The sequence below is a fragment of the Mycobacterium sp. TH-M11 genome (assembly GCF_057473725.1).
Genome location: NZ_JBYCLD010000104.1, coordinates 1 through 47401, shown reverse-complemented (window position 1 = coordinate 47401; position 47401 = coordinate 1). Strand labels below are relative to the sequence as shown.

At 66.1% G+C, this 47401-nt stretch carries 48 protein-coding genes and 5 pseudogenes; 37 read left to right on the top strand and 16 right to left on the bottom strand.

Annotated features, from left to right (window positions below):
• From AC2VOG_RS04555 to AC2VOG_RS04530, 6 genes are all read left to right on the top strand, one after another.
• Positions 1–340, top strand: a 340-nt coding sequence (locus AC2VOG_RS04555; RefSeq protein WP_486938721.1) for a Rieske (2Fe-2S) protein, incomplete at its 5' end; no start/stop codon positions are given.
• Positions 341–354: 14 nt separating this feature from the next.
• A complete protein-coding gene (locus AC2VOG_RS04550; protein WP_486938729.1) occupies positions 355–840 on the top strand; it encodes a hemerythrin domain-containing protein in 486 nt (161 codons plus the stop codon).
• Between the two features lie 145 nt (positions 841–985).
• Positions 986–1648 (top strand): helix-turn-helix transcriptional regulator, encoded by a 663-nt coding sequence (locus AC2VOG_RS04545; protein WP_486938720.1) that lies wholly within the window; start codon positions 986–988, stop codon positions 1646–1648.
• Entirely contained in the window at positions 1645–2070 is a 426-nt protein-coding gene (locus AC2VOG_RS04540) for a hypothetical protein (RefSeq protein ID WP_486938719.1), read from the top strand. The genes AC2VOG_RS04545 and AC2VOG_RS04540 overlap by 4 nt, the downstream gene beginning before the upstream one ends.
• 22 nt (positions 2071–2092) lie before the next feature.
• Positions 2093–2434 (top strand): cupin domain-containing protein, encoded by a 342-nt coding sequence (locus AC2VOG_RS04535; protein ID WP_486938728.1) that lies wholly within the window; start codon positions 2093–2095, stop codon positions 2432–2434.
• A gap of 4 nt (positions 2435–2438) precedes the next feature.
• On the top strand, positions 2439–3395 hold the full coding sequence (locus AC2VOG_RS04530; protein ID WP_486938718.1) for an NAD(P)H-dependent flavin oxidoreductase: 957 nt from the start codon (positions 2439–2441) through the stop codon (positions 3393–3395).
• 37 nt (positions 3396–3432) lie between these two features.
• Here AC2VOG_RS04530 and AC2VOG_RS04525 read toward each other — a convergent pair whose 3' ends face one another.
• Positions 3433–4281, bottom strand: a complete 849-nt coding sequence (locus AC2VOG_RS04525) for a DUF559 domain-containing protein (protein ID WP_486938717.1) — start codon at positions 4279–4281, stop codon at positions 3433–3435.
• A 109-nt stretch (positions 4282–4390) separates the two neighbouring features.
• The gene (locus AC2VOG_RS04520) at positions 4391–4888 is read right to left on the bottom strand and encodes a DUF1990 domain-containing protein (protein WP_486938716.1); all 498 of its coding nucleotides are present in this window, start codon (positions 4886–4888) and stop codon (positions 4391–4393) included.
• A gap of 59 nt (positions 4889–4947) precedes the next feature.
• Here AC2VOG_RS04520 and AC2VOG_RS04515 point away from each other — a divergent pair, with 59 nt between their 5' ends.
• The 11 genes and pseudogenes from AC2VOG_RS04515 to pdxT all read left to right on the top strand — a co-directional run bounded on the left by AC2VOG_RS04515 (position 4948) and on the right by pdxT (position 15401).
• Positions 4948–5826 (top strand): aldo/keto reductase, encoded by an 879-nt coding sequence (locus AC2VOG_RS04515; protein WP_486938715.1) that lies wholly within the window; start codon positions 4948–4950, stop codon positions 5824–5826.
• Between the two features lie 50 nt (positions 5827–5876).
• Positions 5877–6491 (top strand): PaaI family thioesterase, encoded by a 615-nt coding sequence (locus AC2VOG_RS04510; RefSeq protein WP_486938714.1) that lies wholly within the window; start codon positions 5877–5879, stop codon positions 6489–6491.
• 81 nt (positions 6492–6572) lie between these two features.
• Entirely contained in the window at positions 6573–8618 is a 2046-nt protein-coding gene (thrS, locus tag AC2VOG_RS04505) for a threonine--tRNA ligase (RefSeq protein ID WP_486938713.1), read from the top strand.
• Positions 8611–9165, top strand: a complete 555-nt coding sequence (locus AC2VOG_RS04500) for an ATP adenylyltransferase (protein ID WP_486938712.1) — start codon at positions 8611–8613, stop codon at positions 9163–9165. The genes thrS and AC2VOG_RS04500 overlap by 8 nt, the downstream gene beginning before the upstream one ends.
• Positions 9166–9192: 27 nt before the next feature.
• Complete coding sequence (gene pgsA / locus AC2VOG_RS04495) at positions 9193–9861, top strand: phosphatidylinositol phosphate synthase (RefSeq protein WP_486938711.1); 669 nt, start codon at positions 9193–9195, stop codon at positions 9859–9861.
• A gap of 56 nt (positions 9862–9917) precedes the next feature.
• Positions 9918–10805, top strand: a complete 888-nt coding sequence (locus AC2VOG_RS04490; protein ID WP_486938727.1) for a phosphatidylinositol mannoside acyltransferase — start codon at positions 9918–9920, stop codon at positions 10803–10805.
• The gene (locus AC2VOG_RS04485; protein ID WP_486938710.1) at positions 10805–11929 is read left to right on the top strand and encodes a glycosyltransferase family 4 protein; all 1125 of its coding nucleotides are present in this window, start codon (positions 10805–10807) and stop codon (positions 11927–11929) included. Before AC2VOG_RS04490 ends, AC2VOG_RS04485 begins: the two co-directional genes overlap by 1 nt.
• Positions 11929–12957 (top strand): NUDIX hydrolase, encoded by a 1029-nt coding sequence (locus AC2VOG_RS04480; protein ID WP_486938709.1) that lies wholly within the window; start codon positions 11929–11931, stop codon positions 12955–12957. The genes AC2VOG_RS04485 and AC2VOG_RS04480 overlap by 1 nt, the downstream gene beginning before the upstream one ends.
• A gap of 91 nt (positions 12958–13048) precedes the next feature.
• Positions 13049–13966, top strand: a complete 918-nt coding sequence (pdxS, locus tag AC2VOG_RS04475) for a pyridoxal 5'-phosphate synthase lyase subunit PdxS (RefSeq protein WP_486938708.1) — start codon at positions 13049–13051, stop codon at positions 13964–13966.
• A 9-nt stretch (positions 13967–13975) separates the two neighbouring features.
• A pseudogene (gene tesB, locus AC2VOG_RS04470) lies at positions 13976–14808 on the top strand (acyl-CoA thioesterase II).
• Positions 14805–15401 (top strand): pyridoxal 5'-phosphate synthase glutaminase subunit PdxT, encoded by a 597-nt coding sequence (pdxT, locus tag AC2VOG_RS04465; protein WP_486938707.1) that lies wholly within the window; start codon positions 14805–14807, stop codon positions 15399–15401. Before tesB ends, pdxT begins: the two are co-directional and overlap by 4 nt.
• Here pdxT and AC2VOG_RS04460 read toward each other — a convergent pair.
• Positions 15385–16203 (bottom strand): oxygenase MpaB family protein, encoded by an 819-nt coding sequence (locus AC2VOG_RS04460; RefSeq protein ID WP_486938726.1) that lies wholly within the window; start codon positions 16201–16203, stop codon positions 15385–15387. The genes pdxT and AC2VOG_RS04460 overlap by 17 nt on opposite strands.
• A gap of 287 nt (positions 16204–16490) precedes the next feature.
• On the opposite strand from AC2VOG_RS04460, the gene AC2VOG_RS04455 reads away from it, so the two are divergent.
• Together AC2VOG_RS04455 and AC2VOG_RS04450 are read left to right on the top strand one after the other, a co-directional pair.
• Complete coding sequence (locus AC2VOG_RS04455; protein ID WP_486938706.1) at positions 16491–17246, top strand: YebC/PmpR family DNA-binding transcriptional regulator; 756 nt, start codon at positions 16491–16493, stop codon at positions 17244–17246.
• 119 nt (positions 17247–17365) lie between these two features.
• A complete protein-coding gene (locus tag AC2VOG_RS04450) occupies positions 17366–18277 on the top strand; it encodes a hypothetical protein (protein ID WP_486938705.1) in 912 nt (303 codons plus the stop codon).
• Here the strand turns inward: AC2VOG_RS04450 and AC2VOG_RS04445 are convergent.
• From AC2VOG_RS04445 to AC2VOG_RS04420, 6 genes and pseudogenes are all read right to left on the bottom strand, one after another.
• Positions 18278–18512 (bottom strand): annotated as a pseudogene (locus tag AC2VOG_RS04445) (polyamine aminopropyltransferase); the annotation flags it as partial.
• A gap of 72 nt (positions 18513–18584) precedes the next feature.
• Positions 18585–18763, bottom strand: a pseudogene (locus AC2VOG_RS04440) (DUF4178 domain-containing protein); the annotation flags it as partial.
• An 86-nt stretch (positions 18764–18849) separates the two neighbouring features.
• Positions 18850–19263 carry a type II toxin-antitoxin system VapC family toxin gene (locus AC2VOG_RS04435; RefSeq protein WP_486938704.1) on the bottom strand — a complete coding sequence of 138 codons (414 nt, stop codon included), beginning with the start codon at positions 19261–19263 and terminating at the stop codon, positions 18850–18852.
• Positions 19260–19529 carry a type II toxin-antitoxin system Phd/YefM family antitoxin gene (locus AC2VOG_RS04430; protein ID WP_486938703.1) on the bottom strand — a complete coding sequence of 90 codons (270 nt, stop codon included), beginning with the start codon at positions 19527–19529 and terminating at the stop codon, positions 19260–19262. Before AC2VOG_RS04430 ends, AC2VOG_RS04435 begins: the two co-directional genes overlap by 4 nt.
• Before the next feature lie 419 nt (positions 19530–19948).
• The gene (locus AC2VOG_RS04425) at positions 19949–20284 is read right to left on the bottom strand and encodes a hypothetical protein (RefSeq protein ID WP_486938702.1); all 336 of its coding nucleotides are present in this window, start codon (positions 20282–20284) and stop codon (positions 19949–19951) included.
• A 188-nt stretch (positions 20285–20472) separates the two neighbouring features.
• Positions 20473–20745, bottom strand: coding sequence for a hypothetical protein (locus AC2VOG_RS04420; protein WP_486938701.1), 273 nt, complete (start codon positions 20743–20745; stop codon positions 20473–20475).
• A gap of 713 nt (positions 20746–21458) precedes the next feature.
• On the opposite strand from AC2VOG_RS04420, the gene ruvC reads away from it, so the two are divergent.
• The 6 genes from ruvC to AC2VOG_RS04390 all read left to right on the top strand — a co-directional run bounded on the left by ruvC (position 21459) and on the right by AC2VOG_RS04390 (position 24860).
• Positions 21459–22013: a crossover junction endodeoxyribonuclease RuvC gene (gene ruvC / locus AC2VOG_RS04415; RefSeq protein ID WP_486938725.1), complete on the top strand. Its 555-nt coding sequence runs from the start codon at positions 21459–21461 to the stop codon at positions 22011–22013.
• Positions 22010–22600, top strand: a complete 591-nt coding sequence (ruvA, locus tag AC2VOG_RS04410; RefSeq protein WP_486938700.1) for a Holliday junction branch migration protein RuvA — start codon at positions 22010–22012, stop codon at positions 22598–22600. The genes ruvC and ruvA overlap by 4 nt, the downstream gene beginning before the upstream one ends.
• Positions 22597–23640, top strand: coding sequence for a Holliday junction branch migration DNA helicase RuvB (gene ruvB, locus AC2VOG_RS04405; RefSeq protein WP_486938699.1), 1044 nt, complete (start codon positions 22597–22599; stop codon positions 23638–23640). The genes ruvA and ruvB overlap by 4 nt, the downstream gene beginning before the upstream one ends.
• A gap of 158 nt (positions 23641–23798) precedes the next feature.
• Positions 23799–24083, top strand: a complete 285-nt coding sequence (locus AC2VOG_RS04400; protein ID WP_486938698.1) for a type II toxin-antitoxin system Phd/YefM family antitoxin — start codon at positions 23799–23801, stop codon at positions 24081–24083.
• Entirely contained in the window at positions 24080–24337 is a 258-nt protein-coding gene (locus AC2VOG_RS04395) for a Txe/YoeB family addiction module toxin (protein ID WP_486938697.1), read from the top strand. Before AC2VOG_RS04400 ends, AC2VOG_RS04395 begins: the two co-directional genes overlap by 4 nt.
• Positions 24338–24470: 133 nt before the next feature.
• Positions 24471–24860 (top strand): DUF1304 domain-containing protein, encoded by a 390-nt coding sequence (locus AC2VOG_RS04390; RefSeq protein WP_486938696.1) that lies wholly within the window; start codon positions 24471–24473, stop codon positions 24858–24860.
• Between the two features lie 225 nt (positions 24861–25085).
• On the opposite strand, the gene car is transcribed toward AC2VOG_RS04390, so the two are convergent.
• From car to AC2VOG_RS04370, 4 genes are all read right to left on the bottom strand, one after another.
• The gene (gene car, locus AC2VOG_RS04385) at positions 25086–28577 is read right to left on the bottom strand and encodes a carboxylic acid reductase (RefSeq protein ID WP_486938695.1); all 3492 of its coding nucleotides are present in this window, start codon (positions 28575–28577) and stop codon (positions 25086–25088) included.
• A 505-nt stretch (positions 28578–29082) separates the two neighbouring features.
• Positions 29083–30423, bottom strand: a complete 1341-nt coding sequence (gabT, locus tag AC2VOG_RS04380) for a 4-aminobutyrate--2-oxoglutarate transaminase (RefSeq protein WP_486938694.1) — start codon at positions 30421–30423, stop codon at positions 29083–29085.
• 88 nt (positions 30424–30511) lie between these two features.
• Positions 30512–30760: a hypothetical protein gene (locus AC2VOG_RS04375; protein WP_486938693.1), complete on the bottom strand. Its 249-nt coding sequence runs from the start codon at positions 30758–30760 to the stop codon at positions 30512–30514.
• A 14-nt stretch (positions 30761–30774) separates the two neighbouring features.
• Entirely contained in the window at positions 30775–31011 is a 237-nt protein-coding gene (locus tag AC2VOG_RS04370) for a hypothetical protein (RefSeq protein ID WP_486938692.1), read from the bottom strand.
• A gap of 121 nt (positions 31012–31132) precedes the next feature.
• Here AC2VOG_RS04370 and yajC point away from each other — a divergent pair, with 121 nt between their 5' ends.
• From yajC to AC2VOG_RS04340, 6 genes are all read left to right on the top strand, one after another.
• Complete coding sequence (gene yajC / locus AC2VOG_RS04365; protein WP_486938691.1) at positions 31133–31453, top strand: preprotein translocase subunit YajC; 321 nt, start codon at positions 31133–31135, stop codon at positions 31451–31453.
• 121 nt (positions 31454–31574) lie between these two features.
• Positions 31575–33392, top strand: a complete 1818-nt coding sequence (gene secD / locus AC2VOG_RS04360; RefSeq protein WP_486938690.1) for a protein translocase subunit SecD — start codon at positions 31575–31577, stop codon at positions 33390–33392.
• 4 nt (positions 33393–33396) lie between these two features.
• Positions 33397–34695 (top strand): protein translocase subunit SecF, encoded by a 1299-nt coding sequence (gene secF, locus AC2VOG_RS04355; RefSeq protein ID WP_486938689.1) that lies wholly within the window; start codon positions 33397–33399, stop codon positions 34693–34695.
• A gap of 8 nt (positions 34696–34703) precedes the next feature.
• Complete coding sequence (locus AC2VOG_RS04350) at positions 34704–36365, top strand: ABC transporter substrate-binding protein (protein ID WP_486938724.1); 1662 nt, start codon at positions 34704–34706, stop codon at positions 36363–36365.
• Positions 36347–36883 (top strand): adenine phosphoribosyltransferase, encoded by a 537-nt coding sequence (locus AC2VOG_RS04345; protein WP_486938688.1) that lies wholly within the window; start codon positions 36347–36349, stop codon positions 36881–36883. The genes AC2VOG_RS04350 and AC2VOG_RS04345 overlap by 19 nt, the downstream gene beginning before the upstream one ends.
• A gap of 92 nt (positions 36884–36975) precedes the next feature.
• On the top strand, positions 36976–39294 hold the full coding sequence (locus tag AC2VOG_RS04340; protein WP_486938723.1) for a RelA/SpoT family protein: 2319 nt from the start codon (positions 36976–36978) through the stop codon (positions 39292–39294).
• Between the two features lie 61 nt (positions 39295–39355).
• Here AC2VOG_RS04340 and AC2VOG_RS04335 read toward each other — a convergent pair.
• Both AC2VOG_RS04335 and AC2VOG_RS04330 read right to left on the bottom strand, forming a co-directional pair.
• Positions 39356–40120, bottom strand: a pseudogene (locus tag AC2VOG_RS04335) (peptidylprolyl isomerase); the annotation flags it as partial.
• A gap of 38 nt (positions 40121–40158) precedes the next feature.
• A complete protein-coding gene (locus tag AC2VOG_RS04330; RefSeq protein ID WP_486938687.1) occupies positions 40159–41034 on the bottom strand; it encodes a peptidylprolyl isomerase in 876 nt (291 codons plus the stop codon).
• A gap of 108 nt (positions 41035–41142) precedes the next feature.
• Between AC2VOG_RS04330 and AC2VOG_RS04325 the strand changes: the two genes are divergently transcribed.
• Positions 41143–41805, top strand: a complete 663-nt coding sequence (locus AC2VOG_RS04325; RefSeq protein ID WP_486938722.1) for an MBL fold metallo-hydrolase — start codon at positions 41143–41145, stop codon at positions 41803–41805.
• Positions 41802–43058 (top strand): annotated as a pseudogene (gene hisS, locus AC2VOG_RS04320) (histidine--tRNA ligase); the annotation flags it as partial. The gene AC2VOG_RS04325 and the pseudogene hisS, both read left to right, overlap by 4 nt.
• 40 nt (positions 43059–43098) lie before the next feature.
• Here hisS and AC2VOG_RS04315 read toward each other — a convergent pair.
• Positions 43099–44688 (bottom strand): purple acid phosphatase family protein, encoded by a 1590-nt coding sequence (locus AC2VOG_RS04315; protein ID WP_486938686.1) that lies wholly within the window; start codon positions 44686–44688, stop codon positions 43099–43101.
• On the opposite strand from AC2VOG_RS04315, the gene AC2VOG_RS04310 reads away from it, so the two are divergent.
• The 4 genes from AC2VOG_RS04310 to AC2VOG_RS04295 all read left to right on the top strand — a co-directional run.
• Positions 44687–44860 (top strand): hypothetical protein, encoded by a 174-nt coding sequence (locus AC2VOG_RS04310; protein WP_486938685.1) that lies wholly within the window; start codon positions 44687–44689, stop codon positions 44858–44860. The two genes, AC2VOG_RS04315 and AC2VOG_RS04310, sit on opposite strands and share 2 nt — an antisense overlap.
• Positions 44861–45507: 647 nt before the next feature.
• Positions 45508–45807 (top strand): PE family protein, encoded by a 300-nt coding sequence (locus tag AC2VOG_RS04305; protein WP_486938684.1) that lies wholly within the window; start codon positions 45508–45510, stop codon positions 45805–45807.
• A gap of 15 nt (positions 45808–45822) precedes the next feature.
• The gene (locus AC2VOG_RS04300; protein WP_486938683.1) at positions 45823–47091 is read left to right on the top strand and encodes a PPE family protein; all 1269 of its coding nucleotides are present in this window, start codon (positions 45823–45825) and stop codon (positions 47089–47091) included.
• A gap of 87 nt (positions 47092–47178) precedes the next feature.
• The coding region (locus AC2VOG_RS04295; RefSeq protein WP_486938682.1) for a WXG100 family type VII secretion target at positions 47179–47401 on the top strand (223 nt) is incomplete at its 3' end.

The window sequence follows — 47401 nt, the reverse complement described above, 5'->3', positions numbered from 1 at the left end:
TTCGCTCAAAGCCGGAAAGCCGGATCGCGTTGAAGTCGACGGAGTCGGCCTGGTGGTGTGCCGGACCGGTACCGACGGGGAGGTCGCGGCCTTCGGGGAGTTCTGTCCGCACCTCGCCGCCCCGATGAGCGACGGCTGGATCGACCGCGGTCGGCTGGTATGCCCTTGGCACGGTTCGAGATTCGACGCCTGCTCGGGGGCCGTGGTGCGCGGCCCGTCGGCGGCGCCGCTGCCACGGTATGAAACGCGGGTCAACGACGGCATGATCGAGTTACGCGGAAACGGCCATTATCCGGATCCGGTAGCAAAGCTCCGGGCTGCGCAGGAGGGTGCGAAATGAGTGCCTACCGAGGTGTGAGTGCCTACACAGTGTTGAAAGACCATCACAAGGTGCTCAAGGGGCTGGTCAAAAAGATCTCCGCGACCCCGGCGGTTGCTCCCGAACGTCAGCAGTACCTCGACGATCTGCTGGTCGAACTCGACATCCATTTTCGCATCGAAGATGACCTGTACTACCCGGCCCTGTCTGCGGCCAGCTCGTTGATAGCCATTGCGCACGCCGAGCACCGTCAGGTCTCGGATCAGCTTTCGGTGCTGCTGCGCACTTCGCCGGCGGCGCCTACCTACGAAGACGAATGGCACTCCTTCGCAACCGTTTTGGAGGCCCACGCCGACGAGGAAGAGCGCGACATGATCCCGGTGCCGCCGTCGGTGACAATCACTGACGATGAGTTGGTTGGTCTCGGCGAGAAAATGGCATCCCGCATCGAGGAACTCCGCGGGTCGAAGGTGCACAAGCTGCGGATAAGGGCCAGGAAATCCATATTGCGATCACTGTAGAGTCATCGGAGCAGCTTCTGAGACTCATTCAACGACAACAGGATTCGTTTAAGGCGGTGTGAATGGATGTCATGGGGAAGGCTGGGAACACGTCGCCGGGCGTCGATGCGATCCGCGTGCGCACGGCGGCGGAATCTCGGCGACAATGACCGCCGCCCACCACGCAAGGCAGCTACTCGGCCGCCGTCAGGACGTGCTGAGGACGTTGAAAGCGGCGGAATCTCCGATGAGTATCGTCAATATCGCCGACGCGCTGGATGTGCATCCCAACACCGTGCGCTTTCACCTCGGCACCTTGGTCAGTATGGGCCGCGCGGAGCGGGTCACATCGGAGCGCAAAGGTCCCGGCCGGCCCGCCCTGATGTTCCGGGCAACTCCGCGGATGGATCCCGGCGGTCTCCGCCATTATCGGCTGTTGGCCGAGATTTTCGCTTCCGGCCTGGCCGGCGATCGCGACGCCGCGGCCAAGGCGATGGCTGCGGGTCGCGACTGGGGTCGTACATTGCAGCGGTCCGTGCCGACCACGGCCGGTGTGGCTGACGCCGAGGAGTCGATCGATCAGCTCGTCGATCTGCTCGACGAGCTAGGATTTGCCCCCGAGCGGCGGTCCGAGCAGGTCGAGTTGAGGCACTGCCCGTTTCTCGAGGTGGCGGAGAAACAGCAAGCCGTCGTCTGCCTGACCCACCTGGGTCTGATGCGGGGTGCGCTGGAAACCTGGCAGGCCCCGATCACGGTCGATCGGCTCGATGCCTTCGTCGAACCGGATGTGTGCGTGGCGCACCTGGCTCGGAAAGCCGCCGCGACGTGAGCCGTGTCTCGGCGCTCGCCGCCGCCGTCGCCTTGGTCTGGTTGGGTATGGTGCTCGCGATTTCGTTTCTCGAAGCACCGCTGAAATTCCGTGCTCCTGATGTCACGCTGCGGATCGGCCTGGGCATCGGTCGACTGGTGTTCCGTGCGCTCAACACCGTCGAGGTCGTCTTCGCGCTCGTCATCGTGGGAGCGGTCGCCATTGCCCCGCCGCCGCCGGGCGTGACAGTGTCGCTGGCGGTCGCGGTCGTTGTCTTGGCGGTGCAACTCGTCGTGGTTCGGCCGCGGCTGTCTCGGCGCTCGGATCACGTGTTGGCCGGCCGTGAAGCCCCGCGTTCGCGCGGACATCTGGCCTACGTCGGTCTCGAAGTGATCAAGTCGCTGGCGTTGATCGCCGGCGGCGTTCTTCTACTATCCAGTTAGGGGGCAATCCGAAGGGCTGATGATGGAATCCGTCTCATTGACCGACGTCGCCGCCGAACAGCTCGCCGCGGCGCGCCAAGCGCATAGCGGTCGGGCGTCGCACACCATCCACGGCGGTCACGCCTTCGAGTTGCGGCAGACCGTGGTCGCGCTGTTAGCCGGCCACGAGTTGGCCGAACACCAGAGCCCCGGCGAAGCGACGCTGCAGGTGCTGCAGGGCCACGTCGAATTGACCGCTGGTGACCAGACGTGGGAGGGCCGGTCGGGTGAGCACGTCACGATTCCGTCCCATCGGCATGCGCTGCGGTCGGTGGAGGACTCCGTGGTGCTGCTCACCGTGGTGAAGAACGTCCCCTCGGCGTAATCGGATGCTTTCGACACCCTGGTCGCGGACGATGGGCCTGCATGTGCCGATCGTCAACGCCCCGATGGGGGGCGTCGCCGGCGGGCGGCTAGCCGCCGGCGTGAGCGCCGCCGGTGGACTCGGCATGGGAACCGCCGGGTCGACGTCGGCGCTGCACGCCGAGCTGCCTCATGTCGTCGGCACGTTCGGGATCGGCCTGGTGGACTGGGTGATGCGCAAGGAAGCCAGCCTTTTCGAGGCCGCGCTGGCCGCGCAGCCGAAGCTGATCTCAGTCAGTTTCGGTACCGATCTGTCCTGGGTCAGTCGGGTGCACGACGCCGGAATCGCCGCTGCCACACAGGTTTACAACGGCGACGAGGCGCGACGGGCGCAGGATGCCGGCATCGACCTGGTGGTGGCGCGCGGCAGCGAAGGCGGTGGACACGGAGAAGCGACGATCGGCACGCTGCCGTTGCTGGATGCGGTGCTCGACGCCGTGTCGGTGCCGGTCCTGGCGGCGGGGGGCATCGCGTCGCCGCGCAGCCTCGCGGCGGTACTGGCCGCCGGGGCCAGCGGAGCGTGGCTGGGCACCTGCCTGTCGGCCTCGGTGGAGGCGTTGACGAGCGAAGCCGGGCGCAGGGCGTTGATCGAGGCCCGCGAAACCGACACCGCGAGCACCCGGGTCTATGACATCGTCCGCCAGCTGCCCTGGGCGGAACGCTTCCCGTCGCGCGTGCTGCGCAACGAATTCGTCGCGCGCTGGAGCGGACACGAGCAGGACTTGGCCCAGGATGTCGATGCAGAAGTCGAACTCGCCGCCGCTATCGCCGCCGACGATCGGCGGATCGCTGCGGTCAACGCGGGTCAGGGCGTGGGGATGGTCACTGGTGTCGCGCCGGTCGGCGAGGTCATCGACCTCCTCTGCACCGGCGCGCAGGAACTGCTCGCGGGCTGGGGTCGTCAGGTCGCTGGCGAGACTTAATCCAGCGCGACGCCCCACGGCGTGTCGTCGCAGCGAGTTAAGTGTCGGGGCAGCCGCGCGTGCGGAGCGCCGCTCGGGTCCGCCGCACGACGTCGTCAGGCGTGTCGTCGGCGATCACCCGGATGACAATCCATCCCAACGACTCCAGCGTGCGCACTCGCCACTGGTCCTTGGCGTATTGTCTGCGGTTGGTCCGGTGATGGTCACCGTCGTATTCGACAGCGACTTTGTATGCCTCCCAGCCCATGTCGAGTAAAGCGATCAGCCGCCACCGCTGGTGGACGGGTATCTGCGTTGTTGGGGCGGGAAGTCCGGAGTCGATCAACAGCAGCCGTAGCCAGGTCTCTTTCGGAGACGCAGCACCGCCGTCGACGAGCGACAACGCTGCCCGCAGCTGTCGCAGACCGTGGGCGCCCGGATGCGCTTCGATGAGCAGTCGCACATCCTCGATAGAAACTGGATGGGCTCGCACGAGTGCGTCCAGTCGCGCCACCGCCGCGCTGCGCGGCAGCAACCGACCGAGGTCGTAGACCGTGCGGACCGCGGTGGTGACTGGGAGCCCCGCGACCTGAGTGAATTCATCAGGGCCAAGCGAGTAGTTGCGGGTGATGATGCCGGCAGGTGCATGTGGGTTGCGCCATATCAACTCGACGGGTACGTCGTCGTCGATCCAGTCGGAGCCATGCAGTGCCGCAGCAGCGAGTCCGGCGAGGACGCCGCGACGGTTCGACCAGAGCCACGCCCCCTCCGACCGTTGCCGGAGCGAGGGAATTGTGTATTTCGGCAGATACACGTCGGGATAGATCGATTGGAATCGCGATCGGAGCTGATACGCAGTCAGCTCGCCGTGACGTACAGTTTCGCTGCCGAGGAATATCTCACGCACATAAGATCGGAGCCTTGGTCGACCCCAATGGTTCCCGATACTTAATCCAACGCGACTCCCCACGGCGTGTCGTCGCAGCGAGTTACGTGTCGGCAGAAACCAGCTGGGGTCAGATCGCCCGCACGTAACGCTTGTTCATCACTCGCTGAACCAGCGAGGTGAACGGGCCACCCGCTTTGCTCCACCACGCCGCCGGTCGGGAGAAGGCCGAGACCTCGGCGAACACCGCAGAGGTGACCGGATCGTGGCGCACCACGAACCGCTCCTCACCGATCTCGGGATGGCCCGGCAGCGTGCCGTAGGCGAAGCCGCGCAGATGCGGCTCGTCGATGACGTAGACGACGCGGCACGGTGCCTTGAGGAAACCGACCTTCACCATGACGACGGTGCCGGCGGTGACAGTGTCGCTGGTGGCCTCGACGCGTAGGCCGGCGCCGCGCTGCATGCCCCAGTGCATGACCGCGTCGGCGGCCTCTTCGAAGCGGAGCTGACCCATGCCGATGTGGGCCGAATAGCCCATGTGCTGGTACCCCGGGGGAAACGGCCCGGCGGTCGCGCCCACTTCCGGATAGGTGAATGGCAGCTGCGTGATCGTGTGCAAATCCACCAACCCAGCTTGCCACGCGGACCTGGCCGGTTTTTGCGGGCAGGCGTACGGTCGGCGACGTGCCTACGAAAGCCCCCGCTCACGCGTCCGGAACGTTCACTCTCGGCGGCGATCTCACGATCAATCGCCTCGGCTACGGCGCCATGCGCCTCACCGGCAAGGGGGTGTGGGGCCCGCCCGCCGATCGGGTCGAAGCGGTTCGCGTGCTGCGGCGCGCGGCCGAACTCGGCGTCAACTTCATCGACACCGCCAACTCCTACGGCCCCTACGTCGCCGAGGAGATCATCCGCGAGGCGCTGCATCCCTACGACGGTCTGGTGATCGCCACCAAAGCGGGACTGGTGCGCACCGGGCCCGACGTGTGGGTCCCGCTGGGCTTCCCGGCCTACCTGCGCCAGGAGGCCGAGCTGAGCCTGCGCCGCTTGGGCGTCGACACCATCGACCTGTTTCAGCTGCACCGCATCGACGACAAGTTCCCGCTGGAGGACCAGATCGGTGAGCTGGTCAAGCTGCAGCAGGAAGGCAAGATCCGCCACATCGGACTCTCCGAGATCAACGTCGACCAGCTGCACGCCGCGCAGAAGATTGCGCAGATCGTGTCGGTGCAAAACCTCTACAACCTGACCACCCGCAAGGCCGAAGCGCTGCTCGACGAGGCGACCAAGCAGGGCATCGGTTTCATCCCGTGGTTCCCGCTGGCCGCCGGCCCGCTCGCAGCTCCCGACGGCCCACTGGCCCAGCTCGGTGCTGAGCACGACCATGCCAGTCCCTCGCAGCTGGCGCTGGCGTGGTTGCTGAAACGTTCGCCGGTGGTGCTTCCGATTCCGGGCACCTCGAGCGTGGCGCACTTGGAGGAGAACGTCGCCGCCGCCGAGATCGAACTCAGCGACGACGAGTTCGACAAGCTGAGCGCGCTGGGGCAGCAACAAGCGGATTGACACTGCGGCTAGGGTGCACAAGTGCGAGAAGGCCGCGCCCTGAGCGCAGAGTGAACGCAAAACCTCCTGGCGGCGGATTCAACCCGCCCGATCCCAGCACCAGGGGCGGGCCGGACTACGGCAGGTTCATCGATGGTGTTCGCACCCTGCAGGACCATGCCCGCGCGGTGGACGCGCCGGACGAGGTGATCACCGAGGCCGCTGACCTGCTGGACAAGCTGTCCGGGCTGCTCGCCCCCTTCGACACCGACGAATGGCGGTCGCCGTCGGGGCGCCGGATGGACCTGCCGGTCCGCGGCAACATCTTGACCATCCCGATGTCGGCGCACAAGACCGACGACGGACGTATCGAGGGTTGGGCCCGGTTCGCCCGATTTCACCTGGGCCGCAACGGGGCCGTGCACGGCGGGTCGATCGGCATGCTGTTTGACACCGTGTTGGGGCTGACGTCCTCGGTGCTCACCGGCGGGCCACGTCAACGCACCGCCTATCTGCACATCAACTACCGCCAGATCGTCCCGATCGAGACCACGCTGCAGATCGAGGCGGGCGTCGACCGGGTGGAAGGCCGCAAGATCTTCGTGTCGGGGCGCCTTCACGATGGCGACACCGTGCTCACCGAAGCCGAGGCGTTGTTCGTTCTGCTCAAGCCGGGCCAGCCCTAAGCCGCCACTGCTTGGGTCAGACGCGCCCCGATAGCATGGACGGGTCCGTTTGCACACCCGAAAGCCATGGAGACCGCGTCGATGACCGCCCCCGCACACCCCGCCCCGGTCCGGGTGCCCGCCGGGACGACGGCAGCGGCCGCGATCCGCGAGGCCGGCCTGCCGGGCCGCGGCGCGCCCGATGCAGTCGTGGTGATCCGCGACGCCGACGGGAAGCTGCGCGACCTCAGCTGGATTCCCGACGCCGATGTCGAGGTCACCCCGGTGGCGGCCAACACCGACGACGGGCGCAGCGTCATCCGGCATTCGGCCGCGCACGTATTGGCCCAGGCAGTACAGGACCTTTTTCCGGACGCCAAGCTCGGCATCGGCCCGCCTATCGTCGACGGCTTCTACTACGACTTCGACGTGGCCGAACCGTTTACGCCCGAGGATCTGGACAAGCTGGAAAAGCGGATGCGCCAGATCGTCAAGGACGGCCAGCTTTTCGACCGGCGGGTCTATGAGTCCAAGGACCAGGCCCGGGCCGAATTGGCCGGCGAGCCTTACAAACTCGAACTCGTCGACGACAAGTCCGGCGACCCCGACATCATGGAAATCGGCGGTGACGAACTCACCGCCTACGACAACCTGAACCCCCGCACCCGCGAACGGGTTTGGGGTGACCTGTGCCGCGGCCCGCACATTCCCACCACCAAACACATCCCGGCGTTCAAGCTCACGCGCAGCTCGGCCGCGTATTGGCGGGGCGACCAGAACAATGCCAGCCTGCAACGCATTTACGGCACCGCATGGGAATCCCAAGAAGCGCTCGACCACCACCTGGCGATGTTGGACGAGGCCCAGAAGCGTGACCATCGCAAGCTCGGCGTCGAGCTCGACCTGTTCAGCTTTCCCGACGAAATCGGTTCAGGGCTAGCGGTTTTCCACCCGAAGGGCGGCATCATCCGCCGGGAGTTGGAGGAGTACTCGCGGCGCAAGCATGAACAGGCCGGCTACGAGTTCGTCAACACCCCGCACATCACCAAAGAGCAGCTCTACGTCACGTCGGGACACCTCGAGTGGTACGCCGAGGGCATGTACCCGCCGATGCATCTCGACGCGGAGTTCAACGAGGACGGCACGGTACGCAAACCGGGCCAGGACTACTACCTCAAGCCGATGAACTGCCCGATGCATCATCTGATCTACCGGTCGCGGGGACGGTCGTATCGCGAACTTCCGTTGCGGCTCTTCGAATTCGGCAGCGTCTACCGCTACGAGAAGTCCGGTGTGATCCACGGGCTGACCCGGGTGCGCGGCATGACTCAGGACGACGCGCACCTCTACTGCACCCTTGACCAGATGCGCGACGAGCTGACCTCGGTGCTGCGATTCGTGCTCGACTTGCTGGCCGACTATGGGCTCAACGAGTACTACCTGGAGCTGTCCACCAAGGACCCCGACAAGTACGTCGGCTCCGACGAGGTGTGGGAAGAGGCCACCGAGATCCTGCGCGAGGTCGGCGAGGCGTCCGGCCTGCAACTGGTGCCCGACCCGGGTGGCGCCGCGTTCTACGGACCGAAGATCTCGGTGCAGGTCAAGGACGCGTTGGGGCGCAGCTGGCAGATGTCGACGCTACAGGTCGACTTCAACATGCCGGAGCGGTTCGATCTGGAGTACACGGCCGCCGACGGTTCGCGGCAACGACCCGTCCTCATCCACCGGGCACTGTTCGGGTCGATCGAGCGGTTCTTCGGCATCCTCACCGAGCATTACGCCGGGGCCTTCCCGGCTTGGCTGGCGCCCGTGCAGGTGGTCGGCATTCCCGTCGCCGAGGGACATGTGGCGTATCTGCAGGACGTTGCCGCGCAACTGAAGTCACGCGGTATCCGGGTTGAGGTAGATGCCAGCGACGACCGGATGGCCAAGAAGATCGTCAACCACACCAACCAACGCGTGCCGTTCATGTTGCTCGCCGGCGACCGCGACGTCGAGGCCGGCGCGGTCAGTTTCCGGTTCGGTGATCGCACCCAGATCAACGGTGTTCCTCGGGACGAGGCGGTGGCCGTCATCAAGCAGTGGGTCGCAGACCGTGAAAACGACGTTCCCACAGCAGATCTGGTCAAGGTGAGCAACCATGGCTGAGGACGATTCGAGCCTGGTGGATCGGGGTGTCGGCGAGGCCGATCATCTGCAGCGGTTGTGGACGCCCTACCGGATGAGCTATTTGGCGGAGGGGCCACTCAAGCAGGACAACGGCAGCAGAGAACAGCCCTTCACCGACATCCCGCAGCTGTCCGACGAGGACGGTTTGGTGGTGGCCCGCGGCGAACTGGTCTACGCGGTGCTGAACCTCTACCCGTACAACCCGGGACATCTGATGGTGGTGCCGTACCGCCGGCTTTCCGAACTCGAAGACCTCACTGAGCCGGAGAGCGGCGAGCTGATGGCCTTCATCCAGAAGGCGATTCGCGTCATCAAGAACGTGTCGCGCCCGCACGGCTTCAACGTCGGGGTCAACCTCGGCCACTCGGCGGGCGGCTCGCTGGCCGAGCATCTGCACGTGCACGTCGTTCCACGCTGGGGTGGCGACGCCAACTTCATCACGATCATCGGCGACTCCAAGGTGATCCCGCAGTTGCTGCGCGACACCCGCCGCTTGTTGGCCACCGAGTGGGACAGGCAACCGTGAGCGCAGCGACGCTGGGGAGCGGGGCCGTTGAGTAAGCTTTTGTCCCGCGAGGGGGTCGCCCGCGTCACCGCGCCGGTGGCCCGGGCGTTGCTGCATGCGGGTCTCACCGCCGACGGGGTCACCCTCATCGCCACCGCCGCCGCGGTGCTCGCCGCCTTGACGCTGTTTCCCACCGGACGGCTGTTCGCCGGCACGCTGGTGATCACTTTCTTCGTGTTGTTCGACATGGTCGACGGGGCGATGGCCCGAGAAAGCGGCGGCGGCACCCGATTTGGTGCCGTGCTGGACGCCACCTGTGACCGCGTCAGTGACGGCGCGGTGTTCTGCGGGCTGGCGTGGTGGGCCATGTTCGGCTTGGGCAGCCGGCCGTTGGTGGTGGCGACGCTGATCTGCCTGGTCACCTCGCAGGTCATCTCCTACATCAAGGCCCGCGCCGAAGCCAGCGGATTACGCGGCGACGGAGGTTTCATCGAACGTCCGGAGCGGTTGATCATCGTGCTCGTCGGCGCGGGCCTGTCGGATCTGCCGTTTTATCCGCTTGCCTGGGCGCTGCCGGCGGCGATGTGGCTGCTGGCGGCGGCCAGCGTGGTCACCTGTGCTCAGCGGATACGCACCGTGCGGCGCTCGCCGGCCGCGGTCACCCCGCTGCCGCCGCCGCCCGGCCAGTCGGCTCAGCCGGGAGAGCGCGACCTGTGATCGTGCCGGCCGGTCTGAAACTGCCGGGACTCGACGGGTTTTCACTCAGCGGCCGGATGGCCGACTGGGGCTATGCGACCGGCTGGCGGATGGTGCGTGCGATGCCGGAGTTCGCCGCGCGCAACGTCTTCGACGCCGGTGCGCTCTACTCGTCGCGAAACGGTGGACCGGACCAACTTCGCAAGAATCTAGCGCGCGTGATCGGCGTCGCGCCGAAAGAGGTTCCGGGCAGCCTGGTGCGCGCGTCGTTGCAGTCCTATGCGCGTTATTGGCGCGAGGCGTTCCGGCTGCCGACGATGGATCACCGTGCACTCGGCGAGCGGCTCGCCGAACACGTTGAGGGTGAACAGCATGTCGATGCGGCGCTGGCCGCCGGGCGCGGCGCCATTGCCGCATTGCCGCACAGCGGAAACTGGGACATGGCCGGGGTGTGGATGGCCCAGACCTACGGCCGGTTCACCACCGTCGCGGAACGACTCAAACCCGAGTCGCTCTACCGGCGGTTCATCGAATACCGGGAAAGCCTCGGATTCGAGGTGATTCCGCTCTCCGGCGGTGAGCAACCACCGTTCCCGTTGCTCAGCCAGAGATTGCGCGACAACAAGGTCGTGTGCCTGATGGCCGAACGCGACCTCACCCATTCGGGAGTTCAGGTCGACTTCTTCGGCGAGGCGACCAGGATGCCCGCCGGCCCGGCGAAGCTGGCGACCTCCACCGGGGCGGCACTGCTGCCCGTGCATTGCTGGTACGACGGCGAGGACTGCCGGGTCAGGTTTTTCCCGCCGCTGGACTGCTCCAGCGGCGACGTCGCAGTCGTCACCCAGGCGCTCGCCGACGTTTTCGCCCGCAACATCGCCGAGCATCCCGCCGACTGGCACATGCTTCAGCCGCAGTGGCTGGCAGACCTGTCCGACGAGCGACGGGCCCGATTGGCGGAGAGCTAATGCGGATCGGGATGGTGTGCCCGTATTCGTTCGACGTGCCGGGCGGCGTGCAATCGCACGTGCTGCAGCTCGCCGAAGTGATGCGGGCCCGCGGTGAGGACGTCAGCGTGCTGGCCCCGGCGTCACCGCATGTGTCGTTGCCGGAATACGTCGTCTCCGCCGGTCGCGCCGTCCCGATTCCGTACAACGGCTCGGTGGCCCGGGTGCAGCTCAGCCCGAACGTGCACGGCAAGGTCAGGCGCTGGCTGGCCGAGGGTGAGTTCGACGTGCTGCATCTGCACGAACCCAATGCGCCCAGCTTGTCGTTGTGGGCGCTACGGATTGCCGAGGGGCCGATTGTGGCCACATTTCATACCTCGACCACGAAATCGCTTTCGCTGGCCATGTTTCAAGGTTTGCTCCGGCCGCTGAACGAGAAGATCGTCGGCCGCATCGCAGTGTCCGACTTGGCCAGACGATGGCAGATGGAGGCGCTGGGCTCGGACGCGGTGGAGATTCCCAACGGTGTCGATGTGGCGTCGTTCGAGTCGGCGCCGCTGCTGTCGGGTTACCCCCGGCCGGCCAAGACAGTGTTGTTCCTGGGCCGCTACGACGAACCCCGCAAAGGAATGGCCGGGCTAGTCGACGCGCTACCCAGCCTGGTCGAGCGTTTCCCGGGACTGCAGGTGCTGATCGTCGGCCGCGGCAACGACGACGAACTGCGCAGCAAGGTCGGCGGCTTGGCCGGACATTTGCGCTTTCTGGGCCTGGTGGACGATGCCGCCAAGGCGTCGGCGATGCGCAGCGCCGACGTCTACTGCGCGCCGCACCTCGGCGGGGAAAGCTTCGGCATCGTGCTCGTCGAGGCGATGGCGGCCGGCACGCCGGTGGTGGCCAGCGATCTGCACGCGTTTCGGCGGGTGCTGCGTGACGGGGAGGCCGGCCTGCTGGTGAAGGTGGCCGACGGCGCTGCGCTGGCCGAGGGGCTGATCGCGGTGCTGGAGGACGACGCGCTGCGGCAACGCTACGTGGCAGCCGGTTCGGCGGCAGTGCGCCGCTACGACTGGTCGGTGGTGGCAAGCCAGATCATGCAGGTCTACGAGACGGTCGCGGTCAGCGGTACCAAGGTCCAGGTGACGAGCTGATGATCGCGCTCGTCGTGGTGCTGCTGATCGCGTTGCTGATCGTCGTGCTCGGATTCGCGGTGTGGGGCTACCGCACGGCCAACCGACTCGACCGCCTGCACGTGCGCTATGACCTGTCCTGGCAGGCACTGGACGCCGCGCTGGCACGACGGGCCGTGGTGGTCCGCGCGGTCGCCACGAGTGTGTTCGGCGGCACCGCCGACGCCGAGCGACTGGTCGTGCTGGCCGACGCGGCCGAACACGCACCGCGCCAGGCGCGCGAGGCGTGCGAGAACGCGTTGTCGGGCGCGCTGTCGAGGGTCGAACCGGGGTCGGTGCCGGCAGCCCTGATCGGCGAACTCGCCGACGCCGAGACGCGAGTGTTGCTGGCCCGCCGATTTCACAATGACGCGGTCCGCGACACGCTCGCGCTGCGTGATCGCCGCCTGGTCGGGCTGTTCCGGCTGGCCGGAAAAGCGCCGTTGCCAAGCTATTTCGAGATCGCCGAACGATCGCAGGCGCCGCGGTACCCCGACTATGCCGCCGCCCCGCGGCGCACATCGGCGCGCGTTGTGCTGCTCGACGAAACCGGCGCGGTGTTGCTGTTGTGCGGATCGGATCCGGCGCTCGGCGACTCGGCGGCCCGGTGGTGGTTCACCGTGGGAGGTCGGGTCGGCGAGGGCGAGTCACTGGCCAGGGCCGCCGCTCGTGAGCTGGCCGAGGAGACCGGTCTGCGGGTCGACCCCGCCGACATGATCGGACCGATCTGGCGGCGCGACGCGGTGTTTGACTTCAACGGCGCGGTGATCACCAGCGAGGAATTTTTCTTCGTCCACCGCACCCGACGCTTCGAGCCGTCCGCCGCGGGGCGCACCGAGCTGGAACAGCGCTACATCCACGGGCACCGCTGGTGTGACGCGTCGGGGATTGCGTCGCTGGCCGCGGCGGGGGAGACGGTGTATCCCCTTCAGCTGTCCGAACTGCTCGCCGAGGCGGTCTCGCTGGCCGGAGCCCCGGACCAGCCCCGGCAGCTGCTATTTATCCGCTGATCGGCGGCCACCGTCCGCCTAGCGTCGTCGGCGATACCCGGTTGCCAGGCACCACTAGGATGGACGTACACCAGTACGAAGGAGACCGAGAGTGGATAGCGCCCAGCCGAATGGCGCACATGGCGCCGTGCGGACCGGAACCGCGCGGGTCAAGCGCGGCATGGCCGAGATGCTCAAGGGCGGCGTCATCATGGACGTCGTCACCCCGGAGCAGGCCCGGATCGCCGAGGGCGCCGGAGCGGTCGCGGTGATGGCGCTCGAACGGGTGCCCGCCGACATCCGGGCGCAGGGCGGGGTGTCGCGGATGAGCGATCCCGACATGATCGAGGGCATCATCTCCGCTGTCACCATTCCGGTGATGGCCAAGGCCCGCATCGGGCACTTCGTCGAGGCCCAGATTCTGCAAAGCCTCGGGGTGGACTACATCGACGAGTCCGAGGTGCTGACGCCGGCCGACTACACCCACCACATCGACAAGTGGAAGTTCACCGTGCCGTTCGTCTGCGGCGCGACCAATCTCGGTGAGGCGTTGCGGCGGATCAACGAGGGAGCGGCGATGATCCGTTCCAAGGGCGAGGCCGGCACCGGCGATGTGTCCAACGCGACCACGCACATGCGCGCCATCGGGGGAGAGATCCGCCGCCTCGGCTCGCTGTCCGAGGACGAACTGTACGTCGCGGCAAAGGAATTGGCCGCCCCCTACGACCTGGTTGCCGAAGTCGCCCGGGCCGGCAAACTACCGGTCACGCTGTTCACCGCCGGCGGCATCGCCACCCCGGCCGACGCCGCGATGATGATGCAACTCGGCGCCGAGGGCGTCTTCGTGGGCTCCGGGATTTTCAAGTCCGGGGACCCGGCGCAGCGCGCCGCGGCGATCGTGCAGGCCACCACCTTCTATGACGACCCCGACGTGCTGGCCAAGGTGTCCCGCGGACTCGGTGAGGCGATGGTCGGCATCAACGTCGAGCAGGTGCCGGAGCCGCATCGCCTCGCGCAGCGCGGCTGGTAAAAACAGTCCGTGTCGATCGAGAAAATACTTGATCTCGAGCAACTCGAGATCAACATCTACCGGGGCTGTGTGTTCAGCCCTGAACAGGGCAACTTTCAGCGCACCTTCGGGGGCCAGGTAGCCGGGCAATCCCTGGTCTCAGCCGTCCGCACGGTCGACCCGCAGTTCCTGGTGCACTCGCTGCACGGTTACTTCATCCGGCCCGGAGATTCTTCGGCGCCAACGATTTTCATCGTCGAGCGGCTGCGTGACGGTGGGTCGTTTTGCACCCGGCGGGTCAACGCCATCCAGCACGGCCAGACGATCTTCTCGATGTCGGCGTCGTTTCAGACCGATCAGGAGGGCGTGCACCACCAAGACGTGATGCCCTCGGCGCCGCCGCCGGACGATCTGCCCGGGCTCAAGTCGATGAAGGTCTTCGACGACGAAGGCTTCAAACAGTTCGGCGAGTGGGATATTCGCATCGTCCCGCGAGACCAAGTACACCTGTTGCCGGGCAAGGCTGCCCAGCAACAGGTGTGGTTCAAGCATCGTGATCCGCTGCCCGATGACCCGGTATTGCACATCTGCGCGCTGGCCTACATGAGCGATCTCACCCTGCTCGGCTCCGCGCAGGTCACCCATCTTGACGAGCGCGACCACCTACAAGTCGCCTCGCTGGATCACGCCATGTGGTCATGCGGGTGTTCCGCGCCGACGAATGGTTGTTGTATGACCAGTCCTCGCCGTCGGCGTGTGGCGGCCGCGCCCTGTGCCAAGGCAAGATCTTCAACCAGCACGGCGAAATGGTCGCCGCCGTCATGCAGGAGGGGCTGACCCGCTTCCCTCGTGAATCCTCGTGAGCGCCGCGCGCATCGGAGTATTGGCGCTGCAGGGAGACGTCCGCGAGCATCTGGCGGCGTTGAGTGCGGTCGGGGTCATCGGCGTGCCGGTGCGGCGCTGTGCCGAGTTGGACGCGGTCGACGGGCTGGTGATCCCCGGCGGGGAGTCCACCACGATGAGTCTTTTGCTGCGCGAGCTTGATCTGCTCGAGCCGCTGCGCGCGCGGTTGGCCGCGGGTCTACCGGCCTACGGCGCCTGCGCGGGGATGATCCTGCTGGCCAGCGAGATTCGTGACGCGGGCCCGGCGGGGCGCGCGGCGATCCCGCTCTCGGCGATCGATATCACGGTGCGGCGTAACGCTTTCGGACGACAGGTGGACTCGTTCGAGGGCGACATCGCGTTCGACGGTCTCGATGATCCGGTGCACGCCGTCTTCATCCGCGCCCCGTGGGTGGAGCGGGTGGGCGCGGGGGTGCAGGTGTTGGCTACTGCGGCCGGCCATCCCGTCGCGGTGCGCCAAGGCGCCGTGCTGGCGACGGCGTTTCACCCCGAGGTGACGGGCGACCGTCGCATTCACCAGTTGTTCGTCGACATCGTCAGCGGCCGGCGCTGACCGCACCGGGGGCCGGCAGGGCCCACCGAATGCCGCCCACCAGAACGCGTCCCACCGTGCGCACGACCGTGACCTCGACGGGCGGAAAATACGGCAGCAGCAGCGGAATGCGGGCCCACAACGGCAGCGTCGAGACTGCGGCGGCGGCCAGCACGCCATAGGGTGCCCGGGCCGGCAACGCCAGCGGCGGCGTCAGCAGCAGGAATCGAGCGGCGTCGCGCGCCGCCGAAGTGCTGCGCAACTCTGGCCGAAAATCCTGAAGCCGTTGGGCTAGTTCATGTTCGGTACGCGGTGGGTCGAGCACGCCGAGCCGCGATGCGATTTCGGCCATGTCCGCGACGTAGCCGTCGCGACCGGCCTGATCCAGCGGGGCGGCACCGTAGCGCTGATGGGCTCGCAGGAAGCTGTCGGCTTCGGCGACGTGCACCCACTCCAGCAGGTGCGGATCGGTGGCCGTGTAGGCCCTACCGTCGGCTGCCACGCCGTGTACCCGCCGATGGATACCCCGGACGCGGTCGACGGCGCGCTGGGCGTCGACGGCGGACCCGAACGTGGTTTCGGCCAAAAAAGTGCTGGTCCGTTGCAGCCGACCCCACGGGTCGGCGCGGTAGTTGGAGTGCTCGGCGACGCCGGCCATCGCCAGCGGGTGCAGCGACTGCAGCAGCAACGCGCGCAACCCGCCGACGAACATCGACGCATCGGCGTGGACTCGGCGGATCGGGCGGTCGTCGGCGAACCAGCGGGGCCCCGGCGTGTGGTGGATGCGCTCGCGCTCGGACGGACCGTTGGGACCGGCGACCATTTCGAAGAGGCGGCTGCCCAATGCCTCGCGCACCGCTTTCAACGAGCTCTGTGCTGTCACCGGTACCACGGTAGCCGCCTGGATCGCTGCGTCGCAGCCGTCACGCGCGGCACCGCGACCACCGGGTGTCGTTGTGCCCGCGGACCAGGTGTTGTCGCTCCGAAGTGGGCACAAGGCATACCCCCAACTTTCTGCTAGCCCCTAGGGATCGGCCGGTCAAGTGGACGCGCGGTACGCCCACGTAGACTCGGCAGGCGAATTGCGAGCGACAGAAGAGGTACTAGCCGATGAGCGGCCATTCCAAGTGGGCCACCACCAAGCACCAGAAGGCCGTCAAGGACGCCCGCCGCGGCAAAGAGTTCGCCCGGCTCATCAAGAACATCGAGGTTGCCGCGCGTACCGGGGGAGGCGATCCGGCGGGTAACCCGACGCTGTACGACGCGATCCAGAAGGCCAAGAAGACCTCGGTGCCCAATGACAACATCGAGCGGGCGCGCAAGCGCGGCGCCGGTGAGGAAGCCGGCGGCGCCGACTGGCAGACCATCATGTACGAGGGCTACGGCCCCAACGGTGTCGCGGTGCTCATCGAGTGTCTGACCGACAACCGTAATCGTGCCGCGGGCGAGGTACGGGTGGCGATGACCCGCAATGGCGGCAGCATGGCCGACCCCGGATCGGTGGCCTACCTGTTTTCCCGCAAGGGTCTTGTCACTCTGGAAAAAAACGGCCTGAGCGAGGACGACGTGTTGGCCGCCGTCCTGGAGGCCGGCGCCGAAGACGTCAGCGATCTCGGTGAAAGCTTCGAAATCGTCTCCGAGCCCACCGATCTGGTGGCAGTGCGCACTGCCCTCCAGGACGCCGGCATCGATTACGAGTCGGCGGAAGCCAGCTTCCAGCCGTCGGTCAGCGTGCCCGTCGACGTCGAGGGCGCGCGCAAGGTGTTCAAACTCGTCGACGCGCTGGAGGACAGCGACGACGTGCAGAACGTCTACACCAATGTCGATCTGTCCGACGAGGTCTTGGCCGCCCTCGACGAAGAATGACTCGCTGCCTGCGCCGAGGTCGACGCTAGCGAGACAATCTCTCGCACTTTCTCGCGCTGCCGTCAGTCTCGACGAGGGTGTGGATGGGTGTTCGCGGGATACCGGGGGCATCGCGCACCATGTCGTCCGTGGGAGAGGTCTTTCGTGGTAGTGAGGCGCTTCGCGATGCGGCGCTGACCGAGCACGAACTGCGCCGGTGGTACCAACCGATTTTCCGTGACGTCTATGTGCCGCGGGGCCACCAGCCGTCGTTGAACGACCGAACCGTGGGGGCTTGGCTGTGGTCACGCCGAAACGCGGTCATAGCCGGCGCTGCCGCCGCGGCGCTGCACGGTGCAGCATGGGTAGACGCCGACATTCCCATTGATTTGATCGGGAAAAGTGCTCGGGCGCAACGTGGTTTGGTGGTGCGCAACGAGACGCTGGAGACGGGCGAGCTCACCCGAGTGCGCCGCTTGCCGGTGACGACGGTTGCTCGAACCGCGTTCGACCTGGGTCGTCATCAGCCTCGAGGGAGGGCAGTCGCGTATCTCGACGCGCTGATGCGCGCTGCGCCGTTTTCGATCGACGAGGTGCTTGCGCTTGGGCAGCGACACAAGGGCGTGCGAGGTCTGCGACGACTAGGGGCCGCATTGCTGCTCGTCGATGGCGGAGCGATGTCGCCGAAGGAGACTTGGCTACGCATATTGCTTCGCGACGCCGGTCTGCCACAACCCACCGTCCAGCTCCCGCTGTATCGAGGTAACCAGTTGGTTGCCGTATTCGACCTGGGCTGGGAAGAATACAAGGTTGCCGCAGAATACGACGGCGATTACCACCGCAGTGATCGACGGCGCTTTGTCAAGGACATCGACAAGCTCGGCGTCGCTGAGGGCCAGGGGTGGATCGTCATCCGGGTGGTCTCCGAACACCAATCCCGCGCCATCGTGAACCGGGTATATCGAGCTCTGGAGCGTCGCGGGTGGCACCCAGATCGACGCCAGCGTGGTGCCCTCTCGCGCTTTCTCGCGATACCGTCGATCTCGGCGTGACTAGTCGTAGCCGTGGCGCATGTCTTCGACGACGCGCGGGTGCTCCAGGGTCAGACGGCTCTAACGTCCGGGGCCGCACGTCGGGAGCGAAGGCGGTCGCGGCCTCGAGCACCGACGGATTGAGGAAGCGCAGCGGCGGCGAGTTGCGGGGCAGGACGGGCTGCGGCGCGGTGTCGCCCCGGCGCGCCAGCGCGAATCCCCAGTCACCGAACATGGGCCGACCAACGCGCCCAGGTAGTCGGGGGCATTGTGGTTGGCCAACGTCCGGCCGGTGTCGGTGGCACCAGCTGCAGCAGCGTCATCTGTTGTGCCCTCGGTGCCTGCGCTCCGACTCGTCGTAGGTCGCACCTTCGATGACGTGCTGGCCGCTCGGCTGAAGTTGTAAACCCTTGCGCGCCGTCCATATCGCGAGTTCGAGCTGACCGTAGTCGTCTTCGACGCTGAACCAGATCGGCTCAGTAGGTGTTCCCACCAGACGAACGGGCCCCATGCGCGGACCCTTCTGTATGCCCCGACCGGGCCGTGGGGACTACTAGTGGGGTTAACGCAACAGCTGTGCTGGTCGCGCGCGCTTATCTAGTCGATGTCCGCATCGACCCGGGGGCGACGATCGGCAAGCCCTGCGACGCTGCAGCCGCGAGGAGTCGGCGATCGTACGCACAGAACGCGGTAAGACCTCGCCGGTATGTGTGCGCAGTGGCGAGGTGTATCGCGTCGAGGGTACGTAACTCGGGTGGCGGCATGGTGGCGGCCGCCGCAGCGATAGTGTCTGTCAGGATCACGGCGTCGATCGTCGACGCAACATTTCGTGCTAGCACCAAGGCATCGGGACCCACTCGCGCGGCCGCCCTGATCAACTCGATATGACCGACGGCGCTGGTGACCAAGTTTTGGTCAAGGTGGTCGTTGAGCCAGTCGATCAGTGCCGATGACTCTTCCTCGGCCACAACAAGTTTCACCGTGGCCGAGGTGTCGACGTAGATCATCGGTCGGCGCGTTGCTCGTCCAGGATGGGAGTGAGTGACCGCCCTTTGAGGAGATCGGCGCCGCTGAAGGGAATACGTGGTGCGGTCGCGGGTATCAACTGCGATTCGGCGATGAGCTTGTCGCGCGTTTGCTCGGCGGCTGTAAGCGGCACCAGGCGGGCTACCGGACGGCCGCGGTCGGTGATCTGCACGGTCGCGCCGGCCTCCGCTTTAGCTACCCACACGCTCGCGTTTTGGCGTAGCTCACGAATCCCGACTGTCTCCACTCAGAAAGGGTAGCACATGAGGTGCTACAGGCGGATATGTGTAGCGGGCGTCAAAGATGACTGTCTGGTTGCCGTATTGGATGACGCGGTCCTCGCAATGCCACCGCACAGCCCGGGACAAGTCGTTACCACCGTCGCCGCTCGGATCTTCCGTCGCAAAGCCGTTTCCGCCGTAATGCACGATGGCGATGCCGCTCACGGTACGGCTGCAGGCGGTCGACGCGGCGCCCAGAGTGAACAACGCCGTAGCCACGGTCACCCCGGCAGCCGCGCTCAGGTCTACGGCTTTAATTACCTTGTTTGATCGGCGATCCCGTGCGCCACCGCTGCCGTGAACGTAGTTCCACAACCGGAGGCGGGCTGCCAAACGCACGAATTCAAAGGGAGTTCTTGGTGCCCGTCTTCACGCTGCGAAACGCCTAGCGCGGACCGCTGACGGTCAGTGGCAGTGCAACTTCTCCCGCTGCGCCGCTCATCTTGACGACCCAGCGGCCATTGAGATTCAAGGTAAGCCGGAACTGGAAGCATACAAAGCCCACGTCTGCCTTTCTCAAGTTCATCGGCAGTTCGCGGTGCATGTGCAGGGGTTCTCCACCGTTGGGCGGGACGACCTCTATGACGACCAGGCGATCTATCCCGTCGGTGTCTTCAGTGCCGCCTTGCGTCAATACCACGATATTGAAGTGCGCTACTCGGTCGCGACCAACGTTGTAATTGGATATCACCCCGCCTTTCACGTTCAGCTTGTTGTTCATTACTTCGACCTTCTCGGCCAGGAACGCCCCGCTTATCCTCATGGTGTCCAGTATGCGCGAATACTGCTGCGCAGTATCGAGATTGGGTCAGCTCGGCCTAAGGGTATCGCCGTAGTTTTCCGCGGCTTCCGCGAAAGGCTGCCGGCGCAGTCGTCCGCCGACAGCCGCACAGATCGGAGATTAGCAAGTCACCCGCACGACTTGTCGAGTTGGGTGATCTGGGAGTCGAGGTCGTGCCGCAACGAATCCTGGGCGTCTGCCCCCGCGCCACTCAAATAGTTGATGCCAAGTTGTTCGATCGTGTTGGCGAACGTGTTGATTGCGTTCGCCAGATCCTTTGGAGCCGCAGTGTTTGCGTCGAGTCGATCTCTGAGGTACGCCCCACCGCCGACGAGGGCCAATCGTGCGTTGGTCGCCACGGCGAGTTCGGCGACCGCGTCGTTCGGGTTGTTGCTTTGCATGTGTGTGTGTTGGCGACTACCGATTTGTGGGCAGCGTTATAGGCAGAGCAAATGTTCGTTTTCGGGTCACCGCTCTGCTGAGCTACCGAGGCGTGGTTGTGCGCCGGCTAAAAATACGCCAGTGCGGCAAGGACAGCGGCGATCACGGCGATCGTGAGGGCCGCATACGTCAACCAAGGCAACGTTTTCGAACCTCGCGGGAGATGCACCGTGGAAGAAGTGGGCTCCCCGCTGGCGTGTTTCTGGCTTTCAGCGTCGGAGGATCGGGTGACAGGCCTGTCCGTCATTCAGGTGAGAATATCGCGCTCTGTTGATGCAGGGAGGCCATTGCCGAAAAGGCCTCGGCGACATTCGGTCTGCCTCGATTCGTTCTGTTCGAGCCCCAAGTCACGAAAGAACGCCTGCAGCAACTCAAGTTTGACGCGGCCGTACGTGCGCTCCTTCTGCGCGCCATAGCACGCCGGGGTCTCGAAGCATCGTTTCTGCAGCTAAACGGTTGCTAGGGCTATTTTAGGTAGACGCTCGATGAGCGACAAATTGACACCTTAAATAAATAAATTTTGCCGCCCGATTGACGTGCAGATCTAAGATTTCCTCAGGACCACCAGGGGTGGCGGAGCGTGATCATCAGCGGTCCGCGCGTGTCCGGTGCCACCAAACCGACAGCGGTGGCTACGCTGATCGAACAACTGTTCGCCCTAGAAGGAGGCAAGGTGCGCGTAATGGGCGTCGACCCCGGCCTGACGCGCTGCGGGCTGTCGGTGATCGAGAGTCGCGGCGTCCGCCAGGTCATCGCGCTCGACGTCGATGTGGTGCGTACGCCGTCCGACGAGTCGCTTGCGCGGCGACTCCTCACGATCAGCGATACCGTCGACCACTGGATGGACACCCACCTGCCGGACGTCGTCGCGATCGAACGGGTGTTTGCCAACCAGAATGCGAACACCGCGATGGGAACCGCCCAGGCTGGTGGCGTGATTGCGCTCGCGGCCGCCAAGCGCGGCATCGACGTGCACTTCCACACGCCGAGCGAGGTGAAGGCGGCCGTGACGGGCAACGGCCGCGCAGATAAAGCTCAGGTTACCGCGATGGTCACCAAAATCCTTGCGCTGCAGACGAAACCGACTCCAGCGGATGCCGCGGATGCTCTCGCGCTGGCCATCTGCCACTGTTGGCGCGCGCCGATGATCGCGCGGATGGCCGAAGCCGAGGCCATGGTCGTCGAGCAGCGTAAGAAGTTCGCCGCGAAAGTGAAGGCCTCGAGATGATCGCGTCGGTGCGAGGCGAGGTGATCGATGTCGCGCTGGACCACGTGGTCATCGAGGCGGCCGGGGTCGGCTACAAGTTGATGGCGGCGCCGTCCACGCTCGCGACGCTGCGTCGCGGCAGTGAAGCGCGGTTGATCACGGCAATGATCGTCCGCGAAGACTCCATGACCCTCTACGGCTTTCCCGACGGAGACGCGCGTGACCTGTTCCTGACGTTGCTCGGCGTGTCCGGCATCGGCCCCAAGATCGCGCTCGCCACGCTGGCGGTCTACGACGCGACGGCACTGCGCCGGGCGCTGGCCGACGGCGATGTCACGGCGTTGACGCGGGTGCCGGGTATCGGCAAGCGCGGCGCCGAGCGGTTGGTGCTCGAGCTGCGCGACAAGATTGGGCCGGTCTCGCCGACCGCGGGCGCGGCGCTCAACGGGCATAGCGTCCGCGGACCGGTAGTGGAAGCTCTTGTGGGACTTGGCTTTGCGGCCAAGCAGGCCGAGGAGGCCACCGACAAGGTCCTGGCCGCCGACGACGAAGCCACCACCTCCACGGCGCTGCGGTCGGCGCTATCACTGCTGGGGAAGACGAAATGACTGACGAGGACTCCGAGGACCGGGAAGTCTCGGCGGCGCTGACCGTCGGTGAGGGCGACGTCGACGCCAGTCTTCGCCCTCGCTCGCTGGGCGAGTTCATCGGCCAGCCGCGAGTGCGCGAGCAGCTACAGCTGGTCCTAGAGGGCGCCAAAAACCGAGGCGGCACACCGGATCACATCTTGCTGTCCGGCCCGCCCGGGCTGGGCAAGACGTCGCTGGCGATGATCATCGCCGCCGAACTCGGGACGTCGCTGCGGCTGACGTCGGGTCCGGCGCTGGAGCGCGCTGGAGACCTCGCGGCGATGTTGTCCAACCTGGTCGAGCACGACGTGCTGTTCATCGACGAGATCCATCGCATCGCCCGCCCGGCCGAGGAGATGCTGTATCTGGCGATGGAGGACTTCCGGGTCGACGTCGTCGTCGGTAAGGGCCCTGGGGCGACGTCGATTCCGTTGGAGGTGGCACCGTTCACCCTGGTCGGCGCAACGACCCGGTCCGGCGCGTTGACCGGCCCGCTGCGCGACCGGTTCGGGTTCACCGCGCACATGGATTTTTACGAGCCTGCTGAGCTGGAGCGGGTGTTGTCCCGCTCCGCGGGGATTCTGGGCATTGAACTGGGCCGAGAGGCCGGCGCGGAGATCGCCCGTCGCTCGCGGGGCACCCCACGCATCGCCAACCGGCTGCTGCGCCGCGTCCGCGACTTCGCCGAGGTGCGCGCCGACGGGGTGATCACCTGCGACGTGGCCAAGTCCGCGCTGGAGGTTTACGACGTAGACGAACTCGGCCTCGACCGGCTGGACCGCGCTGTGCTGTCGGCGTTGACCCGCAGCTTCGGCGGTGGACCGGTCGGTGTGTCGACGCTGGCGGTCGCTGTGGGTGAAGAGGCCACCACCGTCGAGGAGGTGTGCGAACCTTTCCTGGTGCGGGCCGGCATGATTGCCCGCACGCCACGCGGCCGAGTCGCCACCCCGCAGGCGTGGACGCACTTGGGCATGACGCCGCCGGCCGGGGTCATGGGGCAAGTGGGCCTTTTCGAGTAGGTCGGCGGGCTCGCGTGCCGCCGCTGCCACAGCCGGTGGTGTGTTCTCACTAAATCGGGCGCGATCTCATCACAATAAGGGTGATGGCCGTCGGTACGGCAATGCCGTACAGTCTTGGTACGATATTCCGGTACAGCATAGGAAGGCGGCTCTCACTCATGACCATCAGCGCGAGTGAAGCACGACAGCGCCTCTTCCCGCTTCTTGAGCAGGTCAACACCGACCACGAACCCGTGCGCATCGCATCCAGGGCCGGAGATGCGGTGCTCATGTCGGCCGCCGACTACGACTCGTGGCAAGAAACGGTCTACCTATTGCGTTCACCCGAGAATGCACGGCGACTCATGGGCGCCGTCGCCCGAGACAAGGCCGGCCGCCCCGGCCCAGCCAGCTACACCACGTCGATCGACGAGCTCAAGGAGATGGCCGGCGGCTCGGAGTGAGGAGTATCAACTTCGATCCTGATGCCTGGGAGGACTTCTTGTTTTGGTTGGCCTCCGACCGCAAGATGGCCCGTCGAATCACCCGACTCATCGGAGAAGTCCAGCGCGACCCGTTCATCGGCATTGGAAAACCAGAACCCCTCAAGGGGGAACTGTCTGGGTATTGGTCCCGTCGGATCGACGACGAGCATCGGCTTGTGTATCGAGCAGATGATGACGAGGTCAAGGTCCTGAAAGCGCGATACCACTACTGACAACCGTCCGGGTCCGACTGCGGGGATGCAGAGCACTTCGTCGAGGCTGGCGGTGCGATCCCATTGTCAGCGAACAAACCCCAGGTGACCGCGCCCACCCCGGTCAACCAACTCTGGGCGAATAGGAGCTGTAATGATCACCGCCGCATTGGTATTCGCAGGCCTGGCCGGGTTGCTGCACGTGTACATCTTCACGATGGAGTCGCTGACCTGGACCAGCAAGCGCACCCGGGCCGCATTCGGTACGACGGCCGAAGATGCCGAAACCACCAAGCTGCTGGCGTTCAACCAGGGCTTCTACAATCTTTTTCTGGCGATTGTCGCCGGCGTGGGGATAGCCGCAATTGAGCTGGGGCACAAGGATATTGGTGCAGCGCTCATTTTTGCGGGCGTCGGATCGATGGCGGCAGCAGCGGTCGTGTTGCTGGCATCGGCCCCGGACAAGGCCCGGGCGGCATTGACGCAGGGTGCCTTTCCGGTGATCGCCGTCGTCCTGTTGGTCATTGGTCTCGTGACGCACTAGTAGTCATCCTCGGTGCACGGGTGACGATTCGTACCGCTCGTGACGTGGAATTGGCGCAACAGGCCGAGTTGGCGCAATCGACGGCTGCCTCTGACGACGCCGTAGCACCGTCGGCCCAAGCCGGGTGGTAACCACGGCGCCGCACCGGCACTCGCGCGAGAGCCACGAGAGCAAGGGCGGCCTGCTGCGCCGTGCCCTCAGCCACTGAGCGTTTCGAGTAGGACCCTAGAGTAGTCCGAGCAGTTGCAGATCGGTGACATATTTGACGATCACCGGCTGCGTGACATGCGGAATGTCTTTGTCCGGGCCGATTTTCGCTTCTTGCACCGCGGCGCGGAACCGGTCGGTCGGAGCCATCGACCCGTTGATCGGCGTTTGCGGCTGCCGGTAGTTGTGCAGCAGCGGCAACAGCGAGTACTGGCGTTGCCGTTCGGGCAGCGTCCGCAGCGTCATCTCGAATCGCTGCAGCCAGGCGCTGTAGTCGCCGATCCGCTGGATCGAATACCCGGAGTCGATCAGCCAGTCGACGTACTCGTCGAAGCCGATGCCGTCGTCGTACGGGTTCATCACGTGATACGTCTGGAATCCGTCCACCACCTGTGCGCCCAGAGTCGAGATGGCTTCGGCGATGAATTCCACTGGCAGCCCGTCGTAGTGGGCGCGTTGGCGGTTGCCGTCGGCGTCGAGCTCGTAGAACGAGGCCGGTGCGATCCCGGTGGCGACCAGGCTGAGCATCTGCCGGGTGAACATGTCCGGCAGGTTCAGCTGGCCCGCGTAGGTCGTGTCGGCCAGGATCATGTCGCAGCGGAACACCGCGACCGGCAGGCCGCACAGGTCGTGGGCTTCACGCAGCAGGACCTCGCCGGCCCACTTGCTGTTGCCGTAACCGTTGGCGTAGCCGTCGTTGACCGCCCGGGTGGCGCTGACCTCCCGAATGTCGGCGTCTTCGACGAAGCTGCCGGGCGCAATCTGATCGCCCACACCGATCGTCGACACATAAGTGAAGGGCTTCAGCTTCGACGTCAGCGCGATCCGCAGCAGTTCGGCAGTGCCCACCGCGTTGGGACCGAACAGCTCGCTGTAGGGCAGCACGTGGTTGACCAGGGCGGCCGGGTCGACGATCAGATCGACGGTGTCGGCCAATCGCTGCCACGTCGCCGCGTCCAGCCCGAGGTTGGCCTCGCCCTTGTCGCCGGCGATGACCTCGAGGTGATCGGCGGCCAACGTCCGGTAATGCGCCAGTAGCGTCGGGTCGCCGCTGTCGAACGTCGCGTCCAGCCGTGCACGTGCCTCCGCGTCGCTCTTGGCCCTGACCAAGGCGATCACCTTGCCGTCGACGAGGTCCATCCGCTCCAGCCATTCCAGCGCCAGGTAGCGGCCCAGGAATCCGGTCGCGCCGGTCAGCAGCACGGTCCGAACCTCGCGGTCGGCCGTTGGCAGGTTGGGAGCCGCAGCCAGGGTGGCCTCGCCGACGAATTTGTCCAACGTCAGGTCGGAGGCATGCACCTCGGTCGCGTCGCGGCCGTGCACCGATGCGAAGCTGGGCCGCTTGCTGCCGCGTCGTTCACCCTCGATATAGGTGGCGATAGCCTGCAGGTCGTTGGCTGGGCTGACGATCACGCCGACCGGCACGTCCACATCGAAGATCTCGCGCAACAGGTTGCCGAATGTCAACGCCGACAACGAGTCACCGCCCAAGTCGGTGAAATGCGCGTCCGGCGTCAGATCGGACTTGGCCGCACCGAGCATCGCCGCTGCCGCGCGGCTGACGGTCTGCAGCACCGGGGCGTCGGCGCCGCTGCGACGCAGCTCGGAGAGTTCGTTGGCCTGGCCGTCGGCCAAGTCGGCATACAGCTGTTCGAGGCGCTCGCCGTAGTGCTGCTTGAGCTTGGGCCACGCCAGCTTGCGGATACCGGTCAGCAGCCCGTTCTCCAGGGTGAACGGCGTGGTCTCGATGATGAAGTCGCGCGGCACCTCATAGGACTGCAGGTTCGCCTGGCGGGCGACAGTCTGCAACGACTCGGCGATTTCCGACTTCGACGCGGTCCCGTCGCTCGGTACGACGACCGCCAAAAGGTAAGGCTGCGAGCTGTTTCCGTAGACATAGATCTGGCGGATCAGCGGGCTGTTGCCGAACTCGGCTTCCAGCTTGGCCAGCGTGACGAACTCGCCCTGCGCCAGTTTCAGCACGTTGTTGCGGCGGTCGACGTAGACCAGGTGGTCCGGGGAGGTCTCGGCGAAGACGTCACCGGTGCGGTAGTAGCCGTCCTCGTCGAACACGGCCGCGCTCGTTTCGGCCCGCTTGTAGTAGCCGGGGAACATGTTGGGTGTTTTGAGCAGCAGTTCGCCCCGTGGATAGGGCCGGTCGGTGGCGAAGTAGCCGAGGTCGGGGACGTCGACCAGCTTGTAGTCTTGCACCGGTGGACGCTGGACCTCACCGTCGAGCAATACCATTCCGGCCTCGGTGGAGCCGTAACCGTCCACCAGATGGATCTCCAGCAGCGATTCGACCCAGCTCCGCAGCTCGGGTGAGATCGGCGCGGAGCCGGTCATGGCGAAGATGAAGCGCCCACCGAGCAGTTCGTGGCGCAGTTCGTTCAGTACCTGCGCTTGCGCGGTGTCCTGGCTTACTCCCTCGGCGGTCCGCCGGCCGACCTCGCTCAGGTATTCGCTGTGGAGCATCTCCCAGATGCGTGGCACGAAGTTCATCTCGGTGGGCCGGACCAAACGCAGATCCTCGAGCAGCGTGGACAGGTCGCTCTTGGCGGCGAAGTAGGCGGTGCCGCCGTTGCCGAGCGTGCCGTAGAGGGTGCCGCGGCCCATCACGTGGCTCATCGGCATGAAATTGAGGGTGATCGACGCGGCGCTGGGCCCGAACCAGTTCTTGGTCGAGCGGTTCCACATCTTGGCGACGTTGCTCTGCGGGTACATCGCGCCTTTGGGGGCGCCCGTGCTGCCCGAGGTGTAGATCAGCACAGCCAGCGGGTCTTCGTCGCCATCGGTGGTTGTGTGCGCCACAGGTAGATTCGCGCCGCGCTCACGCACGTCGTCGAGGACGTCGATGGTCAGGCCCAGGTCGGCGAGCCGCTCGTGGGCGGTTTGCAGGGCCTCGCGGTTGTCGTCGATGTCGTGGCGGTAGTCGAAAACGACCAGTCGCCGCGTGGTGTGGCCGGCCTGGGCGGCGGCCAAGATCACGTCGACGGCGTCGGGCAGATAGTCGACGCTGGCCGCGAACAGGGTGGGCTCGGTCTCGATCACGATCGGCTGCAGTTGTGTGATCGCCGCGCTGGTCTGCAGTGGAACCGAGACGGCGCCGACGCGGCCCAGGGCGATGTCGACGGTGGTGTAGTCGACGCTGGTGAACCCGAGCACGCAGACGCGGTCACCCCGGTTGATCATGCCGTCGGTCAGCGCGCGGGACACGTGGTCGATCCGTTCGGCCAACTCGCCATAGGTGACGTGGGAGAACCAGGGGAGCAGCTGGGCGGTGGTCCGCCCGGTTTGGGGGTCTTTGACCAGCTCAAATGCGCGCTGCGCAAGCGCCGCCCGGTCAGAGTAGCCCTCCAGTACGGCCGTGGTCACCGCAGTCAGTTGGGTCCCGGCCGCCTCGATGGTTGCGGCCACGCGCGGATCAGGTCGCGCTGCAGCGAACTCGGGGTCGTTGGCGGCGAACTCCGCTGCGCGACGTTCTTGGTCTTCCTGGGTCTCGATCGACATAGCAGAACCTCACAACTTGCGAATTTGGGAATCCTATCGGTGCGGCGCTGCACCTAATGAGTACTACGTTAGCAAAGGTAACTATATTCCGGGGCGACCGGGCGTCGACGCGGTGCGACTCATGGCCGGACATGCCTTGCGCTGCGCTGCGGGCCTAGGCCGATGACCGTCGTCGCGTGGTGTTCGGCGCGACGTCGCCGGGAGAGCCGCCGGCTTAGTGGCTGGCTCGTAAGTTCGCCGGGGGCCGGGAGTTGCCTTCGCCGCGTCGAGATCGACGTTTTGGCGGCCTGCTGCTCGAACTTTGCCGCCAAAACGTCGATCTCGGCGCTCACCCCGTTGCCCGCGTCCTGGCTCAACCAGACCGCACGGCCAATCACAGGGAAATTCACCACCATCGACCTCCACGAACTGCTGACCATCAACGCGAGCACAACCCAGTCCAACCCCGCCCAATCCAACCCTGCGCAGCCTGAACACGACCCCTCGAACTTACGAGCAAGAGCACTTAGAGCCCGGCGAGCAGACCGGCCAACACGTCAAGGCCTTCACTGAGCAACTCATCACTGATCGTCAGCGGCGGCAAAAATCGGACGACATTGCCAAAGGTGCCCGCCGTCAGCACGATGACGCCCGCCGCATGGGCTGCGGCGGCTAGTGCACTGGTCAGCGTGGCGTCGGGCTCGGCGTTGTCGGGGTTGACGAACTCGACGGCGATCATGGCGCCACGACCTCGGACGTCGCCGATGCGATCATCGGCGGCCTGCAGCGCGTGCAGACGGTCTTTCATCAGCCGCTCGATCTGGAGAGCTCGTTCGAGCAGGCCGTCGGCTTCGATGGTGTCGAGGGTGGCCAGCGCGGCCGCGCAGGCCAACGGGTTGCCGCCGTAGGTGCCACCCAGGCCGCTGGTGTGCGGAGCATCCATGATTTCGGCGCGACCGGTCACCGCGGACAGCGGCAACCCGTCGGCGATGCCCTTGGCTATACAGACCAGATCGGGTTGGACGCCTTCGTGTTCGCAGGCGAACATGGCCCCGGTCCGGGCGATCCCGCTCTGCACCTCGTCGGCGATGAACACCACGTTGTTGTCCCGGCACCAGCGCAGCAGAGCCGGCAGGAATCCCTCGGCGGGGACGATGAAACCGCCTTCACCCTGGATGGGCTCGACGATGATCGCGGCCAGATTGTCCGCGCCGACCTGCTTGGCAATGATGTCGATGGCGCGACGGGCGGCGAGCCCGCCGTCGGTGGCCATGTCCTTGTCGATCAGCCCGTCGCGGTAGGGATAGGACATCGGCGCGCGGTAGATCTCCGGCGCGAACGGGCCGAACCCGCTTTTGTACGGCATGGACTTTGCGGTCAGCGCCATCGTCATGTTGGTGCGGCCGTGGTATGCGTGGTCGAAGGCCACCACGGCGGACTTTTTGGTGTACGAGCGGGCGATTTTGACGGCGTTCTCGACGGCTTCGGCACCGGAATTGAACAGCACCGAACGCTTTTCGCCCGGACCGGGGACCAGCCGATTCAGTTGTTCGGCGACGGCCACGTACTCCTCGTACGGCGTCACCATGAAGCAGGTGTGGGTGAAATCCGCGGCCTGCGCGGACACTGCCTGGACCACTCGCGGCGCGGAGCTGCCGATGGTGGTGACCGCGATACCCGATCCCAGGTCGATCAGGCGGTTGCCGTCGACGTCTTCGACGATTCCCCCCGCCGCCCGAGCGGCGAACACCGGCATGGTCGTGCCCACCCCGGCCGAGACCGCCGCAGCGCGGCGTCTAGTCAGCTCTAGCGATGCCGGACCAGGGATTTCGGTGACGAGGTGGCGGCTTTGTTCGATAGCGGTCACATCGAAAGCCTAGCCCGGCGAGGACCCGGCCCGCGAGGCTCAACATGGGACGGGGCGCACTGTCGGCGGCGGGTCCGCCACGCCGAAATCAGCCGGCGGCGGTATGCCCCAGCTGGCGGCAGACATTGCCATTGGGGTCCCACCATTGGCCCGGTTCACAGTTGAGAGCCGGGCCCTGGCCGAGGGGGCGGCAGATGTTGCTGTATGCGTCCCAGTACTGGCCGGAATCGCAGTTCCCGGGCGGGTCAGCCCAGCTCGTGGCCGGCGTCGCGAACGCGACTGCAGCCCCCGCGAGCACCACGGTGCCTGCCAATCGGCCGATCAAGTTTGTTCTCATCCCGGACCTCCTCGTTAGCCGTGTGAAATCTCGTGCCACGTTCCGGCTCGGCCTAAAACCTCGAAGGCTGCGCCGTCGATCGGATCGACCGTAACAAACGAGCTCACGGGCTCGCGGCGCAGTCGGCGAGGCTGGCGCACCGGGTAGCCGCGAGCGATCACAGCGGCCAACGCCAACGGGTCCGCCGCCACCAGAATGGCTTTCACCGCGGCCGCGTCGGGAATCGCGATCCTGGCGATGACGTCGCCCAAGCCCCTGCTCCGGCGCTGCGCAACGCGTCGACCAGTTCCATCACCCAATGGTCCGGCGTGGCGCCGGCCTGATGGCACACTGGTGACCGTCCAACGACCTCGACGAAAGATCTCTGCCTTCATGAACCAAACGGTTGTATTCCTGCCGATGCTGATCGTCTTGGGGGCGTTCATGTTTTTCGCGTCGCGTCGTCAGAAGCGCGCGATGCAAGCCACCATCGACCTGCATGAGTCGCTGAGGATCGGCGACCGGGTCCAGACCACGTCCGGCCTGCACGGAACCATCATGCGCATCACCGACGATGTCGTGGACCTCGAGGTGTCCCCGGGCGTCGTCACCACCTGGGCGAAGCTGGCGGTGGCCAGCCGCGTCGAGCCCGAGGTTCTCGACACCGCAACCGGCGAGCCGGCCGACGACGCGGGCCGACTGCCCAACGACTGAGGTCGCAGGCCCGCCCCGTACCCTTTTCGGTGCAGTCGAACCGAGCGGGGCGCGAGAGGCGAACGGGTCGGTGACGGCCTGCACAAAAGCGCATCGCGCATGAGCGGAGGAGACTCAACACGTGGCATCGCCATCGGCGCCGGTGCATCCTGGCCGCTATCTGGCGGTATTCCTGGTCCTGTTGATCGGTGTCTACCTGCTGGTGTTCCTCACCGGCAACAAGCGGGCCGACCCGAAGCTCGGCATCGACCTGCAGGGTGGCACCCGAGTCACGTTGACCGCGCGCACACCGGATGGATCGCGGCCGACCCGGGAGGCGTTGTCGCAGGCGCAGGCGATTATCAGTGCCCGGGTCAACGGCCTGGGCGTATCCGGTTCTGAGGTCATCGTCGATGGCGACAACCTGGTCATCACGGTCCCGGGTACCGACGGGAACGAGGCGCGCAACCTCGGCCAGACCGCCCGGCTCTACATCCGCCCCGTGATCAACGCCCTGCCCGTCGACAGCGCCGGCATGCAGGGCGGTCCGCAGTCACCCGTGCCGGGTGGCCGGGAGGCCCGACCCGGCACCCCCGCGCCCGACGGTCAGCCGGGCGCCCCTGCACCTGACCTGCTGCCCGCGGCGCCGGCGCCCGGTGGGCAGCCGCTGCCGCCCGGTGGCCCGGCTGTCCCGCCGCAGCCGCGGCCCTACCCGCAGGATGCGCCGACCAAGCCATCCCCGCCGCCGCCGGCACCCGCTTCGCCGGCGGCTGAGCAGCCCGCACCGCCGGAGCTACCCCCGATTCAGCCGGGGCCGCCGGATCCGCGTAAAGACCTTGCCGAGCGCATCGCCAAAGAGCGCGAGTGGCGACAGAGCACCAACAAGGGCGTGCAGTTCCTGGCGCTCCAATATGAGGCCACCCGCTGCTTCCAGAAAGACATCCTGGCCGGCAACGACGATCCCGCTCTGCCGCTGGTGACCTGCGACATCCAGCACAAGCAGGCTTACCTTTTGGCACCGTCCATCATCAGCGGCGACCAGATCGAGAACGCCAGTTCGGGCATGGACCCGCACAGCGGCGGTTACGTCGTCGACGTGCAGTTCAGGAGCGGGGCGGCCAACACCTGGGCGGACTTCACCGCCTCGCACATCGGCACGCAGACCGCGTTCACGCTGGACTCGCAGGTGGTCAGCGCGCCGCAGATTCGCGAAGCGATCCCCGGTGGCCGCACCCAGATCACCGGTGGCGACCCGCCCTTCACCGCGAGCTCGGCGCGTGAGCTGGCCAACGTGCTCAAGTACGGCTCGCTGCCGCTGTCTTTTGAGTCGTCGGAAGCCCAAACTGTCTCCGCGACACTGGGATTGACGTCGCTAAGGGCAGGCTTGATCGCCGGCGGGATCGGACTGATTCTGGTCCTGCTGTACTCGCTGCTGTACTACCGAGTATTGGGCGTGCTGACGGCATTGTCGTTGGCCGCCTCTGGCGCAATGGTTTTCGCAATCCTTGTGCTGCTCGGCCGATACATCAACTACACACTGGACCTGGCCGGGATCGCGGGTCTGATCATCGGCATCGGGACCACGGCCGACTCTTTCGTGGTCTTCTTCGAGCGCATCAAGGACGAGATCCGCGACGGCAAACGGTTCCGGTCGGCGATTCCCCGGGGTTGGGCGCGGGCCCGCCGGACGATCCTGTCGGGCAACGCGGTCACCTTCCTGGCCGCCGCCGTGCTCTACGTCTTGGCGATCGGTCAGGTCAAGGGGTTCGCGTTCACGTTGGGCCTCACCACGGCCCTCGACACTGTGGTGGTGTTCCTGGTGACGTGGCCGCTGGTCTACCTGGCGGGCAAGTCGAAGCGGCTGGCGAAGCCGGCATACAACGGCCTGGGAGCGGTCCAGCAGGTCGCGCGCGAACGGAGCGCCGCGAGCGCCGGAGCGTACGCGACGGGACGGGGGTAGCGGGATGGGCTCAAACGCGGACACGGCCGGCGCCGAGGACACGACTGCCGTCGAGATCAGCAAGGACACCGCACGAGTGGTGCGCCCGAGCGGCGACGACTCCGCGACGGTGCCACACCACAACTTCTTCGTCCGGCTCTACAGCGGAACCGGCGCCTTCGAAGTCATCGGACGACGTCGGCTGTGGTATTCGGTCAGCGGGGTGATCGTCGCGATCGCGGTGGTCAGCATCCTGGTTCGGGGGTTCACCTTCGGCATCGACTTCAAGGGCGGCACGACGATGTCGATGCCCGTCGTCGGTGACAAGGCGCATGCCAGCGTCAGCCAGGTCGAGGACGTCTTTAGGCAGACGCTGGGCCACGACCCGGAGGCGGTTGTGATCGTCGGCAGCGGATCGTCGGCGACCGTGCAGATTCGCTCGGAGACGCTGTCCAACGACAAGACCGATAAGCTGCGCGACGCGCTGTTCGACAAATACGCACCCAAGGGCGCCGACGGTCAGCCCAGCAAGAAGGCCATTTCCGATTCGGCGGTGTCCTCGACATGGGGCGGGCAGATCACCACGAAGGCGGTCATCGCCTTGGTGGTCTTCCTGGTGCTGGTCGGGCTGTACATCACCGTCCGCTACGAGCGTTTCATGGCGATTTCGGCGCTGACCACCATGGTCTTCGATCTGACCGTCACCGCAGGGATCTATTCGCTGGTGGGCTTTGAAGTCACCCCGGCCACCGTCATCGGGTTGCTGACGATTCTGGGTTTTTCGCTGTACGACACCGTGATTGTGTTCGACAAGGTCGAAGAAAACACCCACGGCTTTCAGCACACCACCCGGCGGACATTCGCCGAGGAAGCCAACCTCGCGGTCAACCAGACGTTCATGCGATCGATCAACACCAGCCTGATGTCGACGCTGCCAGTGCTGGCCCTGATGGTGGTGGCGGTGTGGCTGCTGGGCGTGGGCACCCTCAAAGACCTGGCTCTGGTGCAGTTGATCGGCATCATCGTCGGCACCTACTCGTCGATCTTCTTCGCCACTCCGCTGCTGGTCACGCTGCGTGAGCGCACCGAACTGGTGCAGACCCACACCCGTCGGGTCCTCCGGCGGCGCGGACCGGACGCCGGCAAGGTTGCCACCAAGCAGACGCGGTCCCAGGAGGGCACCGAGTCGGACGCCAAGCCGGCTCCTGCACGCTCCGCCGACACCGCTAAGCCGCCGCCCGGCAAGCCGGCTCCGGGAGCCCGGCCGGTCCGTGGTGCATCCGGCCGCCATGCGCGTCCGACCGGCAAACAGAACAACCGCTAGCGCAGATGATGGCCTGGCGTCGGCGTGTGGCCGCCGGTTGTCTGACGGTCACCCTTGCGGCGGCTGCGCCGGGCGCGCTGACGGGATGCTCGGGCAGTGTGGCAGGAAACGTCGACTACGTCGTCGACGGCGCGTTGGATTCCTACAACACCAACACCGTCGGCGGCGCGGCCTCCGCCGGTGCGCAGGCATTCGCCCGCACGCTGACCGGATTCGGCTACCACGGCCCCGACGGTCAAGTCGTCGCCGACCACGACTTCGGCTCGATCTCGATGGTCGGTGGATCACCGCTGGTCCTGGACTACCAGATCGCCGACAATGCCGTGTATTCCGATGGCAAGCCGATCACCTGCGACGACTTGGTGTTGGCGTGGGCCGCTCAGTCCGGCCGTTTCCCGGGGTTCGACGCCGCCAGCCAGGCGGGTTACGTCGACGTCGCGTCGATCGAATGCCAACCCGGGCAGAAGAAAGCCCGGGTGTCGTTTGCGCCTGATCGCAACATCGTCGACTACAACCAATTGTTCACCGCCACCACGATCCTGCCGTCGCATGTGATCGCCGAAGAACTCGGTGTCGACGTCACGGCGTCGCTGCTGGGTAACAACGCACCGAACATCGCACGCATCGCGCAAACGTGGAACACCACCTGGAGCCTGCGGCCGGGCGCGTCGTCCAGCGTCATCGCCAAGCACTTCCCGTCCTCCGGGCCGTACCGGATCGAGTCCGTATTAGACGGTGGCGCAGTGGTTCTCGTTGCCAACGAGAAGTGGTGGGGCGCCAAGCCGATGACCAAGCGGGTTACGGTGTGGCCGCAGAAAGCCGACATCCAGGACCGGGTCAACGACAAGAGGGCCGACGTGGTCGACGTGGCGACCGGTTCGTCGGGAGCTCTGGCCACGCCGGACACCTACCGCCGCACCGACGCGGCGTCCGACGGTATCGAGCAGCTCATCTTCGCGCCGGGCGGACCGATGGCCGACATCGCGGCCCGTCGCGCCGTCGCGTTGTGCACTCCGCGTGATGTGATTGCCCGCGACGCGCAGACGCCGATCTCCAACGCACGCCTGCACACCGCCTCCGACGACGCCATCGGCCAGGCCGAGAACATCCCCGAGGCAGCGCGATTCATCAAAGCGGACCCGGTGGCGGCGCGCGCCGAGCTGAAGAACAAGCCACTGCCGGTGCGGATCGGCTACCGCGGGCCCAACGCGCGCCTGGCCGCGATCGTCGGCGCGATCGCGAAGGCCTGCGGCCCGGCCGGTATCACGGTCTCCGACGTCACGTCGGACTCGGTCGGCCCGCAGGCACTCAAGGACGGCATGATCGACGTGCTGTTGGCCAGTACCGGCGGCGCCACCGGCAGTGGCTCCACCGGCTCATCGGCCATGGACGCCTACGACCTGCACACCGGCAACGGCAACAACCTGTCCGGCTACACCAACGGCCAGATCGATGGCATCATCAGCTCGCTCGCGGTGTCGGCCGACCCCGCCGACCTGGTCCGGCTGCTGGCCGAGAGTGCTCCGGTGCTGTGGGCGGGCATGCCGACGCTGCCGCTGTACCGCCAGCAGCGGACCCTGCTGGCGTCGAAGAAGATGTACGCCGTCGGCACCAACCCCAGCCGGTGGGGCGCAGGTTGGAACATGGACCGATGGGTGCTGATGCGGTGACGGCGGCCGAGTTGGTCGTTGCGCTGACCCGGCAGGTCGCCGATTTCCCATCGCCGGGCATTGCGTTCAAGGATCTGACCCCGGTGTTCGCCGACCCGCGTGGGCTGACTGCGATCACCGACGAGCTGGCCGACGTCGCGTCCGGCGCCGATCTGATCGCCGGTATCGACGCGCGCGGATTTCTGCTCGGTGGGGCGGTGGCGGCCCGGCTGGGGACCGGTGTGCTGGCCATCCGAAAGGGCGGCAAGCTGCCACCGCCGGTGCGCACCGAGGATTACCAGCTCGAGTACGGCACGGCGAGCCTGGAGTTACCCGTCGACGGGATCGCACTGAGCGGTCGCAGCGTTATGGTCGTGGACGACGTGCTGGCCACAGGCGGGACACTCGCGGCGGCGCACCGGCTGCTCGAGAGAGCGGGTGCGCAGGTCCGCATTGCGGCGGTGGTCATCGAACTGGCCGGGCTGGGCGGGCGTGCGCGCGTCGCGCCGCTGGCGGTCCACAGCGTCGCGGTTCTCTAGCGCACCGCGCGACGGACGATATCCTTGAAGCTTCGGAGGTGACTGACGTGGCGGACGACAAGGGTACGGCGATCCAGCCGCCCACCGAGCCGCTGCAGCTTGCCGACTTCTCGCCTGCGGCGAGCGAGCCCGGGATCGGCCTCAAAGCACCCTCCAGCGCGTCGCGCCGGGTTCGCGCCCGGCTGGCGCGCCGAATGACCGCGCAGCGCAGCACGATCAGCCCCGTGCTCGAACCGCTGGTCGCGGTGCATCGGGAGGTTTACCCCAAGGCCGACCTGTCGCTGTTGCAGCGGGCCTACGAGGTGGCCGAGCATCGGCACGCCAGCCAGCTGCGGCATTCGGGCGACCCGTACATCACCCACCCGCTGGCGGTGGCCAACATCCTCGCCGAGCTGGGGATGGACACCACGACGCTGGTGGCGGCACTGCTACACGACACCGTCGAAGACACCGGGTACAGCCTGGAGGAACTGTCCGCGGACTTCGGCGACGAGGTCGGTCACCTCGTTGACGGGGTGACCAAGCTGGACCGCGTGGTGCTCGGCAGCGCCGCCGAGGGCGAGACGATCCGCAAGATGATCACCGCGATGGCCCGCGATCCCAGGGTGCTGGTGATCAAGGTGGCCGACCGGCTGCACAACATGCGAACCATGCGCTTCCTGCCCCAGGAAAAGCAGGCCCGCAAGGCCCGCGAAACACTGGAAGTCATTGCCCCGCTGGCACATCGGTTGGGTATGGCCACGGTCAAGTGGGAGTTGGAGGATCTGTCTTTCGCCATCCTGCATCCCAAGAAGTATGAGGAGATCGTGCGATTGGTGGCCGGCCGGGCGCCGTCGCGTGACACCTACCTGGCCAAGGTCCGGGCCGAGATCATCGCCACGCTCAACAGGTCGAAGATCAACGCGGTGGTCGAGGGACGCCCCAAGCATTACTGGTCGATCTACCAGAAGATGATCGTCAAGGGCCGCGACTTCGACGATATCCACGACCTCGTCGGCATCCGGATCCTTTGCGAGGAGATCCGGGACTGCTATGCCGCTGTGGGCGTGGTGCATTCGCTGTGGCAACCGATGGCGGGTCGGTTCAAGGACTACATCGCCCAACCGCGCTACGGGGTGTACCAGTCGCTGCACACCACCGTCGTCGGTCCCGAGGGAAAGCCGCTGGAGGTGCAGATCCGCACCCGCGACATGCACCGCACCGCGGAGTACGGCATCGCCGCGCACTGGCGTTACAAGGAAACCAAGGGCCGCAACGGCGTACCGCATTCACACGCCGCCGCCGAGCTCGACGACATGGCCTGGATGCGTCAGTTGCTCGACTGGCAGCGGGAGGCCGCCGATCCTGGTGAGTTCCTCGAATCGCTGCGTTACGACCTTGCGGTGCAAGAAATTTTCGTGTTCACGCCCAAGGGCGACGTGATCACGTTGCCCACCGGGTCCACCCCGGTCGACTTCGCCTACGCGGTGCACACCGAGGTGGGCCACCGCTGTATCGGCGCCCGTGTCAACGGCAGACTGGTGGCGCTGGAACGTAAGCTCGAAAACGGGGAAGTGGTCGAGGTTTTCACCTCGAAAGCGGTGAACGCCGGACCGTCTCGTGACTGGCAGCAGTTCGTCGTCTCGCCGCGGGCCAAAGCCAAGATCCGGCAGTGGTTTGCCAAGGAGCGTCGCGAAGAGGCGCTCGAGACCGGCAAGGACGCAATCAACCGTGAAGTGCGCCGCGGCGGTCTTCCGTTGCAGCGCTTGGTCAATGGCGGATCGATGGCCGCCGTGGCCAACGAATTGCACTACGCCGACGTGTCGGCGCTCTACACCGCGGTGGGGGAAGGCCACATCTCGGCCAAGCATGTCGTGCAACGGTTGCTCGTCGAACTCGGCGGGATCGACCAGGCGGAGGAGGATCTCGCCGAACGCTCCACTCTCACCGCGATTCCGCGCCGCCCGCGCAGCGACGACGTCGGGGTCGCGGTGCCGGGCGCGCCGGGTGTGCTGACCAAGTTGGCCAAGTGCTGCACGCCGGTGCCGGGCGATGAGATCCTCGGCTTCGTCACCCGCGGTGGGGGAGTCAGCGTGCACCGTACCGACTGCACCAATGCGAGGTCGTTGCAGGATCAGTCCGAGCGCATCATCGAGGTGCACTGGGCCCCGTCACCGTCGTCGGTGTTCCTGGTGGCGATTCAAGTCGAAGCGCTCGACCGGCACCGCCTGCTCTCGGATGTGACCCGTGTGCTGGCCGACGAACGGGTGAACATCTTGTCGGCCTCGGTCACCACTTCAGCGGGTGACCGAGTAGCCATCAGCCGCTTCACTTTTGAGATGGGCGACCCCAAACACCTGGGCCATCTGCTCGACGTGGTCCGCAATGTCGAAGGCGTCTACGACGTTTACCGGGTGACGTCAGCGGCGTGACGGTGACGGTCGCCGGGCGACTGGGCTTCGTCGCCGCGCGGCGCACGCCATGCTGGACAGGTCAGTCCCGACGCGCTGAGGTGATGGTGACCTCCTTGGCGGGCTTGCCGTCGTCGCCGCCGCCGGCGACACCACCTGCGGCGATCTTGTCTATCACCGCCAGTCCGGACTGGCTGACCGTGCCGAAAATCGTGTACGTGGGCGGCAGCAGCGAGTCGCGGTACACCATGAAGAACTGGCTGCCGTTGGTGCCGGGTCCCGCGTTTGCCATAGCCAGTGTGCCCCTGGGGTATACGACGGGTATCTGGAGCGCCGGTTCGCCGGGTGGGTACTGAATGGTCGGGTATTCGTTGGCGAACTCATAGCCTGGGCCGCCGGTGCCGTCGCCCTTGGGATCGCCGCACTGCAGCACCGACAGCGCGCGGGCCGTGGTCAGCCGGTGGCATTCGGTGTTGTCGAAATAGGCCTGCTGCGCGAGGCTCACGAAACTGCTTACCGTGCAGGGTGATTCGTTGTTGGCCAGCTCTAAGCCGATCCGGCCGCGATCGGTGACGATGGTCAGCCCGATCTGGGCGGGATCGGTGGGGACCTTGCCGTTGGGTGGCGGGGCGGCCTGCTTGCCGGGCGGTCCGGCGGTCCGCGGGTATTGGCAGTTGGCTCCCACGGCGGGCCCGGGGAAGAACGGCGGTAACTTCGGGCCGGTAATCGGCGCGGCCGGCGGCAACGTGGACGGTGCTACCGACGCGGCGCTGCTCGACGTGGTGGCGGCTGTCTTGCCGGCGTTGTGGTGGGTGCACGCCGTCAGCGTCACGGCGACGGCGGCGATACCGAAAACAGCGGTGGTGCGGGGCAGTTTCATCGTCATCAGTCCAGTTGCACCGACTTGATGGTGACCTCGCTGGCCGGCGGTCCGTCCTCGACGCCGCCGGCGATGCCGCCCTTGGCGATCTTGTCCAGGGTGGCCAGGCCGTCCTGCTGGATCTTGCCGAAAATCGTGTAGGCGGGCGGCAACGGTGTGTCCTTGTACACCAGGAAGAATTGGCTTCCGTTGGTGTTCGGTCCGCTGTTGGCCATCGCCAGCGTGCCCCGCGGGTAGATCACCGGCTCCTGGGCGGCCGGGTCGCCCGGCTTGTACTCATCGACCGGATATTCGTCAGCGAACTCGTAGCCCGGTCCACCGGTGCCGTCGGCGCTCGGGTCACCGCACTGCAGAATCGACGAGGTCAGCCGGTGACATTTGGTGCCGTCGAAGAATTTCTGCTGCGCCAGACTCGCGAAACTGTTGACGGTGCAGGGTGATTCGTTGTTGGCGAGCAGCAGTCCGATAGGTCCCTGGTTGGTGACCATGCTGACGCTGACCTGCGCCGGATCGGTGGGCACCTTGCCCGTCCGGGGTGGTTTGGCCGGATTGGCCGGCTGCCTGGGCGAGCGCGGGTACTGGCAGTTGGCGCCAAGGTCGGCGTTCGGCGTGAAAGCCGGCAACGGCGCGCCCGTTGGGCTGGGAGCGGAGCTGGTCGAGGTGGCCGAGCTGGAAGAGGCGCCGGAGCCGGCCGACGCCTTCTTGTCGTCGTGACGGGTGAACACGACGATCGCCACGATCGCCACCACCGCGACTACCGCCGCGATCGATCCTCCGACGATGGCCAGGGTCCGACGACGACGGGCCTGCTCGGCGCGGCGTTCGAGTTGCCGCTCCAATTTGCGCTTGGCTGAGGCTCGTCGCTGTTCGTTGCTCGGCACCGCCGCTCCTTCCATGATCGCTGGCTGGGTTTCGTCGAGTGTGCCAGTTCATCCTCGATGAGGGTGGCGCGACCCGTCGCCGATCACCTGGATGGGAAACTGGGAGACGTGTTCATCACCGGATTCCCGGCCGGGTTGCTGCAGTGCAACTGCTACGTGCTCGCGCCGCACCCTGGAGCCGACGCCATCGTCATCGACCCGGGCCAGCGCGCGATGGGCCAGCTGCGTCGCATTCTGGACAAGAATCGGCTGACGCCGGCGGCGGTGCTGCTCACCCACGGCCACATCGACCACATCTGGTCGGCGCAGAAGGTGTCCGACACCTTCGGCTGCCCCACCTACATCCATCCCGAAGACCGCTTCATGCTGACCGATCCGATCAAGGATCTCGGGCCGAAGATCGGCCAACTGCTTCTCGCTGCCATCTTTCGGGAGCCCAAGCAGGTCATCGAACTGGACCGCGACGGTGACAAGATCGACCTGGCCGGTATCAGCGTCACCGTCGACCACACGCCCGGTCACACTCGTGGATCGGTGGTGTTCCGGGTCGGCGGAGACAAGGATCTGGCGTTCACCGGCGACACCCTGTTCCAGCGATCAGTGGGTCGCACCGACTTGTTCGGCGGCAGCGGCCGCGATTTGCTGCGGTCGATCGTCGACAAACTCCTGGTGCTCGACGACAAGACCGTGGTGTATCCCGGGCACGGCAACTCCACCACCATCGGTGACGAGCGGCGGTTCAATCCCTACATCGAGGGGCTGAGCCGGTGACCGAGTTTTCTGCGCCAAAGGGTGTGCCGGACTACGTCCCGCCGGAGTCGGCTCGGTTCGTCGCGGTCCGTTCGGCGCTGCTGGGCGCGGCGCGGCTGGCCGGCTACAGCGACATCGAGTTGCCGATCTTCGAGGACACCGCGTTGTTCGCCCGCGGGGTGGGGGAGTCCACCGATGTGGTGTCCAAGGAGATGTACACCTTCGCCGACCGGGGGGACCGCTCGGTGACGTTGCGGCCGGAAGGCACCGCCGGGGTGGTGCGCGCGGTGATCGAGCATGGCCTGGACCGCGGGGCGCTGCCGGTCAAGCTGTGTTATGCGGGCCCGTTTTTCCGCTACGAGCGTCCGCAGGCGGGCCGTTACCGGCAGTTGCAGCAGGTCGGTGTGGAGGCCATCGGCGTCGACGACCCCGCCCTGGACGCCGAGGTGATCGCCGTCGCCGACGCGGGATTCCGCTCGCTGGGCCTCGACGGGTTCCGCCTCGAGATCACCTCACTGGGCGACGACACCTGCCGCCCGCAGTATCGGCAGTTGCTGCAGGACTTCCTGTCTCACCTCGACCTCGATGACGAAACCCGTAAGCGGGCCGAGATCAATCCGCTGCGGGTGCTCGACGACAAACGTCCCGAGGTCAAGGCGATGACGGCCGATGCCCCGGTGCTGCTCGACCACCTGTCCGATGAGGCCAAGCAGCACTTCGAGACCGTGCTGGCGCACCTCGAGGGCCTGGGCGTGCCCTACGTGATCAACCCGCGGATGGTGCGCGGGCTCGACTACTACACCAAGACCACCTTCGAGTTCGTGCACGACGGACTGGGCGCCCAGTCCGGCATCGGCGGAGGTGGTCGCTACGACGGGCTGATGCGCCAACTCGGCGGAGCCGACCTGTCCGGCATCGGGTTCGGCCTCGGCGTCGACCGGGCGCTGTTGGCGCTGAGCGCCGAAGGAAAAGACATCGGACCCACCTCGCGTTGCGACGTGTTCGGCGCGCCGTTGGGCGGGCGGGCCAAGCTGCGACTGGCGGAACTGGCCGGCCAACTGCGTGCGGCGGGTGTGCGGGTAGACCTTGCCTACGGTGACCGCGGTCTCAAAGGGGCGATGCGCGCGGCCGATCGGTCCGGTGCCCGGTTGGCGCTGGTGGCCGGCGACCGCGACATCGACGCGGGAACGATCGGCATCAAAGATCTGCGGACGGGCGAGCAGGTCGACACGGCGACTGATTCGGTTGTCGGCAAAGTACTTTCGCTGCTAGCGCGGGACGAGGCTGGTGAACTGTGTGCCGGTGGGGAAATGTTCAGTCGCCGCGAGGCCGAGTGAGCGTGAACTGCTCGACCACGCTGATGGCCCCGTAGGGGCCGTTGACCGCGTAATGGGTGGCCTTGATCGAGGTGTTGTCGCCCGGCCTTCCCGGGTCGACATCGAAAACGACGAAACCACAGGGGTTATGGCTGTCCCGGAACGCCGACCACGGCGCTTCCTCGACCACGTAAACCGGAGTTCTGCGACCGATCCCGTCGCGTGAGTCGCCCAGACCGGTCACCACCCGGCATCTCGGTTGCGGGAAGAACAGGGTGTTCGACGGCGCGGATGTTCCGCCGCCGCCGATGACCAGGTGCACGGTACCTCTCGTCGTGTCGATCGTGTCGCCGTGGTCTTGCACCGGGATCGGGGTTCGGGTCTCGGTGTCCTGCGCTCCGCGAATCGGGTGGGAGCGTTCGTAATGATGCTCGTGGCCGCACACCACCAGATCGACGTGATAGCGGTCGAACAAGGGCAGCCAATCTTGACGGACGCCCAGGTCGGCGCCGTTGGTGTGATCGGCGGTGGACACCGCGGTCTGGTGCATGCACACGATCACCCAGTCGACCCGCTTGTCGGCCCGTGCGTTGGCGAGTTCTTTTTCCAGCCAACGCTTTTGAGCGCCACCGGAATAGCCGCGGACGTAGCTGTTGCCGCCGTCCTGGTAGCAGACGTCGTCGTTGCTGAGGCTGATTATCCGCACCGAGCCGGCCGTGAACGAGTACCACAGGCCCCGCAATTCGGGGTCCGATGTGGTGTCGGGCAGGTCAAAATAGGTCTGATAAGCGGCGTAACCGATTGGGCCGTTGCCGATTTCATTCTCGTGGTTGCCCGCGGCCGGCATCCACGGCCGGTAACGGGCGGAGCGGCTGTTGTTGTCGAACCAGTCCGACCAGGTGCGGATGCGATCGTTGGACAGGTTGGCATAACACAGGTCGCCGTTGACCAGGTTGAACAGCGGGCCGACCCGCTCGATCGCGGTGGTGATGTCCCCGGCTGCCGGCGACCCCAGATTGTCGCTGCGATAGCCGCTCGCTGTCAGCCTGCCCAGTGTCGGGGTGGCCTGATCGCCAAAGCTGGTGAAGCGCAATGGACTCCGTCCCGACGGCGCGGTGCGCACGGTACCCAGCTCCGGGTCGGTGCCGTCGTGTAGCGCGGCGTACACATAGTCGGTATCGGGTGTGAGATTGTCGAGTTTTGCGTGGTGTACCCGGACTTCGGTGTGCGATTTGGCGTCGCGATAGGTACGGGTTTCGGCCGGCACGGTGCGGCCAAAACCGCCGGTCGACGTGCCCGCCATGACGCGCGGGTTGCTGACCGGCTCAGTGGTGTGCCACGACACGACGACTTCGCTGGAGGCGTCCCTGCCGAATTGCAGATGCAGGCCGCCCACCGGTTGGGTTCCGCTGCGGCTGGGCCTACGCCACAGACTGGGCCCAGACCGGGTGGACCCGACAAGCGCGACGGCACCGGCGCCCAGTCCCGCTCCGACGAGCGTTGTGGTGGCGCCGGTCGCCAGTAGCGTTCGACGGCTGATGCCCGGCGTCGGCTTGGTGGCCTCGTCCGACGGTGACTGTTCGACCATGCCTCTTTCTTACCTGCTGCGGCGTCGCGGGCCGTCGGAGGTCAACCCGGGAGTACGCACGCCCCCGCACGCCGGCTCGATCGCGGCGCCGAAGGCATTGGCGAAAGCCGGCAAAACCGATCTGCTTAAGTCTTCTCTCAGCTTTGTGATCGGTGCGAGATTCCGGTTATGAAGCCTATTTGGCGAAGCCAATAACGGTGCGATCGGTTCGAAATCATCGGCGTCCGCTGAATGGCCGACGCGACTTCCCGGGCGCAGCACGCCGCGGGCGCCCGGCGCTGGTTGTCGGCCATGTCGTTGATCGAGGCGAGGAGCGATCGGGATTCGCCGCGGCGGCCGCCGGCGTTGTCGGATCACGTCGCACAGCTCCAGTTCGCGGCGACCGATCGAATCGACAGCTTGTGGCCAATTACGCTGAGATCAAGACGTTTACGGCGAATGGGATCGTGTCGAGGGTTAGCTGAGGCAGAGCGGAGCCAAGTGCTCATCGCGACCGGACCGCTGATCGGCGTCGATCGTGGCGTTGCGGACACGCGCGCGAAGATTTGCCGTCTGCCGGCCAACGGCCAAGGTCCAGCAGGTGCCGTGGCTGGTCTCGTTTTCGTGCGCGCCCGCCATCGCCGAGAACGTCATGTAGCGGTGGCTTTACAAATTGTCGACCGCGCAATCTCTCTTTGGTATTTCTCAGCACGGTATGCGCTACCGTGATTTAAGATTACCGAACTGCCAGAGGTCAAACATACGTTCTTAGCGGTGAGTGATTCGCATTGGCTCATCGGCCGAGGGCGACCAGTCTGGCTCTTGCCTGAAGGAGGATCGGTGTCGTTCGTAACTGCGCAACCGGAAGAGCTGTCCGGTGCTTCTGCCAGTCTGGCCGGCCTCGGTGATGCGATGGCAGCCAGAAACACCGCAGCGGCCGCGCCGACTACCGGCCTGGCTCCCGCTGCTTCGGATATTGTTTCGGCAATGACGGCGGCGCAGTTCGGTAAGCACGGTGCCGCGTATCAGCAGATTGCCGCCCAAGCGGCGGCGGTCCACGAACAAGTAGTAGCCGCGTTGCGTTCTGGGGCGGGTGCCTACGCGCTGACCGAGGCAGCCAACGCAGCTGCTGCCGACTAAGGGGGGCCCAGGTCGATGAGCTTCATGATGTTTCCGCCGGAGGTCAACTCCGGCTTGATGTACAGCGGCGCCGGCTCGGGGCCGCTGGTGGCCGCCGCGTCGGCGTGGAACGAGCTAGCTGCCGATCTCGAATCCACCGCTGCCTCGTATCAGTCGGTGCTCGCGCAGCTCACCGGGGCGACGTGGTTGGGGCCAACGTCGGCTCGGATGGCGGCGGCGACGGCGCCCTACGTCGAGTGGCTGTCGACCACCGCGGGCCAAGCCGCGCAGACCTCGGCTCAGGCCCAATTCGCCGCCGCGGCCTATGAGGGCGCGTTCGCCGCGACGGTGCCTCCGGCGGTGATCGCCGCCAACCGTGCGCTGCTGGCGGCGTTGGTGGCCACCAACTTCCTCGGCCAGAACACCCCGGCGATCATGGCGACCGAGGCGCATTACATGGAAATGTGGTTCCAGGACGGTCTGACCATGGACAGCTACGCGACCGCCTCGCAGCAGGCCGTCGTGCTGCCCCAGCAGACCCCGGCGCCCGCGTCCAGCGACGGCGGGCTGTCGTCTGACTTGGCGTCGGCGGCGCAGTACATTCAGAATTCCATCAGCACCACCTTGAACAATCTCAGCACGGCGCTGCAGGGCCTGCTGAGCGGGAACACCACCGCGGGCACCACAACCAACAGCCTGTCGTCCGCGCTCGCGTCGGCCGCGACCAACCTCAGCGGTGCCAGTTCGACTGCGCACTCCGCCGCCGCTACCTCGGCGACCAGCACGGCGACCGGGTTGGCCCTGGGCAATGCCGCCACTAGCGCGTACGGCGCGATCCTTCCGGTCCAGGGCTCCTACTATGCGGCGATGTTGGCCAGCATGCCCGCCAAAATGCTCATCAGCCTGGGTAACTCGATGAGCGCCAGCCAAGCGCTGCAAGCGAGCCAGCAGGCAATGCTCGCCGACGTCCAATCTCTCGTCGACGGCAAGCTGAAGGCTTTGCTGGGCAGCATTTCCGGTCAGATGCGCGGTTTCGGATCGCAAATCACCGCCCAGCTGGCTGGTGCGGGACGCCTCGGCGGCATGTCCATCCCCAATGGCTGGGCACAGTCTGCCCCGGAGATGGTTCGCGCCGCACCGGTGTTACCGGCCAACAGCGTTGCACCACCGCAGATTGCCACCGCGTTGCCCAACAGCCCGTACACCCAGGCGCTCATGGGGTCCCTCAACGGGCGCGGCATGGCTACTCAGGCCGCCAAGACGTCATCGGTGAAAATTGAGACTCGCACGCCGGCTGGCGGATGAGACCCGGGGGGATGCCTTTGCCGCCGTGCGCGCTAACCAATGAGATGCCACTAACCCAAGACATGACAGTGAGATAAGGGGAGAGATATGCCTACACGTTTTATGACTGATCCGCACGAGATGCGGGCGATGGCTGGACGTTTCGAGTCCCACGCCCAGACCGTCGAGGACGAGGCCCGCAAGATGTGGGCGTCTTCGCAGAACATCGCCGGCGCGGGCTGGAGCGGCACCGCGCAGATGACCTCGCACGACACCATGGGTCAGATGAACACCGCGTTCCGCAACATCGTCAACATGCTGCACGGGGTGC

Excerpts from the sequence above, each read along its gene's own strand:
- AC2VOG_RS04545 (WP_486938720.1), top strand. The coding sequence starts at position 986 with ATGACCGCCGCCCACCACGCAAGGCAGCTACTCGGCCGCCGTCAGGAC.
- AC2VOG_RS04535 (WP_486938728.1), top strand. The coding sequence starts at position 2,093 with ATGGAATCCGTCTCATTGACCGACGTCGCCGCCGAACAGCTCGCCGCG.
- AC2VOG_RS04530 (WP_486938718.1), top strand. The coding sequence starts at position 2,439 with ATGCTTTCGACACCCTGGTCGCGGACGATGGGCCTGCATGTGCCGATC.
- thrS (WP_486938713.1), top strand. The coding sequence starts at position 6,573 with ATGACCGCCCCCGCACACCCCGCCCCGGTCCGGGTGCCCGCCGGGACG.
- AC2VOG_RS04500 (WP_486938712.1), top strand. The coding sequence starts at position 8,611 with ATGGCTGAGGACGATTCGAGCCTGGTGGATCGGGGTGTCGGCGAGGCC.
- AC2VOG_RS04490 (WP_486938727.1), top strand. The coding sequence starts at position 9,918 with ATGGCCGACTGGGGCTATGCGACCGGCTGGCGGATGGTGCGTGCGATG.
- AC2VOG_RS04485 (WP_486938710.1), top strand. The coding sequence starts at position 10,805 with ATGCGGATCGGGATGGTGTGCCCGTATTCGTTCGACGTGCCGGGCGGC.
- AC2VOG_RS04480 (WP_486938709.1), top strand. The coding sequence starts at position 11,929 with ATGATCGCGCTCGTCGTGGTGCTGCTGATCGCGTTGCTGATCGTCGTG.
- AC2VOG_RS04460 (WP_486938726.1), bottom strand. The coding sequence starts at position 16,203 with ATGGTCGCCGGTCCCAACGGTCCGTCCGAGCGCGAGCGCATCCACCAC.
- AC2VOG_RS04455 (WP_486938706.1), top strand. The coding sequence starts at position 16,491 with ATGAGCGGCCATTCCAAGTGGGCCACCACCAAGCACCAGAAGGCCGTC.
- AC2VOG_RS04450 (WP_486938705.1), top strand. The coding sequence starts at position 17,366 with ATGTCGTCCGTGGGAGAGGTCTTTCGTGGTAGTGAGGCGCTTCGCGAT.
- AC2VOG_RS04435 (WP_486938704.1), bottom strand. The coding sequence starts at position 19,263 with ATGATCTACGTCGACACCTCGGCCACGGTGAAACTTGTTGTGGCCGAG.
- AC2VOG_RS04425 (WP_486938702.1), bottom strand. The coding sequence starts at position 20,284 with ATGAACAACAAGCTGAACGTGAAAGGCGGGGTGATATCCAATTACAAC.
- AC2VOG_RS04420 (WP_486938701.1), bottom strand. The coding sequence starts at position 20,745 with ATGCAAAGCAACAACCCGAACGACGCGGTCGCCGAACTCGCCGTGGCG.
- ruvA (WP_486938700.1), top strand. The coding sequence starts at position 22,010 with ATGATCGCGTCGGTGCGAGGCGAGGTGATCGATGTCGCGCTGGACCAC.
- ruvB (WP_486938699.1), top strand. The coding sequence starts at position 22,597 with ATGACTGACGAGGACTCCGAGGACCGGGAAGTCTCGGCGGCGCTGACC.
- AC2VOG_RS04400 (WP_486938698.1), top strand. The coding sequence starts at position 23,799 with ATGACCATCAGCGCGAGTGAAGCACGACAGCGCCTCTTCCCGCTTCTT.
- AC2VOG_RS04390 (WP_486938696.1), top strand. The coding sequence starts at position 24,471 with ATGATCACCGCCGCATTGGTATTCGCAGGCCTGGCCGGGTTGCTGCAC.
- car (WP_486938695.1), bottom strand. The coding sequence starts at position 28,577 with ATGTCGATCGAGACCCAGGAAGACCAAGAACGTCGCGCAGCGGAGTTC.
- AC2VOG_RS04375 (WP_486938693.1), bottom strand. The coding sequence starts at position 30,760 with ATGAGAACAAACTTGATCGGCCGATTGGCAGGCACCGTGGTGCTCGCG.
- yajC (WP_486938691.1), top strand. The coding sequence starts at position 31,133 with ATGAACCAAACGGTTGTATTCCTGCCGATGCTGATCGTCTTGGGGGCG.
- secF (WP_486938689.1), top strand. The coding sequence starts at position 33,397 with ATGGGCTCAAACGCGGACACGGCCGGCGCCGAGGACACGACTGCCGTC.
- AC2VOG_RS04350 (WP_486938724.1), top strand. The coding sequence starts at position 34,704 with ATGGCCTGGCGTCGGCGTGTGGCCGCCGGTTGTCTGACGGTCACCCTT.
- AC2VOG_RS04345 (WP_486938688.1), top strand. The coding sequence starts at position 36,347 with ATGGGTGCTGATGCGGTGACGGCGGCCGAGTTGGTCGTTGCGCTGACC.
- AC2VOG_RS04310 (WP_486938685.1), top strand. The coding sequence starts at position 44,687 with ATGCCTCTTTCTTACCTGCTGCGGCGTCGCGGGCCGTCGGAGGTCAAC.
- AC2VOG_RS04315 (WP_486938686.1), bottom strand. The coding sequence starts at position 44,688 with ATGGTCGAACAGTCACCGTCGGACGAGGCCACCAAGCCGACGCCGGGC.
- AC2VOG_RS04300 (WP_486938683.1), top strand. The coding sequence starts at position 45,823 with ATGAGCTTCATGATGTTTCCGCCGGAGGTCAACTCCGGCTTGATGTAC.